This is a genomic window from Paenibacillus sp. 01T443 (assembly GCF_056398325.1).
In genome coordinates, this window is sequence record NZ_JBFTPE010000010.1 from 1 (window position 1) to 57671 (window position 57671).

Sequence of the window (57671 nt, forward strand, 5' to 3'; positions counted from 1 at the left end):
TTTACACGCTTGAAGGCTGCCTTGAGCGCTGCTGGAAATTGATCGCCTTCCTCATAACGAAACGCCAAGCTGGCCGTCTTTGATTCCAGCGCCGTCTGAATAACTTGGTTTAGCTGCTCCGCGCTCGACACGGTGTATTCCGGATCAAGCCAGTGCAAGCCCAGGGCAAGCTTAAGCTTGCTGAAGCGATTGCGCTCAGACGTTGAGCCCTGCTGCTCAAGTTCGCGTATCGTATCCGCATAAGAAACCTTCGCCGCGGGATACGACTTGGTCCATTGATGATCCGCCCTTAGCTCTTCGTCCGTCCGCAGGTAGTAATTGTATCTTATCGTACTCTCGTCAGTCGCAGCAGCTTTCTCCTGCGCTTCCTTGCCTGCTGTCTTAGCGCTAACCGGATCGTCCCAAGTGAAATCCAAATGGTACCATGCGCCGTCCAGCTGTACCATATTCCACGCATGCTCCCCCGTATTCACCGTACCCTCCGCAATAAATACCGTCAGACCCGCGTCCTTCAGCATCTTATAGCCGAGCAGCGAATAGCCCTGACACACGGCCTCGCCCAAGGTTACCGCGTTATAAGCCGTATAATGAGTCAGCGACTGATCATATTCCACATGGCTTACAATCCAATCATGGATCGCTTTAATTTTCTCATGGTCGTTCATTCCCGGCTCGATAATCTCCTGCAGTGCTTTGGCAACCACCTGGTCTACCGCAGCAGTCTGCTCTAGCGTCTCGCGGTATCTGGCTTCTAGAGCAATGGTCGATTTATTTCCCCAGCTTCGAATCGTATAGATGTAGGATTCAAGGATGTAGGCTGTGTAGTCGTCATGCCCGAGGGCTAAACGAATGATTTCCGTCATCTTGCTCGAAAGCTCCTGCTTGTCCCCTGTGTACGTTACCGAGAAACGCTCGGACCGCGCTTGGAACTGCTTAGCGATTTCTTGCTCCAGCCGCTCCAGCTTATTCGTCTCATCCATAGCGGTCACCTCTTCCGACTCTGTCGCAGCAGGAAAAAAATCCAGCTTTAAGTCCAGGAAGTACGCTGCAGCTATTATGACTACTACCACCAACAGTTTGGATCCTACTCTATGCATTCGAACCTCCTACGTTTTACAGCTATGTAATCAAACTGTAATATTTCTCTCATCTTGGTTTCATCTTATGCTTATATAATGAATTCATGACCCCCCTTTATTATATATATTCTCTCTTGAAGCCTGCAGCCTCGTGCCGCGGGCTTCCTTTTTGATAGAAGCTAGATATATGATCAATTTATAATGCAATAAATTATAAAGTCTTATTTATTAAGAAAGGCAGGACGCTCTCCCAAAATACAGGGTCTTGCTCCGACCCGCTGTGGCCGTTCGTCGATACAAAGAGCGTATTTATGAGCCCCTCAGGCAGCTCGCCCTTCAGTTTCCTAAGATCCTCCGCACTTATAAAATCATCCCCATTGGAATGAATCATCAAGACTGGCGTGCGTCCTACTTCCGCGCTCCCCGCTCGCTTCTTCAGCACAAGCGGTATGCTTGCTGCTTTGAATTGCGCTCGCGAAATGCGTGCACGGATAAGCCAAATCTGCGGAATCAGATAGGCTAACGGGAAGATCGGTATTTTTTTGCGCCGCAGCTCCGACTTCATCATCGTCTCAAACCGAACAGGCATGGAATCCGTTACGACCGCGCTGACCCGCATCCCTTGGTCAAGCGCGAGGAGCGCGCCGAAGCCACCCAGCGAGTGCCCGAGCACCGCGATCCGATCTGGATCAATACCATGCAGCTTCCTGGCCGCTTCTACCGCAGACAACATGTCATCACGAAACATCAGCGCGGAAGGCGCCGATATGGGGTCGCTGTCGCCATGGCTTCGCGCGTCATACATCCATATGGCAAAGCCCGCTTCGTAGATCGGTCTGGCATATCGGAGCACTCTCGACCGATTAGAGCCCCAGCCGTGTGCAATGACGATAAGAGGAGCAAGCCCCTCCCGGGTTAAAACACCTGCAGAAGGCTGCAGCAGCCAGCCCTCCAGCTTGGAGCCGTGACTTGTAAAGGATAAGGACTGCCACTGCGTCCCGATATCAGGAGCATTGCCGTTCGCAAGCTTCCGCGGTGTCTGGCTGCGGACGCCCATTCGCCAAACCAGCGCGGACATCAGCACGATGATGAGCAAGAAGATGGATAATAACCATGAGACCAAGTTCATCCAAGAAACCTTCCTTTCTCTACAAAGCTCGCACGGCTTCCACGAATTGCCGCGCCCTTTCCGTTACTTGATCGAATTTGCCTTCACGAACCCACTCAAGATTGACAAGCTTGCTGCCCATTCCAACAGCATTCGCACCTGCTTTAAAATAGTCGGCAATATTATGCAAATCAACGCCGCCGGTGGCGATCATCGGTATTTCATTCAGCGGACCGCGAATTTCCTGCAGGTAGCCAATGCCCAGCGTTCCCATTGGGAATATTTTCACGGCATCTGCTCCAGCCTTCCATGCCTTCACGATTTCGGTCGGCGTCATGACACCGGGCCAGACGGAGAGGCCCTGCTCGCGGCCGTAAGCCATGACTTCCTCATCAAAATTTGGCGAAATGAGAAACTGAGCTCCAGCGGCAACAGCTTGCTCGGCAAGGGCTACATCCGTTACCGTGCCCGCGCCGACTGCCGCTTTGCCGTCAAACTTCGTGCGCCAACGATTGATCATTGCCGCCGCGCCTTCCGTATTCATCGTAATTTCCATCATATAAATACCGCCGTCAATTAAAGCCTGTGCGGTATCATCCGCATGCCGGTCTTCAATTCCCCTTAGAATCGCTACGATTTTGTGCTGCAGCAGCAGCTCAAGCATTTGACCCATTCTCTTCTCCTCCAGCCTGTACATTCATTTATTCCCAAAAATGCTTTAACATGCGCAAAAATAAATTCGGAAACGGCAAAGTTTCCATATCATCCTTGCTGATCCATCGATAAACGCTCAGCTCGTCAGCTTGCAAACCTTGAGCAGCCGCCGCCTCATAACCGGCGTTTGCTTCAGCCGCTATGAGCTTACGCCCAAGCTCAGACACGGCTGCCGCATCCTCAAGCGTACTCGTCTCTTCGCCTAAATCAGCCAAATAAAACCGCATTTTCCAATAAATATGGCTGAAAATATGATCGGCGTCCATAAACCAGCCGCGCGGCCGTATGAGCAGCCCCGTATCTTCCTCAAGCATGCGGCTGATCATCTCGGCCAGCTCGCCCTGCTCCTTCGGCGCCGATTCCGCCAGCCACTCCGTCTTATCCGGCGGCAGCAGCAAATGCGGCAGCTCCCACATCTGAGCAAGCAGCCCCGTATCCGGACGCTGCCTTATAAGCACCTTGCCTGCATTCACGCCGCTGCCTACGACAATAGCTGCCGCCCTAAATTCCGGACGCGGCGGCTTCGCCTTTGTCTTTATCGGCAATTCCGTCTCTCGGCCCGCAAGCCGCGCCGCGCAATGCTCCATCACGGGGCATGGCAGGCAGCTCGGCGACTTCGGCGTGCATACTAGCGCTCCAAGCTCCATTAGAGCTTGATTAAAATCGCCAGCAGCGCCTTCCGGAATAAGCGAGGCTGCAAGCTTCTCAATGCCCACTCGCGTAGACGCCTTCGCAATGTCATCCTCAAGGCAAAAATATCGGGAGAGTACGCGCATCACGTTGCCATCGACTGCAGGCTCCGGACGGTTAAACGCAATACTCATAATCGCTCCGCTCGTGTATGGACCTACGCCCTTCAATCCCGCGACCGAAGCTTTATCGTCCGGCACGATCCCGCCGTAACGCGCCACTACCTCTTTAGCTCCTGCCTGCAAATTGCGCGCGCGCGAATAATAGCCAAGTCCCTCCCAGCTCTTGAGCACCTCTGTCTCGGGCGCTTCCGCAAGCGCGCTTACGGTCGGAAATTTACTCATGAACTGGTTGTAGTACGGAATAACCGTATCAACCCTCGTCTGCTGAAGCATTATTTCGGATACCCATACGCGGTAGGGATCACGATTGAGCCGCCATGGCAGATCACGCTTGATCAGCCGATACCAGTTAAGCAGCTCTGTACTAAAAAATATTTTGACATCCTCTTGTCCCACTAGCTGTTTTCCTCCTCACATGTTGATGATGCGTCCGGCTCCAATAGATTGCTGCCGTTAAGTCTGCCGATGCGGCGGTATTGAACAGGCGTGACACCTGTGTATCTCTTGAACAGCCTGGATAGATAGTGGTTTTTCATGCCTACCTGCTTTGCCACAGCTACCACCGGAAGTTCCGTTTCCATAAGAAGATCCTTGGCGATCGCAATCCGGCGATTCGTTACATATTGGATCGGCGAGCAGCCCATGATGCTTTTGAAGGAGGTAATAAAATAATTCGGATGCAAAAAGGCGAATTTGGCCAGCTCTTCGATTTGTATGTTCTCATGCAAATTCGCTTCAATGTAGGCAAGCACCTCATTCCATTTCTCCTCGCAGCCCGGATCATACAAATGTTCTCTCTGAACATGGCTTTCATCCAAATAAATGGCAAGCAGCTCCAGTAAAACAGCCTTCAGCCGCAGCTCTCTCGTAATGGTATTAGAGTGCTGGTACGCATCCATTTTGTCAAAAAGCTCCTTGATCGCCTGCCCGTCCTGCACGATGACGAATGGCGGGAGCTGCAAGGAATTCATGACTTGGATATCGCCTAGCTCTAAACGAAAGTGACACCAATAACGGCCAAACGTTTCGTCGCCCTCCGTACCAAACGATTGCATCGTACCCGCCGGAATCAAATGAAGGGTTCCCGGCTGTAAATCATACTTTTCTTCATCGATCATAGCCCAGCCTTTTCCCTTCGCCGTGTAACAGAAACGGAAAAAGTCCGGCTCGGATTTTTGCTCTAACCAGCCTGGGACACTTTCGGAATAAGCGCTCATAATAACGTCGGCTTGGAGTTTATTCAATTGATTCTGTAAAATGCCATCTATTGTCGGTTTCATGAATTCTCCTGTAAGTAAAACTGCGATATAATAAATAAATAATTTTCGTGTAAGGTTTCAACCTTCTCTATTATACGAATTAACGATTCAAATTCATATGGACGTCTTGTGAATTGCCTTTATAAGTCCATTATTTCCATAATTATACAACTAAAGAAAGGGTCGATTTAATTGTTTGCCAATCGAAAACTCATTTTTTTCCTAACCCTACTTGTATCCATGATACTGGTGCTTGCCTTAACAGCCTGCGGTGGCAGCGGGAATGGAGCTGCCGGCAATAACAGCGCACTTGATGGGCCTGCTGCGGTTGTCTCGGTCTATAAGGCAAATTGCGTTAGCTGCCATGGTACCGGGCTTCAGGGCAGAGTAGGCCCCGCTACCAACCTTCAAAAGGTTGGCGAGCGTATGAGCGCTTCGGATATTACGCAGCAGATTGAACAAGGCGAGGGCTCGATGCCAGCCTTTAAAGACCGTTTGACCGCTGAGCAAATAGCTGGCCTCTCTAATTGGCTCGCAGCCAAAAAGTAACGATGAGGTTATTCATAACGAAGAACAGTTAAACGCTTATCCAGAAACAAAAAGGATGCCCCGGCAGACTAAGCTGCCGCTGGCATCCTTTTTGTTCATTATAATCTAATAACCAATATGGTGACCATTTATTTTGGGAGATTTCATGAAGTGATGTGCGGACTGACCGGCGTACGTCCAATTCGTTTCGCCCATTTGCGGGTGTACTGGGAACAAATCTCCCTGCACCAGAACCAGATCTCCGCCCCAATCGTCCGAATACAAGCCGTCATATTCGACCCATTGCCCCGACTTAAAACGACGCTTCGTCTTCTGCTGCTCCTTCATTGCCGACATCCCCTCTCGACTGCTAACTTGGTATATTACATTCCAAGTATAGGCAAAAGGTTACTCCGTTATCCGTTCTGCAACAGCAAATGCTGAAGCAAGCATACGCTCATGCGTAATCGTGACATGGATTCGTACGGCCTCCGGCCGAAGACCCAGACGCTCCCAAGCACCGGCGGATAAATAGCATTCCGGCTTGCCGCAGCTCCCCCGCAAAATCTCAATATCCGTAAATCCAATGACGTTGCCGATTCCGCAGCCAAATGCCTTGACGACTGCTTCTTTTGCCGCAAAACGCCCCGCTGTAAATTGATGGAGCCGCTCTCCCGTATAACCCAAAGCAAGCTCCCGTTCGCCCCCGGAAAGCACGCGCTCCAGAAATCTTCTGCCCGTGCGCCCGTCTAACACTTTGGCTATTCTCGTAATATCCGACAAGTCATGTCCGATGCCGATGATCATACTAACACCCGCCTTTTCCCTGAAGGTGAGATTAGCAGAAGGCATGAACGAAGTCAAGGATCGCTTCTTATTCCAAGCTTTCGGATCCTATTATTCCTTTGCCCCTTCCCCTATCACGCGTTCGTAATGAAAGCTGTTGCCCTCTTCATCCAGCACGTCTATCGAAATTAGGCTTATATGTCTATCATCGATAAACTCACCGGATGCCAGGTACGTATATTTTGTAAAACCGGGATATTCGTATAATTCAGCTGCGGAAGGTTGAAGCTCCAGCGGGATCGTCACTTCCCCCTCGTTCTTATTTTCCTTAGGAACGACAACAGCTACAACCGATGCTGCCGCTCCTTGCCCCTCTGGCAGCCAGACATCGAGTCTTGCGGATTGTTCCTTCGACTGTTCATTCTCTGAGATGCGCATGCTCATATGCGCCTTGTCGCCCATCACATGCCAATAAATCGGTTCGGCAAGCTTTTGAGCAGCATCAGCTGGAGGAGAGGTTGAAGATAACCAGCCAGCCAGCACAAACAAGGCGACCGCAAGCAGCACCTCGGCCCGAATGCCGAGCAGCAAGCCCCTTCCAGCGCTGCCCTGCGCGATGCGCGGCATGAAAACAAGCCTGTGAAAAGCGGCGATGACGAGCACAAGCAGCATGAAACAGATTTTGGCGGCGATGAGCCTGCCATAAGGCTCCGCCAGCAGCTGCTCCCATGCCGAAAGCCTAGCTGCTGCCAGCCATATCCCGCTTGCCATAATGAAAACCATGCTCGGCAGCGCCCACACCGAGAAGCGCACTGCCGCTTGATTCAATCGCTCAGCGGCATCCTTCTCAAAGGTTAACGACAGCAGGCCCGCAAGACCGCCGAACCATAATGCTGCAGCAGCCATATGAACCGTATGGGCTAAAATAGCTGCTGCTGCTCCCTCTATTGCCGCATAGGCATGCCCCGTCAGAGGGAAAGTCACGATTATGGCTGACGCCGCAGCAAACTTAATCGGGTTAGCCCATAGACGCTCTCGGCTTGGCGCGAATGCGAGCAAAAGCGCGAGTATGGCGAGCGCTGTTCTAAGCGTTGCCATTTTGCCAATCATCGTTCCGGAAGCCAGCTCATATAGGGAGACGCCGCCAAATTGATCCGACAGCATAGACAATCGCGTTAAACCCGAAATCAGCCACACGAATACGGCCGCGCCCATAACCATCCGTTCGGCACGCAGTGAAAAGCCGAAGGGAGCCTTATTCTCGCCATCTCTCCAAATAACATAACGAAAGAACAAAATGCCCATAAGAAGCACGCTTGTCAAAATATCAAGGACGCGCAGAGTGACCATACTGCCGTGGCCGCCCGCATGCTCATGCTCCCCCTCCTCGGCATGACTGCTTCCGCTGTGGTCGCCATGGCTGCTAGGCTGGCTGCCTCCTGCTGCATCAGTCTGCGGCGGCGTAGAATCAGAGGGCTCGGCGCCCGCAGCTAACGGACTGGCATCGCCGCCATTTCCGCTACCGCTGTTACCGGCTGCCGCAGCATCCGGCATCGATGTCGGTTCAGCGGTGCTGTCCGTATCAGCAGGCGAGGAGCTCGGCATAACAGTTGCGTCGCTAGCCGCTGTCGGTGCAGCGGAAGGCTTTGTCACAGCTGTCGGCCTCGGCGTACTGCTCGGCTTCTTCGTAGGCTTGGGCTTCACTGTAGATGACGGCTTATCCGTCGCTGCCGCTCCACTGCCTGTGCCGTTTTCAGCGCCGCTGTTCCCGTTTCCGTCCAAAGATACCGTATCATCCGGCTTCGTGTGCTCCAGCTTCACCCCGACAGCGAATTGGAAGGAGCCGTCCGTCATATGCGAATCAAGCGAAAGCACCTGCCAGCTCGCCTCATAGACGCCATTATCCAGCTTTGGAATCGTATAAATAAGCGTCAAGTCGCCTTCACCGCTTAATTCACCTTCAATAGCTGCTCCGTTATCGATCCTTTTAAGCGAAATGCTGCTCAGCTTCGTATCGATTTTTTCCGTAAACTTTATTCGTATGGCCGTTGGCGATTCTGTCAGCTCTGCATCCTGATAGGGGGCCGATTGCGCAATATAGGCATGCGCCGAGACTAAGCCCGGCATGCATGCCCACATCATAATAAACACGGTTATCCAATTTATTAGTTTTTTCATAAGCAAGCCTTATTTCGTATAGACCGCAACCGCTGCTTGATTTCCGCCTACTGCAGGGAAATATTCAACGAATGCGCCTGCCGCTTCTGCTGCGGAACGAAGCGATACAAGACCGGTTCCTTTATATGCCGCATCCACATGCTGTTTTATAAAGGAAGCATCTACCTTCGTCGTGCCCTGCGCAATGGTTAAGCTGCTTGCAGCCGCAGCATTTCCATTTACATAAATAAGCGGTTTAACCGAGGCCGCCGAGCCAGGAAGCTTTACCGATTTATTTTGAACCGTAAAGGTCATGGTCGCTTCGTAATTTGTTGTGCTGTATTCGCCTTCTTTGGCTTCCGCCGTGCTCGGTTTTGCGCGTACCAAATAATAATCGGCTGCCCCTGTTTTAAAGGTAATCACGCCTTTGGCATCCGTTCTCAGCTCTGCAGCCTCCGAATTGCTGCGTCGGATAATATCCACTGCTGTGTCTGCAAGCGGCTTTCCCTTAAGGAGAAGCTGCACCGATACCGTCTCGTCCGGTGTAACCGCAGCCGGATTAAACGCGGGAACAAGCTCAGCTCGGTCCGGACTAACTTGCTTGGAGAAGCCTTTCAAAGCTTTCACCCGGTCAAGAACGGGAATATCTCCAACGGCTACAAATGATTTTGCGCTGCGCAGCGTACGGCTTGCAGCCGTTGCCCCTTTAAATACGCTGTCTGCTTCGGTAGAAATAATATACGCTCCAGGTATATTCGATTTAAAGGAGGCGACAAAGTAATTATTTAGTGCAGGCGTTTCCTCCGTAGCCGGCTCACCCGTGTAGAAGCGCGTGCCCGTAATATCTGACTTCACGCCAGCCGGTGTAGTTACGTATACCTTCGAGTTGCTGCCCCACTGCCCCTCTAATCGGTAGCTTTTGTGCTCATTGGAGTGGTTTCCGTACATAAGCTCCACGTATGAGATTTGGTTTTGCGCGACGATCGGAGCGCTTGTCTGTGACCAGCCGTCATGCGCGAATACAGGAACTGCCGCGCCTAACGTCAATGCTGCCGCAAGAGCAGCGCCTGCGATTTTTTTCTTTAATGACATTCAAAAAACCTCCATTGATTTGGATTAACTGTCCAAATTGTATCAATGGAGGTCTTGCAGCACATGACTCTTTAGAGCTATTGAGCTGTGAACGATGTGTGAAGGCCTTCCGGCTGCGCAAATGTAAACATTAGAAGCTCAGACTCAATGCGTAAATTCAGAAAAATCAACCGTGTTTCCGTTTATTCTTTTATCGCTGCCGCCCTGACTGCTCACACTAAGCTCAAGCTTCGTCTCATCACGGCTTACGTAATGAACGCTCAGCTTTTCCTCCGTTGACCATGCCGGCGAATTTCGTCTTGCCTCAGAGGCAAAAGCCTCAAAGCTGACTATGCCCCTTTGCTTCGCCTCGTTATAGCTGGTCACTTCGATTATAACGCCGTTATACGCCCCTTCGCTTGTCACAACGCAGCGGTCGGACAGACGTTCAAGCTCATAGGGCTGCATCAGGTAGACTGACCAATAGAGATGATTCGTCTTTCCGAGCAGTATGCCGGGCTCTTGCGTCCATTCCATATTTGGCAAAATTCCGATCACACGATTCTCGATGCCTTCCGGAATAGAATAGAGCGCGACAATCGTATTTTTATAAAATAAAACTTCCGTGTATTCAGTTTGATGTCTCGGATCTTCGCCCGCATTTCGCTCGGAGGGGTGGAAGAAATACGCTTGATTCACACCGGCTTGCTGTCCCAGCGGCAAAGAAATATCCCAGCGATGCTGTTCGTTATCGAACTCCGCGTATCGTTCCCACATCCCGCCGGCCGCAAATTTCTCGGTAATATACGCATAGCTGTGCAGCACTTGCGTTCCCGCATCCGAATGCTTCGTAATGCTCTTCTTCACCTCGGCAGGCTCGCTTCGGTTGATCGCTTGATCACGTACGTATTCTGGCGCTTCGTAGAACAGGAAGCCGGCATACTCCGTCCGAGGCAGCTGCGCCGGGAGCTCGAAATCGCCAAATTGCACATAATCATGCAGGACGTTACCATCAAGCGGGATATCATGCTTTTGCGCACGGCAATGAGCACCGACAAAAGCCCCTTTCAAATAAAACGCCGCTCGCTCCTTCCATAGAAAATCCAGCATGTCGGCAAGCTCTTGCTTGATCGGTTGATTCTTGATTAGATGCCACGCGCATGTGAATGCCTGCACCCAATGCCAAAACCAAGGTAAGCTGTTGTATTCGGACATGCCATGCTTGCGGACATGAGCTAAGGTGAGCTGGAGATTGCTTCTTCCGTCTTCTAATAAAGCAGCATCCTCGAACCACTCGCCGTAAATCAGCTTAGCTGCTGTGTATTTGGCATCGTGATGACTGAATACATTATTTTGACGATAAAAACCGCTCTGATAAACATGCTTCAGCGCGGAATCAAAAGCCTGTAGAAGCTTTGAGTCAAAATGAGACCTGTAGCGGCTCGCGAAAAAAGCCATCAAGCTGCCCATCAGCTCCACGGGCAAAACATTCTTCGCGGCAGCTCGCGGTGACGCACCTAAGTTTAGCGGCCAATGTCCATAGGTGACGCTGCTTGGATTTTGGTCCTGAAGAGCAAGCACCTCCAGTAATATGGCTTCGGCCGTTTCTTTGGCGCTCCTCGCCTCGAAGGTCAGCTGCTCCGGCTGCTCCACTGCGGCTGCGAACAAATAGGACGCATAATAAAAGTTATCGCGAATATCGTGATGAAACCATAGCCCGCTGCTTAGAACAGGCTGCTGCAGCGCTGCAGTGGCTATTTTTAGCACAATCTCGTTTTGCCTGGCTGTAAAGCCCATAGTCCCGGTCTCCTTAAATGTTATATTTTTCTTCTAAATCATATATAATTTCAACTGCTAGCGAAACCTCAGCATTGTTTTCTATTAAAAATAATGATAGTTTTGAAAGAAATACAGTCTCTCCCGCGGGAGACGAAATGATCGTTTAAGGAGCTGAAAATTTTGCATACAAGCTACACCTCGCTTACCTCTTTGTCCAGTGCATCAAATTTTATGTGGAGGCCGGAGAAAGCAACGACCCTGACCTTCCGTACCTATATTCGGCCGCGGGAATATGGCGGGCTATCGTTCAAGCTTTGGCATAGCAATACCGTAGATTCGACATGGGCGGACGGCTCGGAATCAAAGGCCAATGATCAAGGCGGACAGTGGCGGATCGAATCCTGCTTCGTGGCTGACGGCGGCATGCAGCCGGATGGCAGCGTCGCTCAGGGCAGCGAGCGATGTGTCACGTTTGGCGGAGAGACCTCAAAGAATGTGGAGAAGGGCGAGCAGTTTTGGAGCGACGAGGTGTCAGTGAATATACCCGAACATCATTTTCTGGCATTCAGCTGGTCCATTACGGTAGACGGCTTTGAGAATGGACTCCCGTTCAATACGGAGACCTTGCTTGCAAGCGCATATGAAGCAGAGGGAGACCTTGCTGGGCAAGCGTCAGAAAACCTCTTTGTGCCTGCTGGCAATCGTCAGGTCCTACCTTCTCTGCTTGCGTACGAGAAGGCTGTATCGAAGCAAATCGTGTTTCTCGGGGATTCCATAACGCAGGGTGTACGGACGGAGCAGGATGGTTATGCCTTCTGGGCCGCAAAAATTGCAGCTGGTTTGGGAGCTGATATCGGGGTATGGAATATTGGCAGCGGCTGGGCCCGCGCTTATGATTTAGTCAACGATAGCATGTGGTTATCCAAAGCAAAACAAGGCGACGAGGTGGTTATCTGTCTTGGCGTTAACGATATCGGCACCGCCAATCGCAGCGCTGAGCAATTGATAGCTGATTTAACGGCGATCATCCAGCAGCTGCTTAGCAACAAACCGAATCTTGCCATCTGGCTATGCACGCTGCCTGCTTTCAACTTCGAAGGCGAACACGAGCTTGTGTGGCGCACCGTAAACGATTGGATCCGCGGAGGCTCGGCAGTCGGAGCAGCCGGTATCTTCGACATCGCTAAGGTGCTAGGGCAAGCAGCACCGAACGACCAACTGCTGCAGAGCGCCTATATGAGTCCGCATAACGATCCCCATCCGAACGGCCTTGCGGGCACTGCGGTTGCAGAAGCTTTCTTGGCCTGGTATTTGAAGCATACGAAATAGCCAAGGCCACTGTGTTTCAGCTTCCGGGCGCCAATGCCTAAAAGCAAGGAGGCTGTCTCCGAAAGGCATAACGCCTTCAGGGACAGCCTCCTTTTGATTTGACCTATGCCTTTGCCTGCGCAAAGTACAAGTAGGTGCAATTATGCTTACGCCTTAGCATGCGCCAGCTTCACGAGCAGATGGGACAGCTTATGCTGCTCTTCTTCGTTTCCGACCTTCCACAGCTCCTGCAGCAGCTTTTCCTCGCGGTTGCGCGGCTCCTCATGCTTCGCTAAGTATCCCGCTACCTTCTGCGCTACTAATGCTAGCTGCTCCTCATTTAAACCAATATTTTCAGCCAGCTCGATTCGTTTGGCAAGATAACCTTTGAATTGGTCGAAATTTTGTAAAATATCATCTTTTGTCTCCGCGTTCATACGATCCAAGGTTTGATCGATATTCCCAAGCTCCAGCTCTCCATCTTTATCCACAACATGTTTAATTTCTGACATATATATTCCTCCCGGTAAGATAAATTTGGTATCGGTCTATTTATACCCCTTCATGACCTGAACCAAACATCTGCTTCAAATCGCGCCACTCCTGGGAGTCCCCTGTTTGGCCCCCCACCGATATGGGTAAATACATGGTAATCAAACGAAAAGAGGTGGACAAGCATGAAAGAATTTGAGAAGGATGCAGACGGCGCGGTAAAGAAGGGCATACGCGATCACCCTGAGCAGTACCCGACGGAGAATGAGAACTTGTTCGATAAATTCAAAAGCCAGCAAACGGTCGACCCGATTCCCCTTGAAGACCTCAAACTTCAGGTAGAAGACGAGAAGCGCAAAGAAGAGACGAAGCATAAGTCATCCAGCGAGAATAAATATAAGTAAAAGCGTGAACAAACAGCAAAGAGGACGCCGAATGAATCCGGCGTCCTCTTTATCGTATAAACAAAATCTATTTCGCTTCAACCGCCTGTTCTCTCGGACGAAAACCGAAACCAAGCAGCGCAAAAACGAGAAATGCGGCACCCATAAACAAAAAGATGCTGTACAAGGACACATAGCGAATGCCGTAGCCTCCGAGAGTGGGTCCCATGATACTGCCAATGCTGAAATGGATAGATGCAATGACATTTGCCGCAGGCAAAATGGCGCGAGGTAAAATATCCGCCGCATACGCAAGTCCCAAAGAATAAAACGAACCTACCGCCCCGCCGGCGACAGCGAATAAAACAAACAAAAGTGCCGTATTGCTTCCGGCAGCCGGAATGGCGAAGAACGCAAGGGAGCCCACTATGCCGCATGCTATCAGCACAGGCTTCCGCCCAACACGGTCACTCCAAATGCCAAGCGGAAGCTGAAGGATTAGGCCTCCAACGCCGAATGACAAAAGTAGAAGCGAAATCCAATGCTGGCCCAGCTCAATTCGTAAGCCGTAAAGCGGAAAGCTGCTGTTCATTGAAGCTTCCATCAAGCCGTATAGAAAGCCCGGAATGAGCACGAACCAAGCGATTCGATAGGTTTTTACGAATCGGTTTTCGGTCGCCGCATCTCTTACTGGCCGTTCGGGCAGCTCATTATTCATCCGCAGCACCAGCAAAAGCACTGTTATGAAGAAGATACAGGAGACAATAAACGGGACAGCCCTTCCAAGCGGAAGCAAGTTAATACCAAGCGGTCCTAGGCTGAAGCCAAGTCCATACGCCATGCCGTATAACGATATATATCTGCCTCTCCGATCCGCAGGACTGGAGCTTACAATCCATAGCTGAGTCGCAAAATGAAGCGAGCTGTCGCCGACGCCAACCAGTAGACGCAAGACGAACCAAACCGACAATGAATGAGTAAACGGGAACATGAGGCTGGCAACCGTAACTAACGCGATGCCTGCTACGATTACTTTTTTGTAACCAAAGCGCAAAACTGGTTTCTCTACAAAAAACATCGTACAGAAGATACCAATATACATAGCAGCTGAGTTTATGCCATTCATATCTGACGAAACGCCAGCGTCCTCCAGCATAATCGACAGAAGAGGCAGCAGAAGCCCTTGGCTCATTCCCGCAACAACGACGACGAGCAGCAGGGTTATTAATCGAAAACGAAATAATGAAAGTGAAGCTGAAGCAATAGCACCTGATGACAAACCTGTTGCACTCCCTTACCTAAACAAATGATCTTTTTTTCTCCTTACACATTGTATACGTGAAGTCCGAGCCTGACAACCGCCCATTCATTGGGAGCTGATTCGCCAGCCCGCACCCCTACCTCGGATTATTGGCCGATAATATAACGGAAATTTTCGACAGAGGAAGCTTTAACGCTCCCAGCTCGCCTTAAATGATCGTAAAAGCTGAAAGGAAATTTAAAGACATGTCCAAAATCCCATTGCTTTGCGTCGTTATCCTCAGCCCAGTAGCCGAGCTCGGTGGGTAAAAATGAGGATCGAACCGCTTGCTGCAGCGGCAGGCGATCTACTGGAGAATGCAGCTCCACCTTATCTCCCGGCTTCATCCGACAGCTGCTTTGGAGCACTTTAATCAGCTTGAACAGCGGCACTAGACCTCTATGGAAAAACGAGCGGCAGCCCATGTCATACAATAGATTCAACGCATGGGAAAAAGTCAGCATATGGCCGATCAAATCATGATGCGATTCTGCCCGGTAGATGACAGGGAAATTCGTTAGTTGCTCAAGCACGAAATGAGAAAGTTCATTCGGGCTTCCTATACGCGGGAATCGATCTTCCTCTGTCAGCGTAATTTTTTTCACCTCGGAGGTCGTATAGCCAATCCATGACCGCCCCGGAATGGTTTTTTGAAAGGAGCTGATGAGCTCCGATAGGCCCATGAGCTCCTGCTCGCTTCCCCAGCCTTTTAGCTCACGGATCGCCAGCATGCTGACCGCGCTGTAAATGACATTGTGACCAACCCAGTGGAGGCCGTCGATCGTTTTATCAAGCGCTCCAACAATAATCGTCTCCGCCTGCTCAAACCCGCAGTTGGAACGCGAGGGTTTAAACTCGTTTAAGCGCTGATTTTCGAGCATCGCTTTTGCTTGCATTTCTATTATTGTGGATAGCTCGCCAGGCAGCTTATTGTCTTTCACGAAAAAATAACCGGCGATTGCCGCAGCTCCGAAATGGGCATGCCAAATATCGCCGGTTTCTTTTTTGCATTGCGACAGGATGGCAAGCCCCTCCTCCAACAATTTTTGATCCGACATGCTCATCCACTCTCCCTATGTTAAATCGTTCGTTTGCGAACAAACCATCTGTCTGCCGCAATCGCCAGCGCGATTCCCGCTGTATACCTTACTAAATCCACTGTCAAAAAACCGCTGCCGAGCACTAAAGCCCCCAAAAACGTGCTTCGGACCCCATTGATCCATTCCGCCTGATACAGCTGGCTTAGCTCGATGCCAAAACAAAAGATAAAACTTATCAGTGCAGGCCTAATGATTTCCTTCGTTGGCCAAACCGTTCGAATACCAAAATAAACCATACTTGCCCAAAGCGCGTCGCCAAAATGCGCGGCAACGAATTCCGGCAGCGTCTCGGCAAAGCTTCTAGAGCTGTACCCGAGTATCAACGCGGTAATCATCGCAATGAAATAAGGAGCCCTTGCTTTCAATCCTTACACATCCTCTTAATCAGATTGCAAAAACAAGCTGATTTGTTTATGTATTGCATCCCAGTCCAAGCTGGTTTTATTAAGCAAAATTCGATCCATCGGAAGCGTTTCTAAAATCGCTAATTCAGCTTTCTTGCGTTGTTCAAGCACCTCAAGCAGTCCGTCTGCTCCGCTAAGGTTATTCGCTTTCCCGTAGCCCTGCTCAGTATAATACCAAGTGATAAAGGTTAACCACTCCTCTGGACGTTCCGCGATTACGCTGGAGAAAGACTGTTTAAAGTTCTCATCCTGTAAATAAATCAACTTAGGGTTCAACGCTTGTATGCGGCCATATAAGGAATGGATATAATCGGTTAGATCCGGTTCGGTCCGATTATCACGCACCAGCATGACCGTTAACGGATTTTGCAAAAAGCAGCATTCCAATATATACACTTCATCTCCGCTCATGACCCGCTCTGAAAATGTGCTCCACCTTTTTTCGATGATTTGCTGATGCTTCTCAAGAGGCAGGCTGTATACGTCATAAGCGCCGAAGTCCTCACCTTCGAAAGCATCCGTCACCTTCATCAGCTTGCCGTAATACAACAGAACACCGCCCGTTTCCGCTTCGGAATACTGACTGAGCAGGTATTCATTATTCGCATATCTTTGCTGAAGAGCCTTGAACTGCGCCTCCGTAAAATAAGCCACTGACTCGTAATCGGCAGGATGCTCCAAATCTCCTTCTAAAAATAATCGATTCGGTATTTGCTGCTCATCCATTAATTTCTGTACGAAGCGCGCGGTACTCGTTTTGCCAGAGCCGGGCAAGCCTTCCACTAAAATCAGCTTGGTATTTGCCATAATCATGACTCCTTTCACTGCTTAGTTAATTCTCTATACTGCTATATACTCCTTCTTACGCCGTAATCACTGCAAGAAAAAAGACTGCCTGCTCCGATTGCTCGGTCTTAGGACAGTCTTCGTATCGTAAGTAAACCCGTGCTGACGTTAAATACCCGGAATCGGGGAACGTTTGTGCTCGGTTTTCAAATATTGTTTTTCAAGCTTTTCTCGCGCTTCCGCATTAACTTCCTTGCCTTCGAGATAATCGCTGTTGTCACCGTAGGTGATGCCCAGCTCATCCTCATCGGTTTGTCCGTCCCACAGGCCTGCAGTAGGCGCCTTATCAAGCACGCTTTGCGGTACACCAATATGTGAGGCTAACAGGCGTACCTGGCGCTTGTTAAGCGTACTGAGCGGAGTAACATCCACCGCGCCATCGCCCCATTTGGTGTAAAAACCCGTAATCGCTTCAGACGCATGGTCTGTACCGACAACTAACAGGTTTAAATCAAACGCAAGCGCGTACTGCATGACCATACGCGTTCTTGCCTTCACGTTCCCTTTGCCTCCACGGCTCAAATGACGCGGAATGCCTAATGATTTGAAGCTGTGCTCCACTTCAATCGCGATCTCGTCCACTGCTTCCGCAATATTCGTCTCCGCACGATGCTTCAGCTGGAAAGCTTCAGCAACCGCATAGCTGTCAGCAATGTCGGATTGCGTGCCATAAGGCTGGAACACGCCAAGTGTCATATACTCCCGGCCTGTCTCCGCGCTAAGCTCATCCGTAGCTTTCTTGCAAAGTCCGGCTGCAACCGCGCTGTCGATCCCGCCGCTGATCGCAATCAGCAATCCCGTCGTGCCCGATTGCGTTACGTATTGCTTCAAGAAATCAACCCGTTTGCGAATCTCGACCTCTGGATCAATTTCCGGCTTCACGCCGAGTCTTTCAATAATTTCTTGTTGTAAGCTCATAGACACCGTCCTAAGTTATCGGCAGAACCGATCGAAAGCGTCAGACAGGTCGGCTGCAATATCCGCTGCGGAACGATTTTCGATCTGGTGCCGCTCGATAAAGTGTACCAGTTCTCCATCCTTCATCAAAGCGATCGAAGGGGAGGATGGCGGGTATGGAGCAAAATATTCACGAGCTTTCGCTGTTGCTTCTTTATCCTGTCCTGCAAATACAGTATACAAATGGTCTGGCGTGATATCATGCTGCAGCGCATCTGCTACGCCTGGACGGCATTGGCCTGCCGCGCAACCGCAAACCGAGTTCACGACAACAAGCGCCGTGCCTTTTGCGTTTGGCAATTTTTCTTCTACCTCTTCAGGCGTGCGAAGCTCCTGAATCCCAATACGGGTAAGATCGTCCCGCATAGGCTGTACCATATCTAACATGTATCTCTCGAATGACATCGACATCGAAACACACTCCTCTAATTACTTTATTTTAGCTACTATTATACCGTCCGTAGTCAAAATAAAGCAACCGGAGCGCGCTCACTCCGGTTGTTCTTTTTCATCTAATATTGGAGAATCCTCCGGTGTTTCCAACCCGTATGCCGCATTTTTATCGGGATGCGTGAATATGCCACCCTGCGGCGGCAGGCCCTTCTCGAAAATATCCCGGTTCTCGGCCGTCATAAAGCCGATGTCCTTATAGGGATGAACCCACTCATCGCCTGCCATTATGGCTGGATCCGTATCCTCGCTCCACTGCGACAACGGCGAATCAGGTGACTCATAGTTATGATCGCCGATCACGATGCCATATTGATTTACAAACGGAGCTCGGCTTCCGCGTCCTTCACGAAACTGCGGCAAAAATTCAATTTCATACGGATCGAGCGCCGGATCGTCGACATGCTGCTTCGCCTCATGCTTATGATCAGTCACAAGACCACCTCCGTCCTAGACGGATGGACGATTAGGTCCATCGAGCTTTTTGTCAAAACCGGCGGACTCCGGCGACTTGCTGTTATCTGCTGCGTTTTTTGCGTCCTGCTGAGCTTGCTCAGCCGAACGGATTTTTTCTTCATTATGTTGTGTCAACACTAACGCCTCCTCCCATTTTTAAAAATCTAACCGATAAACAGGTTAGCTTCCAAAGGTAGTATGCGCAGGAGAGCTCTTCCTTATAAATCCTGAGAAAGACGGACCATATCAACGACCTGAATCCCGTTCTCAAATATCGCTTCCGTATAATGTCTAATGAAAAAGTCCCGGTCAATGCCTATCATGCGAAAACCGCATTTTTGATATAAGGCAAGCTGACTTACCCCCGAATTCCCCGTTCCGATTTCAATTGTTTTATAACCGAGCTGCTTCGCATGCGTAATCGCATGAAGCACCATTTTTTTGCCAAGCCCTTGCCCTTGGTGAGTATCGTCTACGGCCACATTCACAATTTCCACGGTCTCCGGCCTTGTCGGCAGCAGGACATATTCAGCTATGATTTCTTTATCAATAATACCTACCCAGCATTCCCCGCGCTTCAAATATTCCTCAACCAGCAAAGCGGAAGGATCCGCTGACAGCAGCAGCTCCATCGGTGGCTGCTCTGTTGCAAGCAGCTTTCGTATTTCCACATTAATCTCCTCTGCTTCCTTTAATTTTACCCAGCACCTGCATCAACGACCTTCGGTTACAAAAAAAACCGTAAATGAACAAAGGTTCATTTACAGTCCGCATTTCGTGCGATTACTCCATTAGCAAGCGCAAACCTCCGGCAGGAAGAAGGTGACGATAAAAGCCGTTCCTTCCCCCTCTTGCGATTCCACGTCAATCCGTCCATTATGCCTTTCTGCAATACTTAAGCATAACGGAAGCCCGAGCCCTGTTCCCTGCGTCTTTGTTGTGAAAAACGGCTCGAACAAATGCTTCATCTGCTCCGGCGGTATGCCAACTCCTTGGTCCGCTATACGCAGCTCGACTTTGCTCCCTATGCAGCGGGTGCTAATATTTAAGGATCCTTTATTACCCATTGCCTCCATACCGTTGCGAGCAATATTGAGAAGCAGCTGCTTGATCTCCCTATCGTTCATCATTATCAACGGCAGATGCTCGCAAAGGCTAACGTCGATTGATTGTCCGCGCAAATTCGCATCTGCATGAAGCAGCGGCACGAGCTCGTTAATGACTTCGTGCAAGGATGACGGCTCCATGATAAGCGCTCTATTTTGAGCAAGAGACAAAAAGTCGCTGATAATCATATTGGCGCGATCAAGCTCCTCAATAATAATGCGGAAGTACTCCTTTTGGCTCTTAGGACTTCGTTCTTGGATGAGCTGGACAAAGCCGCGGATAACAGCCATTGGGTTACGGATTTCATGCGTGATGCTGGCAGCCATTTGACCGACTAAGCTTAGTCTCTCCATTCGGCCAACCTCGTCTTGAAGATGGCGCAGCTCCGTCACGTCCTGAGCAAGAAGCGCCGCCCCTGCATGCTCATTTACCGATGTCCTGAGCGGAATTGTCGTTAAAAGCAAAATCTTATCGTTATTGACGAATGGAACTAGCGAAGACTTCTTACCGTTAAGCGCTTGAACTAACATTTTCACGCAAGTATCGCAATGTCCGTTCTGGAATATAAGAGGAAAATCGACGCCAAGCAGCCCCTTATCGCCTATGTAATTCGTATGCAGATTAAACACGGTCTTCGCCAAAGCGTTAGAATGTGTGATTCGCCCTGCGCAATCTACGACGATTACCCCGAACGAGGTCTCGTCAATGAACAGCTGCAGCTTCTCTACTTCATTTCGATAATTAACTGAAATTCGCTTTACTTCTTCATGGAGCAGCTGTTTCTCCTTTACGCTTTCAATCATAAAAATAAACAGCCAGGTTGCGGTCAATGTCGCCGTTGTAGAAATCAAGAGCGCCAAAAACATTTCAAACGTCCATGTCTCTTTACTAAATGAAATGAATCCCGTAATCGTAACGATGTAATAGAGCATCATCCCCGACATGAGCAGCAGGCCTTTTCTTTGCTTGAGCAGAGCTGACGCCTGTTGAAAATGGCGAGTCGACAATACGATTAGCGTTGCGAAAACAATAATAAACGTTATGAAGCTTACCATTTCCCATACACTGTCCAGCATTGGAATCCGAATACCAACATAGATTGCCGATAATACAGCCAACGTTGGCAATCCTCCATAAAGCGAGCCAATCAAATACGGAATAAGACGAAAATCAGCTTCATAGCCAAATACACTTGTTGCCGTCAGCATGCACAATATCATCGATGCACCGCAAAAAATACCCATGAAAATCGGCATTCCCTTCCAGCCCTGCTCTTTGTTATACCAGAGCTGGAAAGCGAAAACGGGTAATAAAGCTACAATGAATTGTAACAGCAATTCCTTTAACAAAACGATCGGTTCCCCCTGCCGCGCTTCGAATGCATGCCACATATTTAGTTATGTTGAAGTAATAAAGCGTTACCAAATATTTAGAATCTATTAGTCCGATTAAAACACAAAGTACATGTATTTACAATTGTTCTTCCAACCATTTTATTATCTCTTGAATCGCCTTTTCGCCTTCAATATCATTGTGAAGCTCGTGATATCCACCGTCCCAGCGCCTAAAATGGCATTTTCCGCCTAGCTTCTCCGCAAGCAGCTGGCTGGCCTCCAAGGAAGTCACACGGTCGGAGGTTCCATGCATAAGCATCAGCGGGATTTGCAGGTTTCCTGCGTTAGCAAGCGCCCACTCTCCGCCTGAAGTAATTTCCTTAAAGGCTTGAAGCGTAATTTTTGTATGGCATAACGGATCCTCTGCAATAGGAGCCGCCATTTCATAGCCGGGACGGAACAAATCAGCGGGATCTAAGCCTGTCGATTGCTGCAGCGCCGGCATAATAGAAGCAAGCCTGCGCCCAAACCATTCCACTGCCGGATTCGGCTTGAAGGCAAGCCGCAGCCAAGGGCTAGTCAGAATCAGCCCCTGCACTTCAGGATGAAGGCGCAGCGCGCAGTTCAGCGCGACGTTGCCCCCCATGCTGTGACCGTACAAGAAAATAGGTGCGCCAGGGTGCCTCGATGCAGCTGCCTCGATCATTAAAGCGGCATCGCTTACTGCTGCGCCGAGAGAGTACAAATGTCCCCGCTTCCCTGATGAGCGGCCGTGCCCTTGCTGGTCAAGCGCAATAACGGCAATGCCCGCCTCCGTGAAGCGAGCGGCGACATGCGTATATCGGTCGCCATGCTCTCCCATGCCGTGAACGAGACAAATGGCTGCCTTGACCGCCGCTGTCTCCGGCTTCCACTCCCTGAGAAACAATACGGTTCCTTTTGCACCTGTTATTTGCCATTCCTCACGAAGCATCCTAACGCCGCCTTTCTTTTGTGGTATTATAGATCTACTAATAAATATAGCAGGTGGAACGCGATGCAGTATGATGCAATAGTAATAGGCGGCGGCTCAGCCGGATTAATGGCCAGCATTGCCGCAAGCAAGGACGGCGCTAAGGTGCTTCTCCTTGACAAAGGAGAAAAATTAGGCCGCAAGCTTGGCATCTCCGGCGGCGGCAGATGCAATGTGACGAACAATAAAGATTTGGACGAGCTTATCAAGCATATTCCGGGAAACGGGCGTTTTCTTCACAGCACCTTTTCTAATTTCAACAACAAGGATATCATTGCCTTTTTTGAAAATCTCGGGATTGCTCTCAAGGAAGAAGATAACGGGAGAATGTTTCCCGTGTCGGACAAGGCAAAAACGGTCGTAGACACGCTTGTTAATCAAGTTCGCAAGCAAGGCGTCAAAATTATTTTGAATGCTCCTGTCGATCATATCATGTTCGGAGACGGAAGAGTCACAGGCGTGCGCGTAAAATCAGGCGAAACTTTCCACAGCAGGAGCGTCATTGTTGCCTCAGGCGGAAAATCAGTGCCTCAAACCGGTTCTACCGGCGATGGCTACGCATGGGCAGAGAAAGCCGGGCATTCCATAACGGAGCTATTTCCAACCGAGGTTCCGCTCACATCAAATGAACCCTTTATTGTGAGCAAAGAGCTCCAAGGACTCTCTCTAAGGGATGTCGGATTATCCGTTTGGAATCCGAAGGGCAAGCAAATTATAGAGCATCATGGCGACATGCTGTTTACCCACTTCGGCATCTCAGGCCCTATCGTGCTGCGCTGCAGTCAGTTTGTGGTAAAGGCGCTTAAGCAATATAACACCGGAAATATCGAAGTAGCGATCGATCTCGTACCGAGCAAGAGCAAAGATGAGGTCTACAAAGAGACGCTGAAGCTCGCCGAGCTCGAATCCAAAAAAACGATTAAAAACGTGTTAAAGAGCTATTTACCCGAAAAAATGATTCCGATTTTGCTTCAAAAGGCTGGTTTGCCTGAGGGTCTTACTTATGACAACATTCCCAAGCAGGACTGGATCTCCTTGTCGCAGCTCATTAAGCATTTTCCAATACGCGTATACGGCTCGCTTTCAATAGAAGACGCATTCGTTACAGGCGGGGGAATTACCCTGAAGGAAGTCGATCCAAAAACGATGCAGTCTAAGCTCATGGACGGGCTCTATTTTTGCGGAGAGATTCTAGATATTCACGGGTATACCGGTGGCTATAACATTACCGCGGCTTTTTCCACTGGCTATACGGCGGGGCTAAACGCAGTGCTCCAATAATCCATACGCCAAAAAGGCTGTCCACGCTTGTCATTAGACAACGGACAGCCTTTTTTGTGTTTTATGCAAACGGCAGTTTATATCCGCACATCACCCGAAAAGTGATCATACGTGCCGGGGTCCGGCAGAAACTCTTCATTGTAATCCGCATCTTCATCACGATTGCGCAGTCCCTCTGGATCTGACTCCCCATCGGACAAAACCCAATCCTCATTCACGAGATGCGCAGGTATCGCAATGGCGTCAAGCGAATAGGCGCTATCCGTCACTGCATTGGCATCAATTTGGGCATGCTGGGCAAGCTGCCCCCCATGCGATTGCGCGATTTCTAGCGCAGAAGTCAAATCGCTTCCTTCAATATGTACATGCATGCGGCTGCCATCATGGAGAACCGTTTCATAGCCGAGCTCCCGAAGCGTCTCGCAAGCGAGCGCTGCGCTTTGCGCATCGTTAAAATCAAATAGTAGGGCAGAGTTCGCAGACATTTACAATCATCCTTTCTCATGTTTGGTATAGCTTGTCCAATTTATGAAAATACATGTAACAAGGAATAAAAAATAACATGACATGATTTATTCACAAATAACTATGTCAATATGTTAGGTTTTATGACATAATCATTACATGTGCATCATCACTACGCAAATGGATGGGAGGGTGTCATCGATGAATCATTTATTTTATTTGCTTTCTGAACCTATGCTCATCGTCGAATCCGACGAATCCCGTTGGTCAATTCGCGATGTCAATCAAGCCTTTGCGGTCTTTTCCGGCTTTAAAAAATCAGATCTTATGCTTCTTGATCCATCTACGATCATTTCCGTGCAGGACACAGGTCTAACCTTCGAACAAGCTATTCATCAGCTTGCCGATGAGTTAGCCGTCTCCCCCTTGCTCGAATGCAAGCTGGTAACGAAAGCCTCTACTCCGGCGGACGTACGTATGTCCTGCCGAAAGCTTCAGCTTGGAGAGCGTCCTGTATACGTTCTCATTTGCAAGGATTTGCGTGAGGCCAAATGGATAGATGACTATATTTTACATAATAAAATCATGGTAACTTCAATCGTCAATGAGCGTTTTAACATAATGAGCTTAAAACATTATTACGCCCCTGTGCAGCAGCCTTCTTCTTCATATGTAAACAAATCGATATTTGATCTCGTTGCCGAGCAAGAGCGGAATAAGCTAAAACGGGTACTCGATTATGCCAAAACCAATCGTACGACCGAAACCGTCGACTTCCAGCTAAAGCTTGGCGATCGCTGTTACAGCACTGAAGCCGTTATTCAGCCTTTTTACAACGGCAACCGGAGCTTTAAAAACTTTGTTGTCGTACTAACCAGCCTTTACGCGAACAGCAAGGAGGAAGATCCCTCCTATAAGCTCCGCATGCTTATGCTTAGCAAAAATATATCCRTAACCTCGCTCGCCCAGTCTACGCTTATCTCACTTACGACCATTTCCAAAATTCGCAACGGAAAAATAAAAAAACCCCAGCGCCTTACGGCTGAATTGATTGCTGGTGAGCTTGGGGTCAGGCCGGAAATGATATGGAGCAGCTTCAAGCGTTGATCGCTATTCTGATGAGCAGCATCCCGAAGCAATAGCAAACGTCAAAAAGGGACTGTTCGCCTCCTAAGAGGTTAACAGTCCCTTCTTGTTTATATAGTTAGCCGCGATATGGCGCTAGCGCTTCATTCAAAGCGCTAGTTTGCGCATATACCTGCTGGTAAACTTTAAAGATTCCGGCATAAGCAACAACCGCATCAGGCTGCGGAGAATAAGAATCCGCATGCTTCACGAATTTATCTGCGCAGGACTCCAGGCTCTCGAACCAGCCGGCGCCGTATGCAGCAAGCATAGCCGCGCCTAGTCCTGGTCCCTGTTCATTCTCAAGCGCAACGACCTTCGCATCAAAGATATCGGCTTGCATTTGCAGCCATACCGGATTTTGAGCGCCGCCGCCGATGGAGATAATCGTATCAACCGTTTTTCCCGCTTGTCTGAACATGTCGACCGACTCGTTAAGCGAGAAGGTAATTCCCTCCATTACCGCACGGGCAAAGTGAATCCGCCCATGGGAACCATCTACGCCAATGAAGCTCGCACGAATAACGGAATCCGCATGTGGCGTACGTTCGCCAACGAGATACGGGGTAAACAGCAGCCCGCCCGCTCCCGGTTTCACATCGCCCACGCCATCAAGCAATTGGTCGAAGCTCTCATTCGGAGCAAATGTTTTCTTGAACCAGCTGAGGCTGTAGCCTGCCGCCAGCGTAACGCCCATCACATAGAAGGAATCTTCTTTGCCGTGATTAAAGAAATGTACCTTGCCCGCAAAATCCTTCGTTTTATCATTCTCATAGGAGAGAATAACTCCCGACGTACCGATGCTGCAAAGCGTCAAGCCTTCGGATAAAATTCCTGAGCCGATCGCGCCGCACGCATTGTCAGCGCCGCCCGCGAACACTTTAGTGTTTGCCGGAAGACCTGTGCTTTCCGTAAATTGCGGCAGCAAGGTTCCGACAAAGCCATGCGATTCAACCAGCGGCGGGCAGAAGCTCGCAGGAAGCTCAAATGCGTCTAACACGTCTTTGCTCCATGCTTTGCCAGCCACGTCAAGAAGAAGCGTGCCCGCAGCGTCGGAGTAATCGATATGCAGCTCGCCGGTTAAGCGGTAGCGAAGATAATCCTTCGGCAGAAGGAACAGCTTCGCTTTCGCAAAGGCTTCAGGCTCATGCTCGCGTACCCAAAGAATTTTGGGAAGCGTAAAGCCCTCCAAGGCTGGATTGCGCGTTACGCTAAGCAGCTTGTCGCCAAGCTTGCTTTCGATTTCGCGGCATTGCTCCGTTGTGCGGGTATCATTCCACAGGATCGCATTGCGAATCGGATTTCCTTCACCATCCAGCAGCACAAGACCGTGCATTTGGCCTGAGAAGCTGATTCCCTCTATCGTGCTGGCATCGATGCCGGCAGCAGACGTCAGCTCACGCAGCGCTTCTACGGTTCCGTCTACCCAATCATCCGCCCGCTGCTCGCTCCATCCGGAATGCTCGTGAAACAGCGGGTAGCTGCGGGATGCTTCCCCAGCTACCGTGCCATTGCGGTCGACGAGCAGCACTTTAACGGCGCTCGTACCTAAATCTATACCGATTACATAGCTCATTTGCCCATGATCCTCCCGACTTAAACGCTGAAAATAACTTCGCTCAGTACAAGGCGGATACGTTCTTGACGACCGGACTCGTTCTTGATCGGATTGTTTTGCAATGCATATTGCTCAAGCGATGCAAGCGTCGCTTTGCCGGACACGATTTCCGCGCCAATGCCTTCTTTGAAGCTGCGGTAACGGTTGTCTACGATATTGTCGAGAATTTTCTCTTCCGTCAATTTCGCAGCCGCTTTAAGACCCCAAGCGAAGCTGTCCATACCAGCAATATGCGCCAAGAACAGATCTTCTGCTTCGAACGAACCACGACGAACCTTCGCATCGAAGTTAACGCCACCGCGGCCAATGCCGCCAGCTTTCAATACTTCGAACATCGTTAATGTCGTAGAGTAAAGGTCAGTTGGGAACTCGTCTGTATCCCAGCCAAGCAGCAAGTCACCTTGGTTCGCATCAAGCGATCCAAGCATGCCGTTGATTGCAGCAGTACGGATTTCGTGCTCGAAGGTGTGGCCTGCAAGCGTTGCATGGTTTGCTTCAAGGTTAAGTTTGAAGTGATCTTTCAAGCCGTATTTTTGCAAGAAGGAGATCGTTGTTGCTGCATCGTAGTCATATTGGTGTTTCGTTGGCTCTTTCGGTTTCGGCTCAATCAAGAATTGCGCATCGAAACCAATTTCGTTAGCATATGCGATTGCCATATGGTACAAGCGTGCAAGGTTATCAAGTTCAAAGCCCATGTCTGTGTTAAGAAGCGTTTCGTAGCCTTCACGGCCGCCCCAGAATACATAGTTTTCTGCGCCAAGCTCTTTACCGACCTCAAGACCTTTTTTCAACTGCGCGCCAGCATATGCATAAACGTCAGCGTTGCAAGTTGTTCCTGCGCCGTGTACAAAACGCGGATTTGAGAACATGTTAACCGTGTTCCAAAGCAGCTTTTTGCCGGAAGATTTCATGTTGTCCTTCAATAGAGCAACGATTACATCCAGGTTTTTGTTCGTTTCTTGCAAAGTTTCACCTTCTGGCGCAATGTCCACATCGTGGAATGCGTAGAAAGGAATGTTCAATTTATTCATGAATTCGAAGTTAGCTTCAACGCGCGCTTTCGCACGGTCAAGGCCGTTATATTGATCCCAGCCGCGAACCATAGTAGCTGAGCCGAAAGGGTCTGTACCATTAGCGTTAAAAGTATGCCAGTATGCAACCGCGAAGCGAAGGTGCTCTTCCATTGTTTTGCCCATAATGACTTGGTTAGGATCATAATGTTTGAATGCCAGCGGATTATCGGAGCCCTTACCTTCAAACTGGATTGTATTAATGTTTTTGAAATAGCTCATAGAAAACAAAATCCTCCTTCACGGAATTCGATATTTTTGTTAGTGCTTACATTTAGAATAACACGCCTTAACTTAGTTTGTCTATTAAACAAACTAAGTTTTTGTGTTAAACTAGCCTTATCCTAATTTTTGCTTGCAACGCCGTATTCAGTATGTGGAGCATGCAGGCTGTATATTCGATATTTCGTGATACAATAATAGATATTGTGACTTGGACGGAGGCTTTCTTTTTTGAAAATCAAACCAACAGGAGACTTAGCGCTCATCAAGAAAATAAATACGGCCATCGTACTCGAAGCCGTACTGGTACATGCCCCCCTCTCGCGGGCACAAATATCCGAGCTCACCGGGCTTAATAAAGCAACGGTATCCAGCCTCGTTCAAGATCTGATCGACAGCCATCTTGTTCTTGAAAACGGGCCTGGACAATCCAGCGGCGGACGAAAGCCTGTCATGCTTTTATTTAACGGTACGGCTGGGTATGCTGTCGGAATCGATCTTGGCGTCAATTATATCCGCGGACTGCTCGTCGATATGGAGGGCAATGTCATTGCCGAGCATCAGCGCGGTCTTAAGCAGCAGGATGCGAAGCAGGCAATCGCGCAGCTAACAGACTGTATTGAGTTGCTTATGAACGAAGCGCCTGGGAGTCCTTACGGGATTGTAGGAATTGGCGTCGGCGTTCCGGGTATTGTGGACGACAATGGCATCATTCTGTTTGCTCCGAATTTGAAGTGGCATCAGGTCGAGCTGCAGCAGCAGCTCGAAGAACGTTTCGGCCTGCCAGTTACCATTGATAATGAAGCGAACGCCGGCGCGCAGGGAGAACAGAAATACGGAGCCGGCCGCGGGATTCCCAACCAGATTTATGTCAGTGTCGGGATCGGGATCGGGACCGGAATTATTTTGAATAAGGAGCTATACAAAGGGGCTTCCGGTTTCTCCGGCGAGCTTGGCCATCTCTCGATTGAGTATGGCGGCAAGCCTTGCAGCTGCGGTAACCGTGGCTGCTGGGAGCTGTATGCCTCCGAGAACGCGCTTCTGGAGCGAGCGGCGCTGCTCGGCTTCGAGAACCTGGAGGAGCTGCTGCTGGCCGCAACTGCCGGCGATGAGCGCGTCATCGAGCTCATCCGCTCCATTGGTGATTATTTGGGCGCAGGCATTGCCAATATCGTCAACGTCTTTAACCCAAACGTGGTTATCATCGGCAATCGGATGAGCCGGGCGGCGGAATGGCTGGAGCCCGCTGTTCAAGCAGCCGTCGATCAACGCACGCTCCCTTACCACCGGGAACGCATGCGTATTCTGTTCGCCGAGCTGCAGGATCAATCCGCTGTTCGCGGTGCAACTTATTACGCGATCAGTACGTTTTTTGAAAAGATCAAAAGCGGACAATGATTGACATGACGACTGGTTTATTCAAAAGCTTCTTATGAAGAAGCGCGATTCAAAGCAGATTACAACATGAACCCTATGAAAGAAATCGAGGCGGCAACCGCCCAATACTAATAGCAAAAGACCGGAGCCTCTTGCGTGCCCCGGTCTTTTTTGCGTGCATAATAACCACTTTGATCATTTTATTTATTGGACGCGATGTACGCTTACGATTTGTAACGTTTGACCATCGATCCATACGTCAACCTGAGTCGTAATCACGGTTCCATTATTATAATAAGCAGTAAAAATGAATGAAATCGTACCCTTTAGCAGCTTTGCGAATTCTTCCTCCCAAAGCTCACCTTTCCACTTATTTTGTGCGAGACCTATCGGTTTTAAAGAAGCTTCATAACTGCCCATCCGCACCTCTACCCGGTCTGCTTTCGTCGCGGTTCCCGTCATGGTCGTATCCGCCTCGAGCACAAACTTTTCGCCTGCCCAAAATACAGCAAAGCCCCGCGGTGCATCTTCCTTCCCGGATGCTTTTACGTTGAAGGCCTTGCGATGCTGCTCCCAAAGCTCCGTATGTTTCACAAAACCGAAGAGCTGAAGCGGAAGCACCTGCAGTGATTTCGTAACACTCACCGGATCAGCCATGCCATCGCTTACCGTCATTTTCATCGTCCAAGCGCCGGCTGCAGTCAGTTTAAGAGAAGGCCCTCGTGCTGGATAAGCAGGACCATTCACGGTGTAGCTGTAGCTGCTTTTTGCTCCAAGCGGGCTGGTAAGCTCGTACAGAATCGAAAGTGTATTGCCGTCTGGGTCATTTACTTCTGACATAAATGAAGCCATATCTCCCACATATACTGGCTTTGGAGACCAGTCAAAATCACCTACCGGCGAACGATTGGTCACGAAATGAATGTAGGCGAAGATCCCTTCATTACCTGCAAGATCAGCATCGATAACCGTAAGGCGATATTCCTGTCCGGCATCAAGTCCGGTGACCCGAATGGACTGACGTTCAAACGCTAACGGCATGCTGTATTCCGTTTGGCCGTCACCATTCAAATCGATGTTCGTTACGCTCCCGTTCGCGTTCACTTTTTGCAAATAAAAGACTCGGGAAGCGTGCCCGGAAGACGGCTCCGCATCGCTAAAAGCATTAAAGCTTACCGATACCGCCGTCGGCTCCACTTCTAATTGCTCATTTACGTCGGCCGGCTTGACCGTGTCTACAAAGAAAAAGCCGTTGCTTGAATAAGGCCCCCATATGTAGCTGTCGTTTGCTCTCGCTTTCCAATAGTGCAGCCCCTCCGAAAGAGATGCCGGTGTATAGCTTGCTGCCATTATGGACGATTCAGTATCAACGACCTTGGTTCCATTTGCTGCACGGTAAACTTCGAAATCAATGGACGTAATCTGGTGTATTTCAGGATCGACGGTAAAGGTTCGCAGATGCGGACGGTTTGAATTCGTATAGATGGGATGGTTTGCATCCGAGCCGTTAAAAGAAAGCAAAAACGTTTGCGGCGGGAGATCCAGCACAAAGTATTTGCTATTGCTTAGATTCGACCAAACACCCGATGAGTACACCTGACCTTGGACCCGCACAACGCGGCCTGGTTCAATTGTGCCCTCTTGCAGATGGTAAGAAAGAGCGGCGCCTTCATGCTCAATAAATAACGCCGTTTCATTATGATCAGCATACGTTAAGGCTAAGCGATATTGCTCCTGCCGATCGTTTTCGGCATCAGCGTATGTCCATTTGATAATCGGCTCTTTCACCAAAACAGTTGGTGCTGCTGCCGTTGAGCCAGAAGGATAAGTGATCGTCATTACTGGCTTGGTTTGGTTTACAGTCGATAAAGCATCCTTATAAACGATGTATTGCCCCCAATATGACCATGCGCCGTGTAAATCTCGGACTTGCTCCTGCACGATAAGTTCCACGCCAGGACGATTGTAATACTCACGCTTGCCTGTTTTCCAGCTTGACTCGTCAGCCCAGCGAGTTCTAAACAGCTTGTCCGATAGAATGTGAGCAATGTCGGGATCATATGAGGCATCAAGCGTTTCGTAATCTAGAGACTCCCCCTCCGCATACACTTTTCCAGTAAACCTGACTTCAGGTTTGGCAACTGGCCTTCGATGGACAAAGAGCAGCTTTTTGACGGGCTCCGACCATTTGCCATAAGCTGCTAACCCGGGATTATCTTGTGCTCGAAAGCTAATCTCATACACCCCTGCCTTTGCTAAGGCGTTGATCGTCGTTCCGTAGGTTTGGCCGCTATGAACACTTAACCCTTCCGGATTTTCGAAAAAATTAGGATTATGGCTGTAGCTCCATTCTTCAACCGTCATGGGGTCTTTTTCAATATCGTTAAACAGCTTCTCGTAGGATATTGGGTCGTTGACCAGCACAGTATCATAGGTTTCTTGTGTGTACGTATCGCCGAAGTTGGTTTTCTTCACATTCGAGAACGAAGCTGAAGATTGACCAAGTGACATTAAGCCTGCAGCGCCCTTTGTAAACGTACCATCAGTTATCTCGATAACCTTGGCATAGTTAACGAAAACACGCAGCGTACCATTTACAGCTTCAACCTTGAACGGATACGCAGTAAACGGTGAACGAGCTAAAGATATGGATTGCAAGGTAGTTTTCAAACCATTTACAGCTTTGTAGAGTGTAAGCGTGTCCTTGCTCCATTCTACTGCATACATATTTTTTTCATTTTGAATGTGGAAGCCTGCGCCGATGGGTTTATCGTTCTTAATGTCGTTCACGCTGACGCTGAATTCTAACGTATAATTTTTCATCACGCTTCCAGAATCATATAGCAATCCGCCCCAATTATCGTCGAAGATGCCTACGGTGTTTGCATCTATATCTTGAAGATCAGCATTTCCTGATGCTGATACAAACGGTAGAACAGAAATGGGAGAAGTCGTCTCGATAAAGAATACAGATCCGTTCGGCAATACGGGAGTGCCTATTGCACCGCTAATTCCGAAAGCCTGATTCCCATTCGTCCCCTCTTGAATCATAGATGATCTAGACGTGATATTGTACATGCCATATCGGTAAGTCATTCTATCAAAATAGGGGCTGAATAGATCGCCGTTAGGCATTAGTCCCGCTTGATAAAATTCCAAGAACGGTGAATTCGGTATATCCGAACTAAATAAAAATGCGCCCGTTTGGGAGAAAAAATACACTTTATTATAATCGGATATGACCACCGTACCGTCTTCCCGCACGATGGGGTTATAGGAATAAGGAGCAACACTCGTATAGATCGATCTCATTAGGAAGTTTTTATAAGTACTTACGATGCTTAAGTCTACGGCGTTGTAAGTCGTCAAATACATATCGTGGCTGTCGCCGCTTTGCGAACCAAAGTTTAAACGGTATAAGTATTTTCCATCGTCGCTAACCGAAACCGTCGAACCGTCTCCCGTGCCCGATACGACTTGCGAATCCACTCGCGATCCGTTCGGTGTGATTTTAGTTATAACTTTTCCGGAAATATAAATTGTGCCATTCGGATCAACGGACATTTTATTAAAAAAAGTATAGCTCCCATTCGCTTCATATCTGGACACGGAGGATCCAGCTGCTGCCCATTCCAAACGGCGATTCTCGAGTGAATATTTATAGTAATAGGTATCGTCATTAAATGCTCCGAAATGAGTCATGCCTAAAACGAGATACTTTAAATCCGGCGTCATCTCAAAAAGTGAATATGTAAAGTTCCGGGAATCGACGCCGACTAGCCCAAATGAAAACACATCTACTTTCTTTCCTTGATTGTCGTGAACGGTAATTCTGATGCTGTTCCCGTTGATGACTTCTTTTGAATAGAACTTCTCATCCGGCATCAGCTCTCCGCTGAGCGAATCTTCTAAATTAAAGGAAGGTCTTCGTACCGCTCCTGTTACAGCATCTCTTTCGGTGTAAGAAAACACATTTTCATAGGCTGTTCCTTCTGCATTCATTCTTTTTGTTTTATGGTACGTGTACAGCCGATTAGGATTAAAAATTGAATTTGAAGCTAATCCGTAGTCCTGGTCATAGTATCCGTTAGAGCCTACAGGCTGGACTTGCCATCTCGTTTTCAATTCAAGATCACCAGCTAAAGCATACTTATTACGGGAGTTAAGCCCGCTTCCCGCGTTTGGATATCTCAGATTGAAGTTGACCATTTGTCCATTTTTCGTGCTAATTGCCGCTGCGTCTGCTTTCCAAGCAAGCTTATCTGCACCTCCGCCCACATACGGCTTTTTAGATGACCATGAGCGAAAAATGGATTGTGCTGTATAGTTTATAACAGGTGGGCCGCTCTCTTCTCCTTGTTCAGGCTGCTGCGTTACGCCAAAAACGTTGAAATTAACCGAAGGCGCATAGTTGCGAACATCCGTCATTGCAAGTGAAGAGGTCGCTGATTTACCGTAATCCTCTGTAACGGCAGCACGGTATTGCCTTTTGCCAACGGTTGTATAGTTGAGATAATGCGTTGTTTTGAAGGCGCCGTCATAAAGCGTTGTCCAAGCTTCCTCCTCAAAATTACCGTCATCATCCTGGTCATATCTCTCTTCAAGAAATAAATGTTCCAGAATATCCGCATCCGGGCTTTCGGCTTCTATGTAAAGCATGAAACCGCTGCTGCGATACGTTTCTTCAGGCGCGGTCACTTCGATTTCCGGAGGCAGGTCAGGAACAACTTCCACGGCTAAATCTGCCCATTCACTCACTCTTCCCGTCGTGTCATATACTTTTCCTTCGAAGGTATACTGCCCTACTGCCAAATTATTCTCTGTTGGAAAATCACTTGTATAAACAACATCCCCTGCTCTTTTATACCTTTTTTCTGATTTGCTGTGATCAATAGTCACTCCCCGCTCCGCTAGTGGGGTATAAGAGTTATTTAAGTGATAAGGAAAAGGAAATGCTCTTCCTTCTATGATTTTTGTAGCGCCAGCAACAACGGCAATGGGCTTCGGATCGATTACCGTTAATGCAGCTTCTGCCGAAGAGGATCCGCTGCTGTCACTCACCTTAATCGTCGCTCGATAAGTGCCTGCCTGCGTAAAGGTTTGATTGATATACTCGTATTTACTCTTATCCGGAAATAAAAGATCTAAATTGGTTGAAAATATCCATTCGTAGCTGTCGAATCCGTCCGAGCTATTCAGCAGTGATGACGTTTCCCCCGCTAAAATAATGTCTGGAACGAATCGAAGGCCTGCTTTTAATTCCGGTCGCGGCGGTAAAGTAGGACTTGGCGGTGTTGGCTCACCTACACGAATGGTCAGTTGTGCCCACTCAGATACCTTTTTAGCGCTATTCGTTACGCTAAGCTCTACGAGGTATGTTCCTTCATTCGTAAAATCCTTTGCGGACGGCTTTGTAAAAATCGTTGTTCCCTTTGGGGTCTTATATTTCCATTCTCGGATGGTGATGGTTTCCTTGCCTGGTGAATAGGAGAGTTTGTCATCAAGCTTCGGCTCAGCCGCCGACTTAATGGTCATTTCGGGGGTTGTTCGATGGTCGCCTTCATTATGGGAGATGACGGCTATTGGAATGGTGGGTTCATTCTTTTTGTTAAAAGCGATTTTAAATTCTTTCGTGTTGTTATTTTCATTTGACTCGGTTACGGCTTCCCCGAAGTCTGTTTTTGCTGTGAAGCTTTTTATGCCGCTTGTGTTAGAGGATACATTCACGGTGACGGTTTTGATTTGCCCGGGATGTACGTTTGAGATGACATCAGATTTTGTTGTTGTTCCGACGATGCCCACTGTGAAGGGGCCGCTGTCTGTTTTCCCTTGGTTCTTTGTTGTAATTTTAATGGGGACAGATTCGCCGAGCCAGGCGTCGGATGGATATATGAGTTCGCTGATGATGAGGTCTGGTTTCGCAGGCGGTGGTAGAAGCGGCTCTGGTGGTATTGTAAATACTTCGTACCACCATGATCCATCAGGCTCCCATATGTTCCACATTTGAACCACACCAGGACTAAACTTAGTTGGTTTTTGCTGAATAATTGAATAATCCAACAATGTGCTACCAGTCCAATTTGTGCTTTTGCGTATATTATAACTTTGTAAGAAAGTCGGCGACTCCTTATAGGGGTCTACAATTCGTTCAAGCCAAGAAGAAGCATTGGGGTCGCGCGATAGGTTTGTTCGTCTTATTTCTTTTAACAAGCCTTTAGGAGTTCCCCAAGGATTAATAACCCAGTTTTTTGCAACATTCAATGTTGCTCGAGAATCACTTCTAAATTTCCAGTTTCGATAAAGGTTCCCTTCTGCATCCCAACCAAGATAGCGGTATTGGCCAAGATCAAAATCGTTGTCGGATACATCGGAAGGACATCCATACACTATAACTCTTTCGCCGATACCGGCCTGATTCAGTAGAAATTTTCCACTTAATGGTTTACCGTCTCCACTTTTTAATGGGATGTTGTAGTAATCAATATATTCTTTAGCAACATCGCTATATGTTGTTGGCGCAGGACAATTTGTTGAAGCAGCGACTTGTCCATACATCGGTATAAAATTGAATAGTAGTAGTAATGTAATGGTAATTAGAAAGGTACATTTAAATGAATGCTTCAATTCTTAACCCCCTATCCAAATAGACACTCCTGCTATGTTTTTTGCTTTATATACGGTGAAACTTCTACCATCATAAGTTGTTTCAAAACTTCTTCCAGTGTCATTATCTTTTTTACCATCTACTGTAACGTAATTTTTATAGGCTTTTTCGTAAGAATTGGGATAATAAAGCTTTAATAAATCCTTGATTAATGCTTTCAATTCAGTTGTAGAAGAATAGGTGTCTATTGACGTTCTCTTTAATGATGCACTGTAACCAATCCAGAGTACATAATCATCGAATACCTCAGATCCTTTTAAATTAACTCCTACTTCTTCACGGCTGTACATAGTTTTTCCGCTAAAACTCGGCAGGGATTGAATCGTTGTGTTTAACTGCTCCTTCGTCTTCGGATAATCCACCGGCTTACCATTCTTCGCCGTCAACGTATTCATAACCATCACCACAGCCTCCGCACGAGTAGCATTTTTGTCTCCGCCCATCGTACCATCGGGATACCCCTGCATGATCTCAAGCTTCTTCGCCACAGCTAAATAGCCGGACTTCACGCCCTCCGCATCCTTACCTAGCGCTCGAATAGTCATGCGCGCGATCTCCTCACGCGTAATCACGCGATTCGGTTCAAAACTGTTTTCTTTATAATCCCCAACCTTAATGATCGATTGCTTCAATCCTGTCGCGATATAAGACCGAAACCAACCGGTATCATCAACAAACGGCGTATCGGAATCGACTGCCTTAATTTTCAATGCTGCCACCAACGATTTTAGAAATTCAGCCCGCGTCATGTTGGCATTCGGTTTAAAGGTTTTTGCATCGTAGCCATTAATCCAGCCTTGATTCACAGCTGCCGATATTTCATCCTTTGCCCAATGCGTCTTCGTATCGGTAAACGCAGCCGCAGCGGAGGCTGCTTGTGCACCCATCAGCATCGTCACCAGTAATGTCAGCGTTAGAAATATTCGTCCTATTTTTTGCATCATACCAACCACTCCCATTATTTATTAATCTGCATATGATCAAACGTCTTTTTTCGTCAAAAATACACATATTTTTACAGCCTTCATATCATTTCTTGCTGCGTTTAGCTTTTTCCTTCTTTTCCCTTCCACCCCATCCTCTCTGACCCCAACATTCCTCAAAATCAGCATCTCGCTTCATCCCTTTTCGGCATGCCACTCTCCCAAGGACAGCACCGAAACAACAAAAAAAGCACGCCCCTCCCTCTTACGAGGGTGTAAGCGTGCTTCGCCATACCTTGTATCAACTAAAATAGATGTTACTTCACACGGCAGTTTCTGTCAATATCCCCCAGACTGCTATGCGTTCGTTTGGGCGATTAGCGGTTTTTCCTTAAACAATGGAACAAGAAGCAGCATTCCTAAGAACATAATGGACCCTGCTACGGTATAAATGCCGACAAGCGGGAATACCAGCTTGAGCTGACCGGCTACCAGCGTCATGATAACCATCATGCCCATAAACATTGGGGTAAGTACGCCGTTCACGCGGCCCGTATAGGATTCCTCTGACCACTGCAGAATCATGGTGCTAATACCGATTTGAATCATAGGGAAGCCAAGTCCGCCTATAAACTGCAGCACGAGCGTTAGAGGGATGCTTGTTGATAATCCTGTACCGATCATCGTCAGCGAGCTGATTAGCAAACCAATCGCCAGCAGCTTTTGCGGAGCAATCTTCTTGGCTACGACCATGACTGCACCGCCGCCAACGAGCATTGCAATTCCGTTAACCATCAGCATGTATTGCAAAAACTCCTTCGGCTGCCCCAGGCGCTCCAGCACGATGAACAAGCCGAGTGTCTGCGCGATACCGACAGCCGTCCCTGCTAACGCAAACGTTCCACCCAGAGCTTTCAGTACCGGACTGCGCCATACGTAAGCGAAGCCGGCTTTTAGTTCCTGCCAGAATTGGCGTTCAACAACGGCATCCGTTTTCTCCACCTCACGGTCGCGAGGGATTCGGAACAAGACGACAGCCGATAATAAGAACGCTACGCCCATAACGCCAATTGAAATTTCAATGCCGAATTTTTGATACGAGATAACGCCAAGGGATGGCCCTAGTACCATAAAGATCGCCATAAGCGATTGGAACATCGCCATTGCCGATTGCAGCTGCTCTGCAGGAATATGCTGCTTAAACAGCTTCATGGCCGACGGCTGTGAAAATTGCGATAATATCGCGGACACAAACGTGGCAAAATAAACCATATGCCAGGATCCATATAGAAGCGTAATCAGCACGACAAATACGGATAGCGCTGATAAGAAATCACACCAAATCATCGTAAGACGCGGCTTCCAGCGATCCGCAAATGTCCCGCCGATGAACGAGAATACGAAAATCGGCAAAAATTCCACAAAGCCCATTAAGCTGATTGCGAACGGATCTTCGTTCGTCTTATCTGTTACATACATTAGGATGGCAAAATTCCGTACCCATATTCCGATTTGCAGCAGTACGTTTGACAGCAAAATCGTTTGGAAAAACGTATTGCGGAGCAAGCTTCCTCCAGCTCCGGCTCCCTTTACTCCTTTAGCAGACATTTTAATGTACACGCTCCCTCATTAAACAGTAATCTTTAATCCTTCGCGTTCTCTCCTGCGCCGTGGTAACCCTTCTCGCCATAAGGCCGTAGCTTCTCTACCCACTGCTCCTTTAATTCAGCGACCTCCCGGTTATATTGGCGCACCATATCAACGGGTTGCCGGCCCTCAGGATCCGTAACGTCTTTATAATCATAACGAATCTTTTGATCCAATTTAACGGTCTCGAGAACGAGAAACGAAAAATTTTCGCTGCCATATTGCTTCCATTCCTTTTGCAGTTCTTTGTTCGCATGCCCGTCAATATTAAGAACAAACTGCTCTTTTCCCCACAGCGCATCTAGATTGGTCGAGCCTCCAATATAAACTTTACCATTGGCATTATTTTTAATTTGAAAAACACCCATCAGCCGTTCGCGTTCCTGATATTCTGCCGTCAATTGCTTACGCTTTTCCTTATCCATATTCGACTCCTCCTTTCGTTCATCCGTTTGCTCCACTAAAATCCCCTTCGGCTTCGCCTTTCCGGACTTTCCTTTTTTCCCTTTGCTGCCCGCCTTCGAAGATTCACTATGCTCCTTTGAAGCTTCTACCGTATACTGCTCAAGCTGCTTTTCCCCGATGTTCGTACCCTTTACCCAATACGAGCGGCCATCGTCCGTACGATCCAAATACCCGTATTCGATCAAATAACGGCGCAAAGTCACGTAATCCTCTTCCCAGAAGCGTCTTAACCGCTCATTCACGTCCTTCTCCGTATAGCGCGTTCCGCTTTTAAAATTAGAAGAAATATGCCGCAGTATCGCTATTTTACGCTTTTCTTTACGAGGAAATGAGGCTAGCGGGCCTTCAGGCCCCTTCGGAAAATATTGCTTTAGCAGCGCCGCGTATTCGTCCTCCGTAATCACATATCGCTCATCCACCTGTGTGGCGGTAAGGTGCACAGGCACGAAGCGCGGTGCCGCAGCAGAACCCAGCTCCATCATCTCCATTATCGCGAGCTGCAGCTTCGCCTGCTTCGCCTTTTCCTTCAGCACGAAACGGTGGTTTCGTATGGTTGAAGCGCTGCCAACGCCCGTGCGGGCCATCATTTCTTGATCGGACAGTTGATCGGCAAATCCGCGTATAAGCTCTTTTTGCAAATCGGTCAGTCCCGTCTGCCTCTTATCGAGCTCCAGCAAATAATCGAGCATCGATCCATGCTCCTGCTGGACATGATGGGCAGCGTATTTACGGGCCTCGTACCACCGTCCGGATTGCTCATGGCGAAAAATCTCCCCATCCTCAAAGCGCTCTCCGCAAATCAGACAGTAATAATTGCCTTCCGCTTCTTCATACAAATAACCTAGCTTCAGCTCTTCTATCGACGATGCCCAAAACCGTTCTTCACTCTCCATAATACAAACACCCCTTTATTTCGTTTGCTTATTTAATAAACATTATATAATTATGTTTGCTTTTTATCAATCGTTACTTATATATAAAAAAAGCCGCCCTAAGGATTGCTCCTTAAAACGGCTGTTCTTTCATAAAATTCTTACGCTGCTTCTTTTCTATCCTTAGGAAGCAAAAACGCCAGTAATCCGATCAGCGGCAGAACGCTGCAAGCGATCATCACAAAGCTAAGTGAGCGGCTGTCCGCCAAATAGCCAAGCACGACTGCGCCGAGGCCGCCCATTCCAAACGCAAGACCGGTAATAAGCCCCGATGCGGTTCCTACCTTGCCAGGCATAAGCTCCTGCGCGTATACGACGCTGACGGAAAAGCCGGATTGCAGGATGAAGCCGAGCAATACGATTAACGGATAAACCCAAGGAAGCGGCAAATGCGGAAGTGCCAGCGCAAAAGGCGCGGCCCCGAGAATGGATAAAAGCATCATTTTTTTTCGTCCGATCCGATCCGCCAGAATTCCTCCAAGAAACGTACCGGCTACGCCCGCTGCCATAAACAAGAACAACGGGATTTGCGCATGCTTGATGGACAAGCCGTACGTTTCCACCACATAAAACTGATAGAAATTGCCGATGGCGGCAGCATACCATGAACGGGCGAAAACGATGGCGAACAGTATCGCAAGCGCGAATCCGATCACCTTTGGCGAAAGGGCAGCCTTCATGCTGCCTGCGGCTTTTCGCTGCTGTCTTTTGCCATCCTGCACCGCTAGCTGCGTCTTATACCAAGGCACGACTTTTAACAGTATGATGATTGCTGTAGCAGCGAGCAAGGTACCCCATATTGCGCCCTTTTGGCCAAATGGCAAAAAGATCAGCATCGTCATAAGAGGCCCAAGCATTTGACCAAAATTGCCGCCGACCTGATAAATCGATTGGGAGAACGCTCGGCGGGGACCGGCGGCCAAATGCACGACGCGCGAGCCCTCCGGATGGAATACCGCCGAACCAAGACCCACAAACACAACCGCAAGCAGCACTAAGTAAAAATTCGGGGCAAAGGCTAGGCCAGCCATCCCAATCATGCTTGAGAACATGCCGACCGGGAGCATCCATGGCGCGGGTCTTTTATCCGAAATCAAGCCAACCACAGGCTGCATGACCGACGAGGTCATATTGAGCGTAAAAGCAATCCAGCCGATTTGCGCTAAGCTTAGCCGCAGCGATTGCTCTAACACAGGAAATAAAGCCGATACGACCGACTGCATCATATCATTCATGAGATGGACGGAGCTGATGCATATTAATATGGAATATACGGTAGCTGATTTTATCGCTTCTTTGTTGATGCGACTTGTTGTAAGCGGTGCTGACATAATAAACAGGACCTGCCTTTCTTAACGAAAAGCCTTCATCTCCTATTTCGGATCATGCTGGCCATTATTATTTTGCAAATTTAATACAAACCGGACTTGGCAATTGAAGCGACGAAGCGCTCTGCTTTAACAGCCCGCTCTCTCCATCTACCGTGAAGACTACAATGTTCCCTGTTTTCTGATGCGCCACCAGTAAATGACCGCCATCAGGCGTAATGGCAAAATTTCGCGGCGACTCGCCGCCGCAATCAATATGTTGAATTAGCGTAAGCTCCGCTGTTACTTGATTAACGGCAAACACAGCGATGCTGTTATGACCGCGGTTAGAGCTGTATAAATAACGACCTGACGCACCCAGATGAATATCAGCAGCGTCGTTATAGCCGCTGTAATCTGCCGGCAGCGCCGAAATCGCTTGCCCTGCCGTCAATACACCCTGCTCAGCATCCACCTTCAGCACTGTGATTGTGGAATCCAGTTCGTTCATCACGTAACCGGCAGGCATTGCCGGATGGAAAATTAAATGTCGAGGCCCGGCCCCGCGGTGTACCTTGCTGATCCCATGCGAAGTAAGTGAAAGCTTCTCTTCGTCGAAGCGATAGATGACAACAGCATCAATTCCCAAATCGACGGCGCATACATAGGGAGAATCTCCGAGCGGCACGATGCAGTGCGCATGCGGGGCATCCTGCCTTGCCGCATTCGGGCCCAGCTCGCCGGAATGCTGCTCTACAGCTGCTGCCTCGGCTAGCTGGCCTTCTGCTGTTATTGGAAGCAATGCAACGTTGCCGCCCGTATAATTAGCTGCGAACAGCATCTGCCCCGTCTTATCCGTGCTGATATAGCAGGGATGTGCGCCGTGTGTAAGTACGCGGTTGCTTGTGGCCGACAGCGTTCCCGATTGTCCATCAATCTCAAATAGAGCTACCGAGCCTCCGCTTGCGTCTCCTGTCGCCGCCGTCTCGCTGGCTGCATACAAATGTTTTCCATTTGGATGAAGTGCTAAATACGAAGCATTTTCCAGACCAGTTAACCGCTGAATGACAGTGAGCTCGCCAGTATTTTCATCAAACGCGCAAACATGTACGGTCGCATCTTCCGTCGCTCCATATGACCCGATGTAGAGGATCTTACTCGATGTCGGTTGTCCATTTTGATTGCTCATATATACCCAACCTTTCTGACTTTTTGGCATTACAGTGACCATAGCACATGCCGCTCTAGCAAACAATGTCTTTTTTTTATAAAAGACTTCACAAATACTATTGTAACATGTTACAATGTAAGCGCTAACAATTCAGTGGTTCACATTTCTAAAGGGGGAAATTGAGATGATGAATGTTGTACTGAGCGAACGGAACGTGTATGAGGATTTTGAGCTGGAGTCGGATGTACTTTACTTTAAACTCGGTATGCAGGGACTCGTAAGCTTCCATGGCAGAAACTATAATATAAAGAAGAGAATGACTGCCGAACAGATTGCTCAGCTAACGAATGAAAGCAGCTTCTATCCGATCAGCTCTAATTGCTACATTAATATCGGAAAAATCAAGACGATCGAGGGCGGCACCATTTTCTTCGGCTCTGATATTTCCGAATCCAAACAGGTTTCAGTCAATCGCCGCAAGCAATACGTCATTCAACAGCTGTTCTCGCAGCGTGCATCAAGCAAAGACTTACGCATAACGCCATAAACGCATAAACAACCGCCCTCATTCAGCAATATGCGGAATAGGGCGGTTGTTTGTTTTGCTCTGTCCTGCTATTCTAAGGTTGAATACGATTTTTCCAGCTCATGCTTTGACGTGTTAAGCTTTTTTCAAATACTTTTTAGGAGGATTTTCATGTCTACGCAAGGACAAGCATTCGAACAATTATTCAATGACGAACAAGCTGTGTGGCTGCAATGGGGAGCTTATGAAGCAGCAGTATTGCCGGCAGTTGGTGCCAACCTCATCGCTTTCCGCGATAAAGTAAACAATTATACATTCCTGCGCGAGCCATCGCTTGAGGAAATGGACGGCTTTAGAGCTAATCCGGGCATTCACGGCATTCCTGTGCTGTTCCCGCCCAACCGTTATGAAGATGGCACCTTCACTTGGAACGGCAGAACTTATAACTTTCCTGTTAACGAAGCCAAAACCGGCAATCATTTGCACGGATTTTTCCATACAGCTGCATGGAGCGTAGAGGATTTTGGCACAAACAAAACCGAAAGCTACGTTTCGCTCAAAATTTCAATCGATGAGACTCACCCGATATATGCTTACTTGCCTCACCGCTTCACTTTGAATCTTCGTTACGCTTTGAATGATACAGGATTGCTTCAGCATGTATCGGTACATAATGAAGGAACGGAAGCGATGCCTTGCTTGATTGCTTTCCATACGACGGTCAATGCGCCGTTCGCTCCGAACAGCACAGCTGACGATTACCGCTTCACCCTTACAACCGGCAAACGCTGGGAGCTGAACGAGCGCATGCTGCCGACAGGTAACTACCAGCCGCTTGTTCCGGACGAGGAAGCCATGAAAACAACCGGAATCTCGCCTTTCTGGGAGTCGATGGACAACCATTACACAACCGAGCCGCAAAACGGCCGCAATGCGATGGAGCTTACCGATACTCGAAATGGCGTAACGCTTGTTTACGATATTGGAACAGCCTACAAGCAGTGGATGATCTGGAACAACAATGCAACGCCAGGTTTCTTCTGTCCAGAGCCGCAGCTTAATCTCGTCAACGCGCCGAATGTTAAACTGCCGGCTGAGCAAATCGGGCTTGTCTCGCTTGAGCCAGGCGGAATTTGGGAAGAAACGAGCCGCTTGTACGTCAGAAAATAGGACATACCCAAAGGATAGCAGCGAATCAGGCTGCTATCCTTTTTTTGATATAAGGACAAGAGTGACTAATGTCGAGAAAGGCTGTAAAATAAAAGCATCAGCTCCGATTATGTCGAAAATTGAAGGGAGACTATGATGCGACAGCCCGTTTGGAAAGTTCTCGCCATTGTATGTTTCTTATCCTTTATTCTTATAGCCATTCCGCAGCCTGCCGCACATGCGGGCTTCTTTGATCGAATCAAAGACATATACAATACCCCGGAAAAGATTAGCGAGCTGGAGCAGCAGTATATCGAAGCGAAGGAAGCTCTTGCCGTGCAGCAGCAGAAGCTTGAGGAGTCGGCCAAAGCAGCAGAGGAGTATGCGCTCAGGCAGCAAGAGCTTCTTGCACAAAACGAACAGCTTATTACGCAGAACGCTGATTTGCAAGCCGAAATGGACCGGATGAAGCATGACCGCCAGTCCTTGATCAGCAAGCTCATCAACACGGTTATTGTTATCGCTGTCGTTCTTATTGCTTATATCGTATCTATACGCGTATGGCGATATATGGTATGGCGTAAGCAGCGAAGCACCGGCGGAAAAGGAATTGGCGGATGAACATCACCGTTCCAGCCCAGACTGGGCATGTGCATATCTGCCTTGAAGCTGAGGACAAGCTTCATGTGCTGCATCCCAAATCCATTATCGCCTATCAAGGCGATCCCCAAAATCGCGAGGATCGCTTCATGGACCTTGCCGGCATGTACCGCAAAAAACGATGGATTCGCTCCATGCTCTCGGGTCCGTCCGAGTTCATTATCGGTTTGCCGGCAGGCTGCACGCTAGAAACGGTTCAGATCGAAGAGAAGAGCGATTTGCTGTTCGACTTCCGTCACGTCATCTTTTTCTCGGAAGGCATGAAGCTCAAATCCGTTGTACAGAAGCTGAAAAACGCATGGATAACGAAAGAATTTGTCCGTATGCGCTTCTCTGGTCCAGGTAGGCTGGGCATTATTACGGCCGGTGACGTAAAATCGATTCAGCTTCAGCCGGATCGCCCGCTATACGTAGAGACAGGCGCGCTGGTCGCTTACCCGGAGCATGCCTCTATCCAGCTTTCGGTCTATGGCAATAAGCTTGCCAGCCAGCATATGAATGTCCAATGGGAAATTCGCGGAACGGGTCCTGTGCTTATCCAAACCGGATCACGGGATGCCGAGCTTGAGGAGCAGCTCCAGAACGGAGGTTTTCTCAAGCGTATTCTTCGCGAGGTTCTGCCCTTTGGCGGAATCTACATTAAATAAAAGAGAGGCCGGACCTCCGTCAACAGACGGCAGACCAGCCTCTTCTTTATTTAAATGCCCTGAATCGAAAACCGATGCGTATAAACTTGGTTCGCATATAAGATATATTCCTTCTCCGGGCGCTGTCCCCAGCTGTCATGTCCACCAACACCTGTTTGCTTATGATTGACACGGACGACGGTTTTATCGCTTTCCGGCAGCAAATAGATATGGTCATGCGCTTCCAGCTCGGACGGCGTATAAGGCAGTACGTTCAGCTCAAAATGCGGCGCACCTCTAAGCACTAGCCCTTCGCCCTTCGCGTTCGTTACGGCAGCATGGCGGACGTCCATTTTGTTCCCGCATTCCTGCGGCCTAATATAAGGCACAAGCTGATCTCGAACCTTGCCGCTGTAAAGCCCTAGCTTACCGCCGGTCTGACGGTCCCAGTAGGTCTCGTCCGGCCCTTTGCCGTACCAACTTACTTGATCAAAGGCAGCAGGCATATGGAACAGCATGCCGACCTCAGGAATTTCAGGCAAACCTGCACCCGGCTGCAGCTCTTCATACACGCTAATCTCTCCGTCGCCGTTAACCGTATAAATCAACGACAACAGGGAAACAGAAGTCGTTGGCAAGCTGAATTGCACGCGAATGGTCAGGCTGCTTTCCTGTGCTTCCCATGTGATGGCGCGCAATATTCGCTCAGCACCCGCTTCGCGCCAGGTGGCACAGCGTTCATGCTGCTTATTGCCGCGGTCGTTATCCGTATAAGCGCGCCAGAAGTTTGGCGTTAAACCTTTGGACAGCCGCTCAGTGCCCTTCCATTTGTAGGATACAAGGCTTCCGCTGGACAAGTCGAACTTCGCGGTAAAGCTCTCGCCGTGTGCGAGCAGCGCTTCAGCCGTTTGCTCCACTTGGATCGCCGGCTTAGCTGCTCCGGAACCGATGAATAGCTTAACAGGGGCCGGCAACACGAATTGCTCAAATGCAATCTCATGCCCTGCCTCCGCCCAAAGCGTTTGCTCCTTCAATAGAAGCTGAACCGTAAGCACCGCCTCATCTTCAGCTCTCGTCAGCATTGGGAGCGAATAAGGAATCGCCAGCGTTTCCTCTGCTTCCGGCTGTGTTGCAGCTTCTAACTTGCCCGTTTCCACAACTTTTCCATTCACCGCTACCTGCCATGCAAATGTAAATTGATCGAGCGTACTGAATAAATGGCGGTTTGTCACTTTCACTTCGCCGCGCTTCAAATCAACCGCTTCGAACTTCGCGTTCTGATATACTTTCTTCACTTCTTGGAGCTTTGGCGATACGGTGCGGTCTGCGAAAATAAGGCCGTTCCCGCAGAAATTTCCGTCATGCGGCGACTCGCCAAAGTCACCGCCGTACAGCATTTTCGAAGTGCCGTTTTCATCAGTCACGCGAATCGCTTGGTCAATCCAATCCCAGATGAAGCCGCCCTGCAGAACGGGATACTTCTCGAAGATCTCCCAATACACATGCAAGCCCCCGCAGGAGTTGCCCATGGCATGGCTGTATTCGCACAAAATAAACGGCTTCTTCGGATTGCTGCGCGCGTATTGTTCAACGCCCTGCGGGTTCGTATACATATGGCTTTCGATATCCGACGCGGCTTCCGAGGCGCGCCAATGGAAGATGCCCTCATAGTGAACGACGCGGGAAGGATCCGCTTCACGTAGGAAATCATGCATTTTAACAAAATTGTCGCCGCCAAACGCTTCGTTGCCGAGCGACCAAATGACGATCGACGCATGGTTCTTGTCACGCTGGAACATCGAATTGCAGCGGTCCAGCACCGCACCCGTCCATTCAGGCAAGCTTCCCGGAACCGTCGCGCCCARCTCCTTCTGGCCATAAGACCATGCGCCATGCGTCTCCAGATTCGTCTCATCGATAACATATAAGCCGTATTCGTCACACAGCTTATACCAGAGCGAATTATTCGGATAATGCGAGGTCCGAACGGCATTAATGTTATACTGCTTCATCAGCAATACATCTTTGCGCATATCCGCTTCATTAATCGCCCTGCCTGTATCGCAGGAGAACTCATGACGATTTACCCCTTTGAACATGATGCGCCGCCCATTGATTTGCATGAGCCCATCCTTGATTTCGAACTTGCGGAAGCCCACCTTGCAGCTGATCGCCTCCAGCAGCGTGCCGTCCTCCGACTTCAAGCTGAGAATCAGCGTATACAAATTCGGCTGCTCCGCACTCCATTTCAGCGGATTTATTACTGCTGCGCGCAGCTGTACGGCGGCAAGCCCTTCTCCCGCAACCTCCGTCTGGATCGATAACGGCTCTTCAAATACGGGTACGCGCTTCGCATCGTAAAGCGCAGCCTCGACTGTAATGGTCCCTAGCGGCTTAACAAAATAATTGAGAAGCTTAGCATCAACGATGAACTCCGCATCTTTGAACTGCTCATCAAGCTCTGTTTTCACAAAATAATCGTAAATATGCGCCTCAGGCGTCGTATACAAATACACATCGCGGAAAATTCCGCTCATCCGCCAGAAATCCTGATCCTCCAGCCAGCTTGCATCGCTCCAGCGATAGACCTCTACGGCAAGCTTATTCTCGCCCTGAACGAGATAAGGGGTTAAATCGAATTCAGATGGCGTAAACGTATCTTGGCTAAATCCGACAAGCTCGCCGTTCAGCCACACATAAAATGCCGACTCGACGCCTTGGAAGCTGATAAACACGGGCTTGCCGCCCCAACCCTCCGGCACCGAAAATGTCCGCGCATACGAGCCAACAGGATTGTACGCAGTCGGGGCAAACGGCGCTTTAATATCCTCGTTGCCATCCCATGGGTATTTGACATTCGTGTACTGCGGATAATCATAGCCCTGCAGCTGCCAATGGGCAGGTACCGTAATGCTGTCCCACTCGCTGTGATCGAAACCTTCTTCATAGAAGTTGGCGATTCGGGCTTCCGCATTAGCCGCAAACGCAAATTTCCACTCGCCGTTCAGCGTTAAATAGTTAGAGGATTTGTTATGGCTTCCTTCCCAGGCTTCTTCAAGCGTGTCAAAGGGCATTAACGAAGCATGCGCGTCCATGCGGTTGATTCGATAGATTTCAGGATTGTTGTTCCACTCCGGATAACCGTTAGCCGGCGGCGTATAAATGAGCTTTTTCCGCATAAATGTATGCACCTCGTTATTGTTTTATTAAATGATATTCACATTATAATGCATTCCGATTACACGTTTAATAAAAGAATTTTAATATGACCTATCAAAATATGAATATATTTTAGAGGAGCGAAGTCATACTCGCAGCCGTAGGCACCCAGTATTTACCGCTAAATATAAAGCGCTTTCTCTATTAAAATGGAAAAGCAGGCCATTCTTCTACATAGAGAGGATCAATCAACATGAAAAAGAGAATGAAACAGCTCATTTGCAGCACCGCCATGTTAGCTCTCATAACCGCTCTGCCTTTCACGGCATCTGCCGCATCCTACACGGTTCAGAAAAACGATACCCTATGGATAATCGGCACCAAGTACAGCACGACCGCCGCGCAATTGAAAAAACTAAACGGACTTACCTCGGATTCGCTCATTATAGGACAGAGACTGCTTGTACCTGATCCGCCAGAATTTACTTCTGCAATCGTTCTCACAGATGATACGATGTGGAAAATCGCGCAGCGCTACAATGTTCCGCTTCCTAAGCTGATCGCGGCTAATCCCCAACTGCCCAACCCAAACAACATTTGGACAGGTCTGAGCATTCGAATYCCCAAATCGCCTAAGCAATATTTGAATGGCGTGTTTCCGATCGCAAAAGGTAAATATACGCCATTCTCGAACAGCTATGCGGAAGCCCGTTCCTGGTCGGCAGACGGTGCTGCGGTACGCGCTCATGAAGGTGTGGATATTTTAGCGCCCAAAGGAACAGCAGTATACAGTGCGATGGGCGGTACGATAGTCAAAGCAGGCTGGAATGAATACGGCGGCTGGCGGATAACGATTCGCGTCGACGACAACACCGAGTTTTATTACGCGCATTTATCCAAATACGCGACCGGCATAAAAGAAGGCGTCAAAGTTGCTGCCGGTCAATTGATCGGCTATGTGGGCAGCACCGGCTACGGCCCGGAAGGAACGGAAGGGAAATTCGTCACTCACCTCCATTTCGGCATATACAAACAATCGCCGAGCTATCATGCGATTGATCCTTATCTGTATCTCAAATGGTGGTCGTTGTAACCGAATAAGGATAAAATTATTATGTCTTATCATGCAAAAAAGGTTGATCGGGCTCGATGTCCTGATCAACCTTTCTTAATCCTCCGATATGCCCTCTTACAGCTGCAGCTGCTTCAGGTTATAAAACTCACCCTTGCTCGCCATCAGCTCGTCGAAGGTGCCGACCTCGGCAATACGTCCATGCTTCATGACGACGATACGGTCAGCATCGCGAATCGTCGACAATCGGTGAGCAACGATAAAGGTCGTGCGGCCCTTAATAAGCTCCTGCATCGCCTTCTGGACATGAAATTCCGACTCATTATCAAGTGCTGAGGTCGCCTCATCCAAAATAATGATGCTCGGTTCGCGCACAAGCGCTCTCGCGATAGCGATACGCTGGCGCTGTCCGCCAGACAGCTTGCCGCCATGCTCCCCAACCATCGTATCCAATCCGTCAGGCAGCTGCCCGATAAACTCCGATAGGTTAGCCATCTCAACGACACGTTTGACCTGCGCATCTGTGATATCGCGAAGTCCGTACGTAATATTGTCGCGAATCGTCCCCGAAAACAAAATATTCGTCTGCGGCACAACAGCCAAATGTTTGCGATAGCTGCGAAGATCGATATCGGCCAAGTCGATGCCGTCCATCAGCACCTTCCCGCCTGTCGGCTGAAGAAAGCCGATTACGAGATTGAGCACCGTAGATTTGCCCGCGCCGGATGCGCCAACAAAGGCGATGCATTCGCCTGCCTCCACATTTAGCGTAACGTCCTCCAGCACATGATGCTCGCTCCCCGGGTACGAAAGCTCGACTCCTTGGAACGAAAATTCGCCGCGCACGCCATCCAGCTTTCTTTTGCCGCTGTTGTTTTCAATATCCGTCGATACCAATATTTCTTTAATCGAATGAATGGACTCCAAGCCCTTTGCGATTTGCGGATAAATGTTAATGAGACCGGTAACCGAAGCCAAAATCATAGAAAAGAAGCCTTGGTACATAACCACATCGCCTACTTGTATCTCGCCTTGGTAAGCAAGATAAGCCGTAAAGATCAGACAAAGCACTTGAAAAATCTGAAAGGTAACCCAGTTCGTTGAGCCAAAATAGGCTTCAACCAGATCAAGGCGGTAGCCCTTGCCTTGAATGCTGCGCAGCGTCGAATCTATCCGTGCAATTTCTACCTTCTCCAGACCGTGCGCACGCGTGATCGGAATCATCTCCACCATTTCCGAGACGCGCGAGGACATCTGTTCGATCTCCTTGCGGAATTCCTTGTTCGACTTTCTAATTTTGCGGCGGAAAATAGTTACGATCGTAATGGACATCGGAATCGTCAGTACAAAAAACAATGACACGATCCAGCTGCTGTTCAGCGTAATGACAAACGATACAATGATGTTAACGACGGCAGGAGCCAGCGCGATCATAAACTGCTTAGACATCATCTCAACTGCTTCTACATCACGAAGCACCTTCGACTGCAGCTTGCCCGCCGGCAGCTCGCGGTGCTGATTGATAGACAGCTGCTGCAGCTTCCGCACCAATGCGCTTCGCAGCCCCGCTTCAACGTATCTTACCGCGCGGCTTAGAAAGGATATGTAAGCGGCATGCGTCGGTATATTTTGCAAGATAACAATCAATATAATGAAAAAATTAACCCAGATGCCGCTAATCGGATACTTTCCCGGATTCGTAGCGATGTTTATAATATTTGCGGTTACGATCGGCAGCACGTAGACTGGCGCGCTCTTAATCAATAAAAATAATAAGGAAACCAGCAGGTTGGCGAAATTTCCTTTGTAGAGTGATAACAAAAATCTTAACGGACTCGCGTCCTCCTCTAAGGATGCATTTTCGAATGTGCTGGCCAGGCCTCTTGCAGCCACCCCAAGCCTTGCTTTCTCTACTCTCTCTGACATTTCTCTCTCCATCTCTCTGCAGCTCATCTCGCTCGTAAACACGTGTTTATTCAAAGCGCTACGGCACAATATTACGCTCATATCGTGCTGCTGTAAATATTGTATCTTGCGCTTATTATATTCATTTTGGCTAAACGGCTACCGATGCTTGCCTTTATAATCCTTTGGTGTTTCTCCCGTCATCTTCTTGAACAGCTTATTGAAATAGACCGGATCGCTATAGCCCACCAGCTGCGATATTTCATAGTTTTTCAAATTCGGGTGATCCGTCAGAAACTGCTTTGCCTTCTCGATCCGGATATCGATTAAATAATCCGTCAGCGTCATGCCCGTTTCCTGCTTGAATAAACGGCTCAAATAATTGGCGCTCATGCCGACCGTCTCGGCCATTCGTTCCATTTCGAAGTTTTTATCGTATTCCTGCTCTAGAATGGATTTCATCTGCTCGATGACATGATGTTCTTTTTCCTTTGAAATCGACTCCAACGGCAGGTTAGGCTCATTCGGTTCTCCAGCAAGCATGCTTTCATCGCGCTCTTGCTTAATCCTAATCAGGAGATCATATAGATTCGCTTTATCGACCGGCTTGAGCAAATAATCCCGCACGCCGTGACGCAGCGCCTTTCGGGCATATTCAAATTCGCTAAAGCCGCTGAGCACGATCGTCGCAATCGTCTTGTCGCGCAAATGCTCGATGAGCCTCAAGCCGTCCATCATCGGCATTTTTATATCGGTAATAAGCACATCCAACTCACCTTCGCCAAGCTTCGAAATATGCGCCCAAGCATCCATTCCGTTGCTGTACGAGCCGATGACCGTAATGTCCAGGTCCATTTTCGTTAGTATTTTTTCAAGGCCTAATCGTATAAATTCCTCATCATCCGCGATGATAATGTTCATGCCAGTTCGCTCCTTTCGCGTGCGCCTCTTCTAGTTTGCGCTAAAATAGGTACCGCTGCAACGCAAGCGTAAACTGCTGACGCCATCTTTAGCGGCAGAAGCTCGTTTCGCGATGAAATATAAGCATTGTATAAGGTTAAAATTTATACTTTCTTATATTTGAAAAAAAAGCGGACGGTTATTTAACCGCACCGCTTGTAACACCCGCGAATATATATTTTTGCAAGAAAATATACATGATTGCCGTTGGTATCATAATAATGAGAATGGCAGATGAAATCATTTGCCAATCACCGCTGTTAACCCCAAAGAAACGCATGAGTGATGTGGAGACAACGACATGCTCGGCCCTAGGCAAGTAAAGCAGCGGAATAAACATATCATTATAGATGCTGATTGTTTTCAAAATAATGATAGTCGCCGTTGCCGGAGCAAGCAATGGGAAGATGATCGAGCGGAAAATCCGGATTAATGAAGCCCCCTCCAGCATTGCGCTTTCATCCAGCTCGTTTGGAATGTTCCGAATGAATTGCAGGTAAATGTAGATTTGCAAGATATCCGCACCGACATAGATTAGTACAGGACCCATCAGATTATTCGTCAAGCCAAGCGCTTGAATCGTTTTGTAGTTGACGACCTGCGTTGTAATAGCCGGAATAATCGTAGCAAATAAGAACAGTCCAACAATCGGCCCCTTAAACTTAAAATTGAAGCGCCCAACTGCATAACAAAACGCTGATCCAATCAAAATATTTAAGATTAGCGTAATTGCGATGATGAATAACGTGTTTCCGAATGCATGCAGCATATCGGCTTGCTTGAAGGCTTGAGCAAAGTTTTTCAAATAAAGAAAGCTGTCCGGCATCGCAATGGTCGATTTGTCATGGAATTCATCCTTCGTCTTAAACGCGTTGACGACGATGATATACGGCGGGAATAAAATCGCAAATGCCGCCAATACGAGGCTGATATATTTGATTGTGTCCCATAGCTTATTGGATTTATTCACCGATTACTCCCCCTTTCCTTTCAATAAAAAGCGTTGAATCGACAATACGATAATAACAAAGAGCAGCAAGACAACGCTCATCGCGGATGCTAAGCCATAATTGTTAAATTGGAAGGCCGTCTCGACGATTTTCATAACGAAGGTTTCACTCGATCCCGCCGGTCCGCCCTTGGTCAAGATATAAGGCAGATCGAATACCTCGAGCGCCCCGGTAACGGTAAGAAACAAATTAAGCTCTATAATTTTATAGATGTTAGGAAGCGTAATGCTGATAAACTTTTGCCACCCGTTTGCGCCGTCTATTGAAGCTGCTTCATAGATATCGTTCGGTATGGATTGAAGCGCGGCCAAATAAATAACCATGTTAAAGCCCATGAAACGCCAGAAGCCAATGGAAGCAAGCGTGTAGTTTACGAACGATCCGTTACCGAGCCAGCTCGTTTTCGACAAAGCATCAAAACCAAGCTGTCCAAGTAGATAGTTCAATGATCCGTTTGTTGTATCAAATACGTAACCGAATAAGTATGCAACAGCAACGCCGTTTAGGATGTACGGTAAAAATAGCAGCAGCCTGAAAAAGTTTTTTCCTTTAAGCTTGCTATTTAGCACCACCGCAAAATAAATCGCGGCAATATTTTGTACGACTCCTATAGCGAAATAGGCAAAGTTATGTTTGAAAACTCCGAAGATTTCAGGATTAGCAAATACTTCTTTATAATTTGACCAACCAATCCAAGCCTTATCAGGACTTAATCCGTCCCAGCTTGTAAAGCTTAAACGAATGAGTTCAAGCGCCGGATAATAGGCGAATGTCAGCAGCAGCAGCAGCGGCAATGCGACAAATCCAATGATTACAACGTTCTTTTGTGTTTTGAAAGGCAATCTGCTAAACATGGAACAACCCCATCCTCCCTGCGTCTTTCTAATCAGAATGCGCAGGATGGATAACCGCGAAGCGGATCATCCATCCTGCATGCCATCCTTATTCTTACAAACCTAGATCTTTTTTCGCTTTCGCCCAAGCCGTGTTCACTTTGTCGAGAACCTTTTGCGGATCTTTAGACAATACGAACTCTTGAACAACTGCGGCTTGATCAAGCTGCGCTTTGTTTTGAATTTGCGTAGCTGCATCTACCGGTGCTGCCGGCTCGAAGAATTTAGGAGTGAAGCTGTTAAACTCAGTAAGCTGCGGAAGCTTAGATTCTTTATCTTTCAAAGTTGGAATGAAGCCTGCGAAATCATCATAACCCGATTCTTCAATCATCCAATGCACGAACGCTTTACCTGCTTCTACATTGCCGCCTTTGTTAACCGCGTAGAAGAAGTCAGGGTTAAGAGGTGCTTTGGCTTCGCCGGAGTTGTCGGATGGGAATGGGAAGAACCCAATATCCTCTGCTGCAGCGCCATTTTCAATAACTTGGTTGATTACCCAGTTGCCGAGCAGGTACATACCGAATTTACCGGATGCTACGTCTTTTTTCGATTGCTCCCAGTTCGTCGAGTTTACGTCTGTTTCCAGGAACCCTTTTGTATACAAGTCACGCAGGATACTCCATGATTTGCCGTATGCGTTGTCAAGCGTGTAAGGCGTGTCGCTTTCAGCACGTTTGTTTTGGTGATCGGAAGCAGAGCCGATAAGCGTTGGTACATCATATACCCAAGCATCAAGCGGCCATTTGTCTTTAAAGTTCGAAGCAAGCGGAACGATGCCTGCGTCTTTCAGCTTTTGCGATGCTGCAAGGAATTCATCGTATGTTTTTGGAAGAGCCGTGATACCTGCTTTTTCGAAAGCCTTTTTGTTATACACGATGCCTACTGTCGATGCGCCTGAAGAAATACCGTACATTTTGCCTTCGTTTGCTTTCAAATCTTTGAAGTGAATGTCGCCGGAAAACGCGATATCGTCAAGCGGAGCAAAATAATTAGCCAGCTCTACGTTTGGAATCGTCGGCACAAACACAACATCAGGGAAATCGCCGGAAGCGATACGGATTTTCAATGTTTTATCATAATCAGTGATCGCTTCGAATTTAAGATCTACGCCAGGATATTTTTCTTCAAAACGTTTCTCATAATCAACGTACTGCTTATCGATCATGTCTGTACGGTTTGTTAAGAAAACAACATCGCCCGTAATTTTTGAAGCTTCTTCGGTACCGCCGTTTTCCGGCTTATTTGTAGCTGTGTCGTTCGTGCTCGGCTTGTTAGTAGCCGTATTTCCGTTCGAATTTGTGTTATTCCCACCACACGCAGCTAACGATGTTAGCATAACTACAGAAACAAGTGCTAACGAAATGACTTTTTTCATTTATTAAATCCCCCTCAGCTCTTTTTGATTCCGCTTACATTACGATAATACCTCATAAAAAACAGTTCTAAAATGGTTTAAAATATTATTTATAGTCTTAAACTGACATCGGTTGAAAACGCTATCCTTGGCTATTTTACTCGTTTTTCTGTTTTCATCCGCACATTTCGCCGTTATTAAATGAAGCTAAATTATATAATAAACCCCATACGAAGAAAGGTATTGCAAACATTCCTCGAATCATGTTTACTTGTTATATAACAAACTTATGAATTAGTAATAACAAAAATACCAATTTGAAGTGAGGCGACTCAAATGACTAGTAACACAGCCTATATTGGCGGTATGACATGGGGCTGGACCGGCATCCGCGGCACATGGTCTGGAGAACAAGCAGATCGTTCCATGGAGCTCATGGCCGAACGCTTAAGCATAAACTGGACAGCTATCGCGTTGGGCGCTCTTCAGGATCATGCGCACGCGACTGAAATTAAGTTTCGGGAAGAGCCTACGGTTACCGATGAAGAGGTTCGTTATGCGATTCGCAAAGCAAAAGAGCTTAATCTTAACGTTTGCTTGAAACCAGTCGTCAATTGTGCAGACGGGACATGGCGCGCTCATATCAATTTCTTCGATCTCGATGTTCCCTGTGAGCCCAAGTGGTCTGATTGGTTCGCTTCCTATACAGAATTTATATTGCACTATGCGCGAATTGCCGAAGAAACCGGGTGTGAAATGTACTGCATCGGCTGCGAGATGGTGCAAACCGATCGCCGTGAATCCGAATGGCGTCAGTTAATTGCCGAAGTTCGCAAGGTTTACTCCGGGATTGTTACTTACAACTGCGATAAATACCAAGAAGGCCAAATCAAATGGTGGGATGCCGTTGACGTCATTTCCTCAAGCGGCTACTACCCTATCGATTCTTGGGAAGAACAGCTTGACCGTATTGAAAAAGTTGTAACTGAATACGACAAGCCCTTTTTCTTCATGGAAGCAGGCTGCCCTAGCCGTGAAGGCTCGCAGCATATCCCTAATGACTGGGGGCTTCCAGGAGCGCCGAGCGAAGAGGTCCAGCGCCTTTTCTACGAAACGATGTTTGCTCATTCCGATAAGCGTGACTGGGTCGGCGGCTTTATGCTATGGGATTGGCCGGCACGGTTATATGAAGAAAGCGAAGCAGCCGCAAACGATGATTATTGCATGTACGGCAAACAAGCTGAGCAAACCGTCCGCAGCTATTACGGGTCGAAAATTTCAAAGAAAGCCGTAGGAGGTTCTGTTAAATGAGCGAAAATAACCAGCAGTGGTTAGCCAGCATCAAGCAGGAGCTGGAATCGAACATTCTCGGTTTCTGGATGAAGCATACCGTCGATGAGAAGAACGGCGGCTTTTACGGCTACATAAGCCGGGATCTTACGATTAATCCTGAAGCAGGCAAAAGCCTAGTGCTTAACACGCGCATTTTGTGGACCTTCGCCTCCGCCTATCGGATTACGGGAAATGAGCACTATTTAAACATCGCTGATCGCGCTTATGAATATGTAAGTGAGCATTTCGTAGATCCGGAATACGGCGGATTGTACTGGATGGTTGATGCGGCAGGCCAGCCTGCCGAAACGAAAAA

General features: G+C 48.4%; 50 protein-coding genes (1 of these 50 running past the window's edge). 13 read left to right on the forward strand and 37 right to left on the reverse strand.

What is annotated here, in order from left to right:
* The 5 genes from AC1DLI_RS19545 to AC1DLI_RS19565 all read right to left on the reverse strand — a co-directional run.
* Positions 1-1097, reverse strand: a 1097-nt coding sequence (locus AC1DLI_RS19545) for a transglutaminase domain-containing protein (protein ID WP_477605529.1), incomplete at its 3' end; no start/stop codon positions are given.
* Between the two features lie 193 nt (positions 1098-1290).
* A complete protein-coding gene (locus AC1DLI_RS19550; protein WP_477605531.1) occupies positions 1291-2208 on the reverse strand; it encodes an alpha/beta hydrolase in 918 nt (305 codons plus the stop codon).
* 19 nt (positions 2209-2227) lie between these two features.
* Positions 2228-2860: a bifunctional 4-hydroxy-2-oxoglutarate aldolase/2-dehydro-3-deoxy-phosphogluconate aldolase gene (locus AC1DLI_RS19555; RefSeq protein ID WP_477605533.1), complete on the reverse strand. Its 633-nt coding sequence runs from the start codon at positions 2858-2860 to the stop codon at positions 2228-2230.
* A 28-nt stretch (positions 2861-2888) separates the two neighbouring features.
* The gene (gene mutY, locus AC1DLI_RS19560; RefSeq protein ID WP_477605535.1) at positions 2889-4109 is read right to left on the reverse strand and encodes an A/G-specific adenine glycosylase; all 1221 of its coding nucleotides are present in this window, start codon (positions 4107-4109) and stop codon (positions 2889-2891) included.
* On the reverse strand, positions 4109-4993 hold the full coding sequence (locus AC1DLI_RS19565) for an AraC family transcriptional regulator (RefSeq protein WP_477605537.1): 885 nt from the start codon (positions 4991-4993) through the stop codon (positions 4109-4111). The genes mutY and AC1DLI_RS19565 overlap by 1 nt, the downstream gene beginning before the upstream one ends.
* Positions 4994-5164: 171 nt before the next feature.
* Here AC1DLI_RS19565 and AC1DLI_RS19570 point away from each other — a divergent pair, with 171 nt between their 5' ends.
* Positions 5165-5521 carry a c-type cytochrome gene (locus tag AC1DLI_RS19570; RefSeq protein WP_477605539.1) on the forward strand — a complete coding sequence of 119 codons (357 nt, stop codon included), beginning with the start codon at positions 5165-5167 and terminating at the stop codon, positions 5519-5521.
* A 105-nt stretch (positions 5522-5626) separates the two neighbouring features.
* Here AC1DLI_RS19570 and AC1DLI_RS19575 read toward each other — a convergent pair whose 3' ends face one another.
* The 5 genes from AC1DLI_RS19575 to AC1DLI_RS19595 form a co-directional block, all read right to left on the reverse strand.
* Entirely contained in the window at positions 5627-5848 is a 222-nt protein-coding gene (locus AC1DLI_RS19575; protein ID WP_477605541.1) for a hypothetical protein, read from the reverse strand.
* A 60-nt stretch (positions 5849-5908) separates the two neighbouring features.
* Positions 5909-6307 (reverse strand): holo-ACP synthase, encoded by a 399-nt coding sequence (acpS, locus tag AC1DLI_RS19580; protein WP_477605543.1) that lies wholly within the window; start codon positions 6305-6307, stop codon positions 5909-5911.
* A gap of 90 nt (positions 6308-6397) precedes the next feature.
* Entirely contained in the window at positions 6398-8464 is a 2067-nt protein-coding gene (locus AC1DLI_RS19585; RefSeq protein WP_477605545.1) for a copper resistance CopC/CopD family protein, read from the reverse strand.
* Between the two features lie 9 nt (positions 8465-8473).
* A complete protein-coding gene (locus tag AC1DLI_RS19590) occupies positions 8474-9535 on the reverse strand; it encodes a DUF4198 domain-containing protein (protein ID WP_477605547.1) in 1062 nt (353 codons plus the stop codon).
* 144 nt (positions 9536-9679) lie between these two features.
* Complete coding sequence (locus AC1DLI_RS19595; RefSeq protein WP_477605549.1) at positions 9680-11311, reverse strand: hypothetical protein; 1632 nt, start codon at positions 11309-11311, stop codon at positions 9680-9682.
* A gap of 162 nt (positions 11312-11473) precedes the next feature.
* Between AC1DLI_RS19595 and AC1DLI_RS19600 the strand changes: the two genes are divergently transcribed.
* Positions 11474-12622 carry an SGNH/GDSL hydrolase family protein gene (locus AC1DLI_RS19600; RefSeq protein ID WP_477605551.1) on the forward strand — a complete coding sequence of 383 codons (1149 nt, stop codon included), beginning with the start codon at positions 11474-11476 and terminating at the stop codon, positions 12620-12622.
* Between the two features lie 146 nt (positions 12623-12768).
* On the opposite strand, the gene AC1DLI_RS19605 is transcribed toward AC1DLI_RS19600, so the two are convergent.
* Positions 12769-13113 carry a DUF3243 domain-containing protein gene (locus AC1DLI_RS19605; RefSeq protein WP_308994200.1) on the reverse strand — a complete coding sequence of 115 codons (345 nt, stop codon included), beginning with the start codon at positions 13111-13113 and terminating at the stop codon, positions 12769-12771.
* Between the two features lie 165 nt (positions 13114-13278).
* On the opposite strand from AC1DLI_RS19605, the gene AC1DLI_RS19610 reads away from it, so the two are divergent.
* Entirely contained in the window at positions 13279-13497 is a 219-nt protein-coding gene (locus AC1DLI_RS19610) for a hypothetical protein (protein WP_477605553.1), read from the forward strand.
* Between the two features lie 67 nt (positions 13498-13564).
* Here the strand turns inward: AC1DLI_RS19610 and AC1DLI_RS19615 are convergent, their stop codons facing one another.
* The 11 genes from AC1DLI_RS19615 to AC1DLI_RS19665 form a co-directional block, all read right to left on the reverse strand.
* A complete protein-coding gene (locus AC1DLI_RS19615) occupies positions 13565-14755 on the reverse strand; it encodes an MFS transporter (protein ID WP_477605555.1) in 1191 nt (396 codons plus the stop codon).
* A 128-nt stretch (positions 14756-14883) separates the two neighbouring features.
* On the reverse strand, positions 14884-15834 hold the full coding sequence (locus AC1DLI_RS19620) for a hypothetical protein (RefSeq protein WP_477605557.1): 951 nt from the start codon (positions 15832-15834) through the stop codon (positions 14884-14886).
* A gap of 20 nt (positions 15835-15854) precedes the next feature.
* The gene (locus AC1DLI_RS19625) at positions 15855-16241 is read right to left on the reverse strand and encodes a ribosomal maturation YjgA family protein (RefSeq protein ID WP_477605559.1); all 387 of its coding nucleotides are present in this window, start codon (positions 16239-16241) and stop codon (positions 15855-15857) included.
* A 15-nt stretch (positions 16242-16256) separates the two neighbouring features.
* Entirely contained in the window at positions 16257-17087 is an 831-nt protein-coding gene (locus AC1DLI_RS19630) for a P-loop NTPase family protein (protein ID WP_477605561.1), read from the reverse strand.
* Between the two features lie 147 nt (positions 17088-17234).
* A complete protein-coding gene (gene nadE, locus AC1DLI_RS19635) occupies positions 17235-18044 on the reverse strand; it encodes an ammonia-dependent NAD(+) synthetase (protein ID WP_477605563.1) in 810 nt (269 codons plus the stop codon).
* 15 nt (positions 18045-18059) lie between these two features.
* Positions 18060-18494: a BrxA/BrxB family bacilliredoxin gene (locus tag AC1DLI_RS19640; protein WP_475774660.1), complete on the reverse strand. Its 435-nt coding sequence runs from the start codon at positions 18492-18494 to the stop codon at positions 18060-18062.
* Positions 18495-18572: 78 nt separating this feature from the next.
* A complete protein-coding gene (locus AC1DLI_RS19645; protein ID WP_477605565.1) occupies positions 18573-18968 on the reverse strand; it encodes a DUF3905 domain-containing protein in 396 nt (131 codons plus the stop codon).
* 15 nt (positions 18969-18983) lie between these two features.
* Positions 18984-19124 carry a hypothetical protein gene (locus AC1DLI_RS19650; protein WP_477605567.1) on the reverse strand — a complete coding sequence of 47 codons (141 nt, stop codon included), beginning with the start codon at positions 19122-19124 and terminating at the stop codon, positions 18984-18986.
* An 83-nt stretch (positions 19125-19207) separates the two neighbouring features.
* Positions 19208-19660 (reverse strand): GNAT family N-acetyltransferase, encoded by a 453-nt coding sequence (locus AC1DLI_RS19655; protein ID WP_477605569.1) that lies wholly within the window; start codon positions 19658-19660, stop codon positions 19208-19210.
* 120 nt (positions 19661-19780) lie between these two features.
* Complete coding sequence (locus AC1DLI_RS19660) at positions 19781-21445, reverse strand: ATP-binding protein (RefSeq protein WP_477605571.1); 1665 nt, start codon at positions 21443-21445, stop codon at positions 19781-19783.
* 121 nt (positions 21446-21566) lie between these two features.
* On the reverse strand, positions 21567-22403 hold the full coding sequence (locus tag AC1DLI_RS19665) for a lysophospholipase (protein WP_477605573.1): 837 nt from the start codon (positions 22401-22403) through the stop codon (positions 21567-21569).
* Positions 22404-22466: 63 nt separating this feature from the next.
* Here AC1DLI_RS19665 and AC1DLI_RS19670 point away from each other — a divergent pair, with 63 nt between their 5' ends.
* Complete coding sequence (locus tag AC1DLI_RS19670; RefSeq protein WP_477605575.1) at positions 22467-23723, forward strand: BaiN/RdsA family NAD(P)/FAD-dependent oxidoreductase; 1257 nt, start codon at positions 22467-22469, stop codon at positions 23721-23723.
* A gap of 77 nt (positions 23724-23800) precedes the next feature.
* Here AC1DLI_RS19670 and AC1DLI_RS19675 read toward each other — a convergent pair whose 3' ends face one another.
* Complete coding sequence (locus AC1DLI_RS19675; protein ID WP_477605577.1) at positions 23801-24208, reverse strand: hypothetical protein; 408 nt, start codon at positions 24206-24208, stop codon at positions 23801-23803.
* 181 nt (positions 24209-24389) lie between these two features.
* Here AC1DLI_RS19675 and AC1DLI_RS19680 point away from each other — a divergent pair, with 181 nt between their 5' ends.
* Positions 24390-25295 carry a helix-turn-helix domain-containing protein gene (locus AC1DLI_RS19680; protein ID WP_477605579.1) on the forward strand — a complete coding sequence of 302 codons (906 nt, stop codon included), beginning with the start codon at positions 24390-24392 and terminating at the stop codon, positions 25293-25295.
* A gap of 97 nt (positions 25296-25392) precedes the next feature.
* On the opposite strand, the gene xylB is transcribed toward AC1DLI_RS19680, so the two are convergent.
* Complete coding sequence (xylB, locus tag AC1DLI_RS19685; protein WP_477605581.1) at positions 25393-26889, reverse strand: xylulokinase; 1497 nt, start codon at positions 26887-26889, stop codon at positions 25393-25395.
* Positions 26890-26909: 20 nt separating this feature from the next.
* A complete protein-coding gene (gene xylA / locus AC1DLI_RS19690) occupies positions 26910-28223 on the reverse strand; it encodes a xylose isomerase (RefSeq protein ID WP_364146319.1) in 1314 nt (437 codons plus the stop codon).
* A 231-nt stretch (positions 28224-28454) separates the two neighbouring features.
* On the opposite strand from xylA, the gene AC1DLI_RS19695 reads away from it, so the two are divergent.
* Entirely contained in the window at positions 28455-29621 is a 1167-nt protein-coding gene (locus AC1DLI_RS19695) for an ROK family protein (protein ID WP_477605584.1), read from the forward strand.
* A 183-nt stretch (positions 29622-29804) separates the two neighbouring features.
* Here the strand turns inward: AC1DLI_RS19695 and AC1DLI_RS19700 are convergent, their stop codons facing one another.
* The 6 genes from AC1DLI_RS19700 to AC1DLI_RS19725 all read right to left on the reverse strand — a co-directional run bounded on the left by AC1DLI_RS19700 (position 29805) and on the right by AC1DLI_RS19725 (position 42727).
* Positions 29805-36155, reverse strand: a complete 6351-nt coding sequence (locus AC1DLI_RS19700) for an Athe_2463 domain-containing protein (RefSeq protein ID WP_477606106.1) — start codon at positions 36153-36155, stop codon at positions 29805-29807.
* Between the two features lie 72 nt (positions 36156-36227).
* Positions 36228-37208, reverse strand: a complete 981-nt coding sequence (locus AC1DLI_RS19705) for an S-layer homology domain-containing protein (RefSeq protein WP_477605586.1) — start codon at positions 37206-37208, stop codon at positions 36228-36230.
* A 336-nt stretch (positions 37209-37544) separates the two neighbouring features.
* Positions 37545-38795, reverse strand: coding sequence for an MFS transporter (locus tag AC1DLI_RS19710; RefSeq protein ID WP_477605588.1), 1251 nt, complete (start codon positions 38793-38795; stop codon positions 37545-37547).
* A 35-nt stretch (positions 38796-38830) separates the two neighbouring features.
* Positions 38831-40192, reverse strand: a complete 1362-nt coding sequence (locus tag AC1DLI_RS19715) for a DUF2087 domain-containing protein (RefSeq protein WP_477605590.1) — start codon at positions 40190-40192, stop codon at positions 38831-38833.
* Between the two features lie 140 nt (positions 40193-40332).
* On the reverse strand, positions 40333-41562 hold the full coding sequence (locus tag AC1DLI_RS19720) for an MFS transporter (protein WP_477605592.1): 1230 nt from the start codon (positions 41560-41562) through the stop codon (positions 40333-40335).
* Positions 41563-41629: 67 nt separating this feature from the next.
* Positions 41630-42727 (reverse strand): lactonase family protein, encoded by a 1098-nt coding sequence (locus AC1DLI_RS19725; RefSeq protein WP_477605594.1) that lies wholly within the window; start codon positions 42725-42727, stop codon positions 41630-41632.
* Between the two features lie 166 nt (positions 42728-42893).
* On the opposite strand from AC1DLI_RS19725, the gene AC1DLI_RS19730 reads away from it, so the two are divergent.
* The 4 genes from AC1DLI_RS19730 (at position 42894) to AC1DLI_RS19745 (ending at position 45691) form a co-directional block, all read left to right on the forward strand.
* Positions 42894-43256: a LytTR family transcriptional regulator DNA-binding domain-containing protein gene (locus AC1DLI_RS19730; RefSeq protein ID WP_308994175.1), complete on the forward strand. Its 363-nt coding sequence runs from the start codon at positions 42894-42896 to the stop codon at positions 43254-43256.
* Between the two features lie 150 nt (positions 43257-43406).
* Complete coding sequence (locus tag AC1DLI_RS19735) at positions 43407-44405, forward strand: aldose epimerase family protein (RefSeq protein ID WP_477605597.1); 999 nt, start codon at positions 43407-43409, stop codon at positions 44403-44405.
* A 135-nt stretch (positions 44406-44540) separates the two neighbouring features.
* A complete protein-coding gene (locus AC1DLI_RS19740; RefSeq protein ID WP_477605599.1) occupies positions 44541-45005 on the forward strand; it encodes a hypothetical protein in 465 nt (154 codons plus the stop codon).
* The gene (locus tag AC1DLI_RS19745) at positions 45002-45691 is read left to right on the forward strand and encodes an AIM24 family protein (RefSeq protein WP_477605601.1); all 690 of its coding nucleotides are present in this window, start codon (positions 45002-45004) and stop codon (positions 45689-45691) included. The genes AC1DLI_RS19740 and AC1DLI_RS19745 overlap by 4 nt, the downstream gene beginning before the upstream one ends.
* Positions 45692-45741: 50 nt before the next feature.
* On the opposite strand, the gene lacZ is transcribed toward AC1DLI_RS19745, so the two are convergent.
* Positions 45742-48849, reverse strand: a complete 3108-nt coding sequence (gene lacZ, locus AC1DLI_RS19750; RefSeq protein WP_477605603.1) for a beta-galactosidase, LacZ type — start codon at positions 48847-48849, stop codon at positions 45742-45744.
* 233 nt (positions 48850-49082) lie between these two features.
* Between lacZ and AC1DLI_RS19755 the strand changes: the two genes are divergently transcribed.
* Positions 49083-49922 (forward strand): LysM peptidoglycan-binding domain-containing protein, encoded by an 840-nt coding sequence (locus AC1DLI_RS19755; RefSeq protein WP_477605605.1) that lies wholly within the window; start codon positions 49083-49085, stop codon positions 49920-49922.
* Between the two features lie 96 nt (positions 49923-50018).
* On the opposite strand, the gene AC1DLI_RS19760 is transcribed toward AC1DLI_RS19755, so the two are convergent.
* From AC1DLI_RS19760 to AC1DLI_RS19780, 5 genes are all read right to left on the reverse strand, one after another.
* Positions 50019-51827, reverse strand: coding sequence for an ABC transporter ATP-binding protein (locus AC1DLI_RS19760; protein ID WP_477605607.1), 1809 nt, complete (start codon positions 51825-51827; stop codon positions 50019-50021).
* A gap of 138 nt (positions 51828-51965) precedes the next feature.
* Positions 51966-52727 carry a response regulator transcription factor gene (locus tag AC1DLI_RS19765; RefSeq protein ID WP_477605609.1) on the reverse strand — a complete coding sequence of 254 codons (762 nt, stop codon included), beginning with the start codon at positions 52725-52727 and terminating at the stop codon, positions 51966-51968.
* Between the two features lie 178 nt (positions 52728-52905).
* Positions 52906-53736: a carbohydrate ABC transporter permease gene (locus AC1DLI_RS19770; RefSeq protein WP_308994167.1), complete on the reverse strand. Its 831-nt coding sequence runs from the start codon at positions 53734-53736 to the stop codon at positions 52906-52908.
* A 3-nt stretch (positions 53737-53739) separates the two neighbouring features.
* Positions 53740-54630, reverse strand: a complete 891-nt coding sequence (locus tag AC1DLI_RS19775; RefSeq protein WP_477605611.1) for a carbohydrate ABC transporter permease — start codon at positions 54628-54630, stop codon at positions 53740-53742.
* Between the two features lie 94 nt (positions 54631-54724).
* Positions 54725-56044, reverse strand: coding sequence for an ABC transporter substrate-binding protein (locus AC1DLI_RS19780; protein ID WP_477605613.1), 1320 nt, complete (start codon positions 56042-56044; stop codon positions 54725-54727).
* Between the two features lie 315 nt (positions 56045-56359).
* Between AC1DLI_RS19780 and AC1DLI_RS19785 the strand changes: the two genes are divergently transcribed.
* Both AC1DLI_RS19785 and AC1DLI_RS19790 read left to right on the forward strand, forming a co-directional pair.
* Positions 56360-57334, forward strand: coding sequence for a glycoside hydrolase family 113 (locus AC1DLI_RS19785; protein ID WP_477605615.1), 975 nt, complete (start codon positions 56360-56362; stop codon positions 57332-57334).
* Positions 57331-57671, forward strand: partial view of an AGE family epimerase/isomerase gene (locus AC1DLI_RS19790; protein ID WP_477605617.1) — the start only. Its footprint extends 871 nt past the window's final position; only the first 341 of its 1212 coding nucleotides appear in the window; the start codon lies at positions 57331-57333; its stop codon lies off the right edge, out of view. Before AC1DLI_RS19785 ends, AC1DLI_RS19790 begins: the two co-directional genes overlap by 4 nt.

What these genes read in the sequence shown, in the direction of transcription:
- AC1DLI_RS19550 (WP_477605531.1), bottom strand. Translation starts at nt 2,208, where the DNA reads ATGAACTTGGTCTCATGGTTATTATCCATCTTCTTGCTCATCATCGTG.
- AC1DLI_RS19555 (WP_477605533.1), bottom strand. Translation starts at nt 2,860, where the DNA reads ATGGGTCAAATGCTTGAGCTGCTGCTGCAGCACAAAATCGTAGCGATT.
- AC1DLI_RS19565 (WP_477605537.1), bottom strand. Translation starts at nt 4,993, where the DNA reads ATGAAACCGACAATAGATGGCATTTTACAGAATCAATTGAATAAACTC.
- AC1DLI_RS19575 (WP_477605541.1), bottom strand. Translation starts at nt 5,848, where the DNA reads ATGAAGGAGCAGCAGAAGACGAAGCGTCGTTTTAAGTCGGGGCAATGG.
- acpS (WP_477605543.1), bottom strand. Translation starts at nt 6,307, where the DNA reads ATGATCATCGGCATCGGACATGACTTGTCGGATATTACGAGAATAGCC.
- AC1DLI_RS19585 (WP_477605545.1), bottom strand. Translation starts at nt 8,464, where the DNA reads ATGAAAAAACTAATAAATTGGATAACCGTGTTTATTATGATGTGGGCA.
- AC1DLI_RS19590 (WP_477605547.1), bottom strand. Translation starts at nt 9,535, where the DNA reads ATGTCATTAAAGAAAAAAATCGCAGGCGCTGCTCTTGCGGCAGCATTG.
- AC1DLI_RS19595 (WP_477605549.1), bottom strand. Translation starts at nt 11,311, where the DNA reads ATGGGCTTTACAGCCAGGCAAAACGAGATTGTGCTAAAAATAGCCACT.
- AC1DLI_RS19605 (WP_308994200.1), bottom strand. Translation starts at nt 13,113, where the DNA reads ATGTCAGAAATTAAACATGTTGTGGATAAAGATGGAGAGCTGGAGCTT.
- AC1DLI_RS19610 (WP_477605553.1), top strand. Translation starts at nt 13,279, where the DNA reads ATGAAAGAATTTGAGAAGGATGCAGACGGCGCGGTAAAGAAGGGCATA.
- AC1DLI_RS19620 (WP_477605557.1), bottom strand. Translation starts at nt 15,834, where the DNA reads ATGTCGGATCAAAAATTGTTGGAGGAGGGGCTTGCCATCCTGTCGCAA.
- AC1DLI_RS19630 (WP_477605561.1), bottom strand. Translation starts at nt 17,087, where the DNA reads ATGGCAAATACCAAGCTGATTTTAGTGGAAGGCTTGCCCGGCTCTGGC.
- nadE (WP_477605563.1), bottom strand. Translation starts at nt 18,044, where the DNA reads ATGAGCTTACAACAAGAAATTATTGAAAGACTCGGCGTGAAGCCGGAA.
- AC1DLI_RS19640 (WP_475774660.1), bottom strand. Translation starts at nt 18,494, where the DNA reads ATGTCGATGTCATTCGAGAGATACATGTTAGATATGGTACAGCCTATG.
- AC1DLI_RS19665 (WP_477605573.1), bottom strand. Translation starts at nt 22,403, where the DNA reads ATGCTTCGTGAGGAATGGCAAATAACAGGTGCAAAAGGAACCGTATTG.
- AC1DLI_RS19670 (WP_477605575.1), top strand. Translation starts at nt 22,467, where the DNA reads ATGCAGTATGATGCAATAGTAATAGGCGGCGGCTCAGCCGGATTAATG.
- AC1DLI_RS19675 (WP_477605577.1), bottom strand. Translation starts at nt 24,208, where the DNA reads ATGTCTGCGAACTCTGCCCTACTATTTGATTTTAACGATGCGCAAAGC.
- xylB (WP_477605581.1), bottom strand. Translation starts at nt 26,889, where the DNA reads ATGAGCTATGTAATCGGTATAGATTTAGGTACGAGCGCCGTTAAAGTG.
- xylA (WP_364146319.1), bottom strand. Translation starts at nt 28,223, where the DNA reads ATGAGCTATTTCAAAAACATTAATACAATCCAGTTTGAAGGTAAGGGC.
- AC1DLI_RS19700 (WP_477606106.1), bottom strand. Translation starts at nt 36,155, where the DNA reads ATGTATGGACAAGTCGCTGCTTCAACAAATTGTCCTGCGCCAACAACA.
- AC1DLI_RS19705 (WP_477605586.1), bottom strand. Translation starts at nt 37,208, where the DNA reads ATGATGCAAAAAATAGGACGAATATTTCTAACGCTGACATTACTGGTG.
- AC1DLI_RS19710 (WP_477605588.1), bottom strand. Translation starts at nt 38,795, where the DNA reads ATGTCTGCTAAAGGAGTAAAGGGAGCCGGAGCTGGAGGAAGCTTGCTC.
- AC1DLI_RS19715 (WP_477605590.1), bottom strand. Translation starts at nt 40,192, where the DNA reads ATGGAGAGTGAAGAACGGTTTTGGGCATCGTCGATAGAAGAGCTGAAG.
- AC1DLI_RS19720 (WP_477605592.1), bottom strand. Translation starts at nt 41,562, where the DNA reads ATGTCAGCACCGCTTACAACAAGTCGCATCAACAAAGAAGCGATAAAA.
- AC1DLI_RS19725 (WP_477605594.1), bottom strand. Translation starts at nt 42,727, where the DNA reads ATGAGCAATCAAAATGGACAACCGACATCGAGTAAGATCCTCTACATC.
- AC1DLI_RS19730 (WP_308994175.1), top strand. Translation starts at nt 42,894, where the DNA reads ATGATGAATGTTGTACTGAGCGAACGGAACGTGTATGAGGATTTTGAG.
- AC1DLI_RS19735 (WP_477605597.1), top strand. Translation starts at nt 43,407, where the DNA reads ATGTCTACGCAAGGACAAGCATTCGAACAATTATTCAATGACGAACAA.
- AC1DLI_RS19740 (WP_477605599.1), top strand. Translation starts at nt 44,541, where the DNA reads ATGCGACAGCCCGTTTGGAAAGTTCTCGCCATTGTATGTTTCTTATCC.
- AC1DLI_RS19745 (WP_477605601.1), top strand. Translation starts at nt 45,002, where the DNA reads ATGAACATCACCGTTCCAGCCCAGACTGGGCATGTGCATATCTGCCTT.
- AC1DLI_RS19760 (WP_477605607.1), bottom strand. Translation starts at nt 51,827, where the DNA reads ATGTCAGAGAGAGTAGAGAAAGCAAGGCTTGGGGTGGCTGCAAGAGGC.
- AC1DLI_RS19765 (WP_477605609.1), bottom strand. Translation starts at nt 52,727, where the DNA reads ATGAACATTATCATCGCGGATGATGAGGAATTTATACGATTAGGCCTT.
- AC1DLI_RS19775 (WP_477605611.1), bottom strand. Translation starts at nt 54,630, where the DNA reads ATGTTTAGCAGATTGCCTTTCAAAACACAAAAGAACGTTGTAATCATT.
- AC1DLI_RS19780 (WP_477605613.1), bottom strand. Translation starts at nt 56,044, where the DNA reads ATGAAAAAAGTCATTTCGTTAGCACTTGTTTCTGTAGTTATGCTAACA.
- AC1DLI_RS19785 (WP_477605615.1), top strand. Translation starts at nt 56,360, where the DNA reads ATGACTAGTAACACAGCCTATATTGGCGGTATGACATGGGGCTGGACC.